Genomic DNA, 56,979 nt, shown 5'->3' with positions numbered 1-56,979 from the left:
GCTGCACCCCGACCGGATCGTGGTCGGCGTGGAGAGCGAGCGCGCCGAGAAGCTGCTGCGCGAGGTGTACGGGGTGCCGGTCGCGGAGGGCTCGCCCTTCGTGGTGACGGACTTCCCGACGGCCGAGCTGGTGAAGACCTCCGCGAACTCGTTCCTGGCCACCAAGATCTCGTTCATCAACGCCATGGCCGAGGTGTGCGAGGCCGCCGACGGCGATGTGGTGAAGCTGGCCGAGGCGATCGGGCACGACGAGCGGATCGGGAAGAAGTTCCTGCGGGCCGGGATCGGGTTCGGCGGCGGCTGTCTGCCCAAGGACATCCGGGCGTTCATGGCCCGCGCCGGTGAGCTCGGCGCCGACCAGGCGCTCACGTTCCTGCGCGAGATCGACTCCATCAACATGCGCCGCCGCGGCCAGATGGTGGAGATGGCCCGCGAGGCGCTCGGCGGCGGCTCCTTCCTCGGCAAGCGCGTCGCCGTCCTGGGCGCGGCCTTCAAGCCGGACTCGGACGACGTACGCGACTCGCCCGCCCTGAACGTGGCCGGCCAGATCCACCTCCAGGGCGGCCAGGTCACCGTCTACGACCCCAAGGGCATGGACAACGCCCGCCGCCTCTTCCCGACCCTCGGTTACGCGGACACGGCGCTGGACGCGGTGCGCGGCGCCGATGTGGTGCTCCACCTCACCGAGTGGCGCGAGTTCCGCGACCTGGACCCGGCGGCGCTGGGCGAGGTGGCCGGGGCCCGGATCGTCCTGGACGGGCGCAACGCGCTGGACGCGGCGAAGTGGCGCGAGGCGGGCTGGACGTTCCGGGCGATGGGGCGACCGCGCGCGTAAGTCGTCTGGCTCAGCAGGCGCAGAGGCAGAAGGGGTGGCCCGCCGGGTCGGCGTAGACGCGCCAGGTGCGGCCCGGGTCGCCGACTTCGAGGACCGTGGCCCCCAACGCCAGGACCTGCGCCTCGGCCTTGTCGATGTCGTCGACGGTCAGGTCCAGGTGGAACTGCTGCGAGCGGTCCGGCGCGGGCCAGGCCGGGGGCACGAACCCCGGGGCCACCTGGAAGGCGAGCCCGGCGCCGCCGGGGACGGCGAGGTCGATCCACCCGTCCTCCTCGACCGGCTCGCCGCCGAGGACCGCGGCGTAGAAGGCGGCGAGGGCGCGCGGGTCGGGACAGTCGAGGACGACGCTGCCGAGCTTGGCGATGGGCATGGTGCTCCTCCGTTGCTGGGTACGCGATCGACCGAGGGTGTTACTGGCTAACACCATCAACCGGTAACCGTTACTAGATGGTCGCGCACAAGAGGTAACGTCGCAAGCAGTTAGTGGGCAGGAGGTTCGGCCATGGCGGAGAGGGCACCCGCGCCCGGCGGTCTCGCGCTGATCGAGGCGCTGGTCAACACGCTGGACCTGGAGAGCGGAGTGGATTCGCTGTCCTCGGCGGAGGCTCGCGCGGCGCTCGGGCTCGATGACGCCTCCGCGGCCGAGCTCGATGCGGCCCGCGAGCTGCGGGAGTCGCTGCGGGCGGTGTGCCTGGTGCACGGCGGCCACCCGCCGGTCCCGGCGACCCCGCTCGACCGGCTGCTCGCGGCGGCCCCGCTGGTGGTCGCGGTGGACGCGGACGGCTCGGCCGCCCTGCGTCCCGTCGACCCCGGCTCGCTGGTGGCCCGGGTCGCGGCGGCGATCGCCTCGGCGGCGGGCGACGGGACGTGGGGGCGCCTCAAGGCGTGCGAGGCGAGCGACTGCCACTGGGCGTATTACGACCGCAGTCCTGCGGGGCGGAGTCGGTGGTGCTCCATGGCTGTGTGCGGCAGCAGGGCGAAGATGAGGGCTTATCGCGCTGCGCGCCGCACGTGAGTCATTTCGAGTGCGGACCGTGCGTGGCTGGTCGCGCGGTTCCCCGCGCCCCTTGATGGTTCGGGTCGACGCTTACCTCGGGTCCAGGTCCTCGATCGTCGCCGTTGACGGTCCCCTTCGGGGTTGCGCCGCTCGGGCTGCGAAGTCCACGTCACGTATCACGCGGGCAAGGTTTTCCCAGGTCAGGGCGCCGATCTCCGCCTCCTCCCAGCCACGTTCGATCAGCTCGGCGATCAGTACCGGGTAGCAGGACGCGTCCTCCAGGCCGAGGGTGCGCGGGGAGCCCGGGGGCAGCCCGTACGCGCCCGAAAGGCCGATGTGGCCCGTGCCGACGACGTCGCGCAGATGCTCGATGTGGTCCGCGACATCCTGTACGCAGGCGGCGCGGCCGGGGCGGGCGACCTGGTCGGGGGCGAGGCTCACCAGGCAGACGCCGCCGTTCTCGGGGAGCGCGGCGAGGAGTTCGTCGCTGACGTTGAGCGGGTGGTCGGTGAGGGCGCGGGCGGCCGAACGGGTGAAGACCAGCGGGGCCTTGGCGGCTCCGAGGGTCTGGCGGATGGTCTCCGGGGCGGCGCCGGACAGGTCGATGACCATGCCGAGCCGGTTCAGCTCCCGTACGACCTCCTCGCCGAAGCGGGTGAGGCCCGCGCGGGTCCAGCTGACGGTGGAGGTGAGCGCCACGGCGCGTACGCCGAGCGCGTGGTACGCCCGGAGCGTACCCAGCGAGTCGCCGAGCGCGTGGACCGCGACGGGTCCGAAGAGCGAGGCGATACGGCCGTGGTTACGGGCGTCGGCGAGGTCGCCGACGGCGAGCGCGAGCCGCAGGCCCTCGGGGCATGCCTCGACGAGCGTACGGAGCCGGTCGATGCGTTCGAGGGTGGCGCTGACCGGGTCGGGGCAGTCGGCCGGGACCATCAACGACCAGAGCTGCGCGCCCACGCCGCCGTGCCGCAGCCGGGGGATGTCGGTGTCCAGCGAACTCTCGCCGAGCTCGACGTCGTGCCACGGGGTGTTCACGAGGATCTGGGCGAGGGTGTTGTACCCGTCGGCGACGGGGTGCGCGCGCAGGGCCGCGCGGGCCCGGGCGAGGACGTCGGAGTCGAAGTGCTCGGGTTCGGCCTCGGGCTCCACGGGCGGGGGCGCGGGGTCGGGCTTCCGGGACCTTCGGCGGGCGGGTTTCCTCGCGGTGGAGGCGTCGGGTATGTCGGGGTCGGGGGCGTTCTTGGGGCCCCGTTTACGTGTGATGGGGCGGTCCGGTGCGCCTATCCCGGCGGTGGCGACGTCGGCCTCGTCCTGCAGATCTGCCATGACGGTCTCCCGGTTCGGCATCGGCGACGGCAGTAGCCCCACCCTCACACGGCCCCGGCGGGAGGTCGCGCCGAACGAGCCGTTCGGGGGGCTCCGCGCTTCTCCCCCACCCCGCCCCTTCCCGGCTGTGACATTCTGCGGCTCCGCCGCGTGGCCTGGGCGGGCGGCCGGGTTCGTCGGCTGCGCGCCGGTGGGGGCTTGTCGCGCCCACGCGGCGGAGCCGCAAATGTCACAGCCCCGCGCCCCTGACTACCTAGGGGCGCGGGGAACTGCGCGAGCAACCCAGCACGATCCGCAGCCGAACGCAGACCCTCTCACCCAGGGGCGCAGCCCCGAAGCGGGGCGCAGGGGCCGCAGGCCCCGCGAAGGGGTCCGGGGGCGCCGCCCCCGGGAAAACCGCCTCCACCCCCACCCACCCCCGGAGGGTTCAGGGGAACGGGCGGGGTGGGGGGAACTACCCGTCCAGGGACTCCCGCGTCGCGTTCGACGGTGACCGACCCCGCAACCCCTCCGCCACGGACTCCGCATCCCGCAGCACCCGCACCGCGTTCCCCCACGTCAGCTTCGCCAGGTCCGACTCCGACCAGGAGCGGCTGAGGAGCTCCGCGATCAGGTTCGGGTAGCCGGAGACGTCGTCCAGGCCCGACGGGGTGAACGCCGTGCCGTCGAAGTCGCCGCCGATGCCGATGTGGTCGATCCCGGCGACCGCCCGCATGTGGTCGAGATGGTCGGCCACCGTCGACGCCGTGGCGATCGGCCGGGGATGCGCCGCCTCGAACGCCGCGTGCAGCGCCATCGCCTCGGACGTGGTGTCCAGATGGTGCAGCCCGTGCGCCCGCAGGTTCTCGTCCGCCGCCGCCGTCCACTCCACCGCCGCCGGCAGGATGAACTTCGGCACGAACGTCGCCATCGCCACCCCGCCGTTGGACGGCAGCAACGACAGCACGTCGTCCGGGATGTTGCGCGCGTGGTCGCAGATCGCCCGCGCCGAAGAGTGCGAGAAGATCACCGGCGCCACCGACGTCGACAGCGCGTCCCGCATCGTCGTCGCCGCCACATGGGACAGGTCGACGAGCATGCCGAGGCGGTTCATCTCCCGGACCACCTCGTGGCCGAACGGCGAGAGCCCGCCCACCCCCGGCGCGTCCGTCGCCGAGTCCGCCCACGGGGTGTTGTCGTTGTGCGTGAGCGTCATATAGCGGACGCCCAGCGCGTACAACGCCCGCAGCGTGGCGAGGGAGTTGTTGATGGAGTGGCCGCCCTCGGCACCCTTCAGCGACGCGATACGGCCCGCCGCCCGCGCCTTCTCCATGTCGTCCGCCGTCAGCGCGGGCGCCAGGTCACCGGGGTAGCGCGCGAGCATCTGGTCGACGCAGTCGATCTGTTCGAGCGTCGCGCTGACCGCGTCGTCGCCCGCCAGGTCGGTGCGTACGTACACCGACCAGAACTGCGCACCGACCCCGCCGGCCCGCAGCCGGGGGATGTCGGTGTGGAGGCGGCCGCTCTGGTCGCGGCCGACGTCGCACCGGTCGAGGTCGTAGCGGACCTGCTTGCGCAGCGCCCAGGGCAGGTCGTTGTGGCCGTCGACGACGGGGTGCTGGGCCAGCAGCGTACGGGCTCGCGCGAGGTGGTCCACCGTGCTCACTTTCCGAAGCCGAAGGACGCCGCGGACTCCACCTTCGTACGAAGACGCCTGCCCTTCTCCGTCGCCTGGTCGTTCAGCTCCTGCTGGAACTCCCGCATGCGCGCGAGGAGTTCGGGGTCGTGGGCGGCCAGGATACGGGCCGCGAGCAGGCCCGCGTTGCGTGCACCGCCCACCGACACGGTCGCCACCGGCACGCCCGCCGGCATCTGCACGATCGACAGGAGCGAGTCCATGCCGTCGAGGTACTTCAGCGGCACGGGGACGCCGATCACCGGCAGCGGGGTCACCGAGGCCAGCATGCCGGGCAGGTGCGCCGCCCCGCCCGCGCCCGCGATGATCGCTTTGAGGCCGCGGTCCGCCGCCTGCTCGCCGTACGCGATCATCTCGTGCGGCATCCGGTGGGCCGAGACGACGTCGACCTCGTACGGGATCTCGAACTCGGCCAGGGCCTGGGCCGCGGCCTCCATGACGGGCCAGTCGGAGTCCGAGCCCATGACGATGCCGATGACGGGGGACGCGCTGTTCATTCGGTGATCGTTCCTCTGAGGTAGTCCGCCGCGTGACGGGCTCGCTCGCGTACGTCCGCGAGGTCGTCGCCGTAGGTGTTGACGTGGCCGACCTTACGGCCGGGCTTCACGTCCTTGCCATACATATGGATCTTGAGCTGCGGGTCGCGTGCCATGCAGTGCAGATACGCGTAGTACATGTCCGGGTAGTCGCCGCCCAGCACGTTGCACATGACCGTCCACTTCGACCTCGGGCGCGGGTCGCCCAGCGGAAGGTCGAGCACGGCCCGGACGTGGTTGGCGAACTGCGAGGTGATCGCGCCGTCCTGGGTCCAGTGGCCGGAGTTGTGCGGGCGCATCGCGAGCTCGTTGACGAGGATGCGGCCGTCGCGGGTCTCGAAGAGCTCGACCGCGAGGTGGCCGACCACACCGAGCTCGTCCGCGATACGCAGCGCCAGCTGCTGGGCCTGGCCCGCAAGCTGCTCGGCGAGATCGGGCGCCGGGGCGATCACGGTGTCGCAGACGCCGTCGACCTGGATCGACTCGACCACCGGGTAGGCGACCGCCTGGCCCGACGGCGAGCGGACGACGTTCGCCGCGAGCTCGCGCACGAAGTCGACCTTCTCCTCGGCGAGGACGTCGACGCCCGCCTTGAAGGCGTCGGCCGCGTCCGCCTCGGAGCGTACGAACCACACGCCCTTGCCGTCGTAGCCGCCGACCACGGTCTTGAGGATGACGGGATAGCCGTCGCCCTCCGCCGCGAACGCGGACACGTCCGCCGGGTCGGCCACGATGCGGTGGCGGGGGCAGGGGGCGCCGATCTCGTCGAGCCGGGCGCGCATCACCCCCTTGTCGTGGGCGTGCACCAACGCGTCGGGCCCCGGGCGGACGACGACGCCGTCCGCTTCCAGGGCCCGCAGGTGCTCGGTGGGCACATGCTCGTGATCGAACGTGATCACATCGCAGCCGCGCGCGAAGGCGCGCAGCGTGTCCAGGTCGCGGTAGTCGCCGATGACGACATCGCTCACCACCTGGGCCGCCGAGTCCTGTGGGGTGTCACTGAGGAGCTTGAATCTGATGCCGAGGGGGATGCCCGCCTCGTGGGTCATACGGGCGAGCTGACCGCCGCCGACCATGCCGACTACCGGGAACGTCACACCCCCAGGGTATCCGCCGCCCCTGGGACCCCCGGAAGGAGCCGGTCCGGGGCGTGCGGGAGCGCGGGGGTGGCCGGGATTTGCGGGCGTCCACGAGCAATGCCCTGGGGGGCTGGTTAGCATGGCCAGGTTGGCCGCGGCGAAACGCGCCGCCGAAAACACCACCGATTCGAACGGGGCTGGGCGATCACCATGAGTGAACGGGGCGCATTGCGTACGCGACTGCAGCTGCTCGCCCGGGAGATCGCGAAGTTCGGTGCCGTCGGCGCCATCGGTTTCGTCGTCAACGCGATCGTCTTCAACCTGTGCATGCACGCCGCCGACCTCGCGGTCGTACGCTCCGGGGTCATCGCCACCGCCGTGGCCATCGCCACGAACTACGTCGGCAACCGCTACTGGACCTACCGCGACACCGACAGCGGCCGCCGCAGCCGGGAGCTGATGCTCTTCCTGCTGTTCAGCGGCATCGGCCTGGTCATCGAGAACGGTGTGCTCGCGCTCTCGCACTACGGCCTCGGCTACACCTCGACGGTCGCGGACAACATCGCCAAGAACGTGGTGGGCCTGGGCCTGGGCACCGTGTTCCGGTTCTGGTCGTACCGCACCTGGGTCTTCCGCGCGCTGCCCGCGCGCGAGGCCGTCCAGACCGCCGAATCCTTTCTGGGCGAGACCCCGCAGCCGTACGCCCGCCACACTTCAGGGTCGTAATCCGGTCATCTGATCGTCGGCTCCGGCTCCCGCGGACCGCGCGCCACCCGGCTCAGGAACAGCGCGAACACCGCGGGCTGCTGCTGGAGCATCTCCAGGCGTCCGCCGTCCGCCTCCGCGAGGTCGCGGGCGACCGCCAGGCCGATGCCGGTGGAGTTGCGGCCGCTGATCGTCCGCTCGAAGATCCGCGCCCCGAGGTCGGGCGGTACGCCCGGGCCCTCGTCGGTGACCTCGACGACGGTCTGGTTGCCGGTGACGCGGGTGCGCACGGCGACCGTGCCGCCGCCGTGCATCAGCGAGTTCTCGATCAACGCGGCGAGGACCTGGGCGACCGCGCCCGGGGTGCCGACCGCCCGCAGCCCCTGCTTGCCGGAGCGCACGATCGCGCGGCCCGCGCTGCGGTAGGCCGGGCGCCACTCCTCCAGCTGCTGCTTGACCACCTCGTCCAGATCGAAGACGACGGCCGATCCGATGCGCGGATCACGGGAGTTGGTGAGCAGCCGCTCCACCACGTCGGTCAGCCGCTCGACCTGGGTGAGCGCGATCGTCGCCTCCTCCTTGACCGTGTCCAGGTCGTCGGTGAGGGCGATCTCCTCCAGGCGCATCGAGAGCGCGGTGAGCGGGGTGCGCAGCTGGTGGGAGGCGTCGGCGGCCAGACGCCGCTCGGCGGTGAGCATCCGCCCGATCCGCTCGGCCGAGGAGTCCAGGACATCGGCGACCCGGTCCAGCTCGTGCACCCCGTACCGCTTGTGCCGCGGCCTCGGGTCGCCGGAGCCGAGGCGTTCGGCGGTCTCGGCGAGGTCGGTGAGCGGGGAGGCCAGCTTGTTCGCCTGGCGTACGGCGAGGAGCACGGCGGAGACGATGGCGAGCAGGGCGACCGCGCCGATGATCAGCAGGGTGCGGCCGACCTCGCGGGTGACCGTGGAGCGGGACTCCTCGACCAGGACGGACTCGCCGCGCTCGCCCTTGGCGGTGCCCCGGATGACCGAGCCGTCGGGCCGCGTGCCCAGCTCGATCGCCTCGCGGCCGGGGATGTCGACGCGCGCGTACCGCTGGGGGCCGACCTGTTCGCTGAGCGCCGACGGGCCGACCGCCTCGTTGGCGAGCATCCGGCTGTCGATCACGCTGACCAGGCGCAGCGCCTCGGAGTTCACGTTCTCCTGGGCGCTGCTGCTGATGGTGCGGGTCTCGACGATGACGAGCGAGACGCCGAAGACGGCGATCACGACGAGCACCACGGCGAGCGTGGAATTGATCAGTCGGCGGCGCATGGCTCAAGTTTCCCAGGACGTACGGTGCGGGCCGACCCACCACGTCGGCCCACCGGTCGTCAGCTCTTCTCGAAGCGGAAGCCCACGCCGCGCACGGTGGCGATGTAGCGGGGGTTGGCGGCGTCGTCGCCGAGCTTCTTGCGCAGCCACGAGATGTGCATGTCGAGCGTCTTGGTCGAGGACCACCAGGTGGTGTCCCAGACCTCGCGCATCAGCTGGTCGCGGGTGACCACGCGGCCCGCGTCGCGCACCAGCACCCGCAGCAGGTCGAACTCCTTGGCGGTGAGCTGGAGCTCCTCGTCGCCCATCCAGGCGCGGTGCGACTCGACGTCGATCCGCACGCCGTGGGTGGCGGGCTGGGGCACCGGCTCGGTGGCACCGCGCCGCAGCAGGGCCCGGACGCGGGCGAGCAGTTCGGCGAGCCGGAAGGGCTTGGTGACGTAGTCGTCGGCGCCGGCGTCGAGGCCGACCACGGTGTCCACCTCGTCCGCGCGGGCGGTGAGCACCAGGATCGGGACGGTGTGGCCCTCGGAGCGCAGCCGCCTGGCCACCTCCAGGCCGTCCATGCCGGGCAGCCCCAGGTCGAGCACGACCAGGTCGGCGCCTCCCTGGAGTCCGGCGTCGAGGGCGGTCGGGCCGTCCTCGCGGACCTCGACCTCGTAACCCTCCCGACGCAGTGCGCGGGCCAGCGGCTCCGAGATGGACGCGTCGTCCTCGGCGAGCAGTACACGGGTCATGGGGGTGATGGTAGTCCGCGAGCGGGAGGGCCCGTCCGTCGAACCCGTCAGCGGCCTGCCCGGGGGCGGCAGGTAATCCGTTCTTGATCGTCGAAGGCGCCCCGAAGGACCGTCTCCCGACCGCTTCCTGATCGCCCAATGGCCTTTTCTTGATCGTCTTTTCTTGGTCCGCCCCTGCGGCTCTGGGATGCGATCCTGTTAACCACCTTGGAATGTGGGCAGATGGTTCCAGCGACGCCTGTGATCCATGTCTCAAGTCCTTCCATTTGCGCCTGTGTGGTGTCGTATGGTGTCTCAACGCCTTTAGCACTAACTCGGGGACCTTTGGCCTGCTTGGCGCGCCAAAGGTCTCTTTTCTGCACAGGGACCGGAATTTCCGGTTCCGAAGACAGTGAATGACCTATGGGCCGGGCCCCGGGCGCGAAGATGCGCCCCGGGCGTGGATCCCGGTGGGTCCGTCCTCTCGCTTCCGTCACCAACGGAGCGAAACCCCTCGGGCGTAGGGGTGGGGCGGTTCCCCTGCCGGTGCCGGCCACCCCCCACCGGGCGCGACCATCGCTCACGAAGCGCGCGTCCCGAGCAAGCAAGGATCGACCATGGCGTCCAGCCTGACGAAGGACTCGGCCAGCACCACCGCCGAGAAGACCTTCTTCGGCCACCCCCGCGGCCTGGCCACTCTCTTCATGACCGAGATGTGGGAGCGCTTCTCCTACTACGGCATGAAGGCACTGCTTCCGCTGTACCTGGTGGCTCCCGGCGGCCTGCACCTGAGCGCGACCACCGCGACCGCGATCTACTCGGTGTACCTGTCGCTCGTCTACCTGCTCACCCTGCCGGGTGGCTGGATCGGCGACCGCGTCTTCGGCCCGCGCAAGACCGTCGCCATCGCCGGCGTGGTCATCATGCTCGGCCACCTGACGCTGGCACTGCCGTCGGCCGGACTGTTCTACGCCGGCCTCGGCCTCGTGGCGATCGGCTCCGGTCTGCTCAAGGCCAACATCTCGACCATGGTCGGCCACCTCTACGACGGCCCGGACGACCCGCGCCGCGACGGTGGCTTCACGGTCTTCTACATGGGCATCAACGCCGGCGCCTTCGCCGCGCCGCTGGTCATCGGCACCATCGGCGAGAAGGTCAACTGGCACCTCGGCTTCGCGCTCGCCGCTCTCGGCATGGCGCTGGGCCTCGGCCAGTACCTGATCGGCAGCCGCAGCCTGAGCGAGCGCTCCGCCGTCACCCCGAAGCCGCTGAGCGCCGAGGAGCGCACCTCGACGCTGCGCAAGGGCCTGATCTGGATGGCCGTCGCCGCGGCCTTCTACATCGCCGTCGTGGCCTCCGGCCACTACACGCTCAACTGGCTCCTGGTGCCGATCGCGATCGCCGGTCTGGTCATCCCGGTCTGGGTGCTCGTGAAGATCAAGCGCGACAAGGACCTGGACGCCGGCGAGCAGTCGAAGATGTCCGCGTACATCTGGTTCTTCGCCGCCGCGGCCGTCTTCTGGATGATCTACGACCAGGGTGGATCGACCATGTCGATCTTCGCCGAGAGCTCCGCCAAGAACTCCGTGTTCGGCTGGGGCTTCCCGGTCTCCTGGTACCAGTCGGTCAACCCGGTTCTGATCATGGCCCTGGCCCCGGTCTTCGCCTGGTTCTGGCTCGCGCTGAACCGGCGCGGCAAGGAGCCGAGCACGATCGTGAAGTTCTCTTCCGGTCTGGCCCTCATCGGCGCCTCGTTCTTCCTGTTCCTGGCGCCGCTGACCATCGCCGACGGCGGTCACAAGGCCGCCGCGATGTGGCTGGTCGCGATCTACTTCGTGCAGACCGTCGGTGAGCTGACGCTCTCCCCGGTCGGCCTCTCGCTCACCACGAAGATGGCTCCCGCGAAGTACGCCTCGCAGATGATGGGCGTCTGGTTCCTGGCCGTCACCGCCGGTGACGCCACCACCAGCCTGCTCTCCATCGGCGGCGTCAACCTGGACGGCAAGGGCGTCGTCACCCTGGAGGCCGCCCTCGCGCTGGTCGCCGGCTTCGCGGTCTGGATGTACCGCAAGAAGGTCAAGGAGCTGATGGGCGCCGTTCACTAAGCGCCCCCGCGAGCTCCGCCGCTGAACGCCAAGGGCCGCCGCACCTGTTACGGGTGCGGCGGCCCTTTCGCGTACGTGCGTACGTACGCGACGTGAGCGCTCAGCGGGTGCCGCGCAGGCGGCGCCACGGGGTGAAGGTGAAGACCGCGCCGCCGAGCAGGACGGCGGTGCCGGCGATCAGGCCGAGGGCGCGCAGGGCGCCGTGGTCGGACGCGCCGGTCTGGGCCAGGCCCCCGGACGACGTGCTCGCGCCGCCCGTGGCGCCGCCGGAGGACGTGGTGCCGCCGGAAGTGCCGCCCGGCTGGGCCGTGGTGTCCAGTTCGAGCGAGACGGGCGCCGTGCCCTTGACCGCGCAGGGGATATTGATCTTCGAGCCGCCGAGGGTGACGTCGATCGTCAGGGTGCCCGGGCTGAGCGTCGCCTTGCCGCTCGCGCCCGGCTTGTAGGTGCCGGTCATGTCGTTGAGGCTGACCGGGTCACCGGCGTTCAGGGGGCCGGAGTTGGGCGGTCCCGCGACCGCGACCGAGCCCTTGTCGGCGCCGCCGACGGTGACCTGCATGGACGGTTTCAGGGCGCCCGCGGGCAGCGAGGCCGGGCTGGTCATGACGCCCTTGGCGGTCTTGACGGTGAGGTCGTACGAGCCGCCGTTCTTCTTGGCGTCGATCGTCACCTTGGAGGCGATGCTGGGCGGGCCGGGACTCTTGCACTCGAAGGTGACGGCGACTTCCTTGCCGGGGAAGTCGGACTGGCCACCGGTGCCGCCGGTGGTGGTGTCGCCGGTCGTCGTACCGCCGGTGGTTCCGCCTGCCGTGGTGCCGCCGCTTGTGGTGGTTCCGCCGGTGGTTCCTCCGGACGTGGTGCCGCCGGTGGTACCGCCGGACGTCGTCGTTCCGCCGGTGGTGCCGCCAGCAGTCGTACCGCCGGACGTGGTCGTACCACCGGAGCTCGTACCACCGGAGGTGGTGCTACCGCCCGACGTCGTCGTACCTCCGGACGAACTCCCGCCCCCGTCCGTCACCTTGATCGTGGCGGCGACCCCGACGGCCGCCTTCGGGGAGCACTTCGTATCGGTCGAGAGCGGCTTGCTGACGTTGATGTTGTACTTGTCGGGCGTGAGCGTGACGTCGCCCGCCTTGGTCAGTTTCAGCTTGGCCGTCATGTCGGGCAGGACCATCGGGCTGTTCTTGGGGATCGGCGGGTTCTGCCTCGGGCCCTCCATCGCCAGGTCGGCGCTCTGGGCGCCGCCCACCTTGAGGGTGCCGGTCGGCTTGACCGTGTCCTTCTCCAGATCGAGCACATCGGGGTTCTTCGACGCGGCCTGCGTGGTCTTCCAGACCACATCGACCTCGTCACCCACTTTCGCCTCGGCGGGCGCGGTGATCTGCACTTTCGTGGTGCCCTCGACGGGGGGCAGGCCGGAGATGGGTGGTGGGATGCACTCGGTGGCGTAGGAGACCTCTGCCGCCGCCCGGGCGGGCACGGCGGCCAGAATGATCCCCGCGCCGCCGAGCATCAGCGCGACACCGGCCGCGCTCATCCTCCGTTGCGTGGTCACGGATTTCCCTTCGTCGTGGGGGTGTTCGGACTCTTCTCGGTCGGTGCGGAGTCTTGGGTGAACCACGGCAGCCGGGTCGTCGCCGTAGGTGCGCGGGGGTCGGTGGCGGGGTCGGCGGTACCGGGGCGCGGGTCGATGCCGTTGGCCCCGGGCCGGGGCCGGGCCGGGTCGGTCGCGGCCCGGCGGACGGGCAGGCGCAGGCGGACCCGGCCGCCACCGGCCCGGGCACCACCGGCCCGGCCGCCATCCGCCCGGGCGACGCCGTCCCGATCGCCACCGCCCCGGCCGCCGCGGCCGCGCCGCGCATGCCCCGCCCCGCTGGGGCGTACCTTGTCCACCACCGCCATGCCGATGCGGAACACCGCCGCCGGGACGACCAGGCAGAGCAGGATCCAGAAGAGCGTGACGCCCCAGGGGCGGCCCACTCCCCACGGCTGGGTGGCGAGCACCTTCTGCGCGTACTTCACCGAGACCTGGTAGTCGCCGTGCGCGCCCGCCGACAGCTCGAAGCCCAGCTTGACCTCGGCCTTCTGGCCGGGGTTGATCGTGCCCTTCCACTGCCGGTCCTCCCACTGCGGCGCGAACACGCCGTGGGAGGTGCCCAGTTGGAAGACGGGGTCCTTGACGGGGGCGGAGCCGAGGTTGCCGACCGTGAGGACGAGCGTGCGCGAGGGCGGGGCGCCGAACCAGGTGAGGATTCCGCCGCTGCCCCGGAGGTCGGGGGTGGTCAGGACGGCGAGACGGCCGCCGTCGGTCTGGGTGGGCAGCGGCGCCACCGGATGGCCGGTGATCGTCAACTCGGCGTCCACGGCGTCCTGTTCACCCGTCACCGTCGCCACATGCACCACGCACGGGCACGGCTTCGGGGGCGCGGCCACTGGCACCGGCTTGCTGAAGGCGCCCTTGGCGTCGGTGGTGACGGCGCGGCCGTCGGCGTTGGCGCAGGAGTTGGTGCCGCCGATCACGCCCGTGCTGGGACTCGACTGACCGCACACCAGGAGCATCAGCAGGGCGCCGGGCCGCCAGCCCGTCCCGCTCACGGTGAGATCGGCCCCTTTCGCCGCCTCCTTCTGCGCGAGCGTCACGACCGGCTTACCGTCATCCGCGCTCGCGCTCGCCGCCGCGAGAGTCGAAAACAGCAGCAGTACGGCCGTGACCAGCGCCATCGCCCTCGTACGCGGCCTCACGACGCCGCTCCTCTCCGCCGCCGGATCCACCACCAGGCCGCGCCCCCCGCCAGTACGCACGAGACGCACGAGACGCCCGCCACCGGCGCCCACGGCACGAAGACCGCCGACGCCGACGCCTCGCCGCGCGCGCCCCCGTCCGCCGTGACCGTGAGGCGGACCTCGACGCGGTCCAGGGCGGGCGGATGCGGCCACGGCTCGGTCAGCTCGACGCGGCGGCCGGGCAGCAGCTCCAGCGGAAGCGGTCGGGCCGCGCGCCGCAGCGGATGCCCGACGATCCCGTCGGCGCGCACGGCCAGGCTCGGGGTCAAAGTGGTGTTGCCCCGGTTGACCAGGGCGTATCGGATCAGGGACCGGCCCTCGTCGACAGTGACGTCCTCGACGGTCAGCGCGGCCAGCGTCGGGCCGCCGACCCGCAGCCGCAGCCCGACCCGCGCCTCGCGGCCGCCGCCGGACGCCACCAGGGCCGCCGGATGATCACCGGGCTGCGCGCCCGCCGGGACCGTGACCGAGAACGGTACGTCGGCCCGGGTGTGCGGCGGGATGCGCACGTCGGCGGCGGCGAACGCGATCCAGGGGTCGGCGTCGGGCCGTAAGGTGACGGCGCCGGTGGCCGCATTGTCGGCGGCGGCCCCGCGCAGCCGCAGGGTCAGCGGGTGCCCGGTCGGGTTGGTGAGCGCGACCTTGTCCTCCAGTACGGAGCCGGGTGCGCCCTCCAGATAGAAGTACGGCCTGCCGTCGCCGGTGGGCCGGGAGCCGCCGCCCGGCGCGGGCGCGGCGCTCCAGTCCGCATCGGCCGCGCGCGCGACCGGGGCGTCCAGGACGAAGAGGGCGAGGGCCGCGACGAGAGCGGCCAGGCGGATCGGGTGTGGCGGCATCGGCGGCTCCCCGTCGTATCGGCTCGGCCCGGGTGCGCAGGTCAGACCCGTTGCCCGCGCCGGGTCAGCCACAGCACCCCGGCAGCGCCCGTGAGCAGGACCGTGCCGCCGAGCGTGCCGAGCGCGACCGTCGAGTCGAGCGGGCCGGTCTTGGGCAGCGAGTCGGCGGCGGGGGCGCCGGGCGCGGCCTTGACGTCGAGGGAGAGCGAGGGCCCGGGGCTGTTGCCGGGCTTGCAGGTGGTGACGGTGCCCAGCGCCTTGATGGTGAGGACCGAGGCCGTGAAGGTGACCTTGCCGGACGCCTTGGGCGTGTACGTACCGCTCAGGTCGCTGATCTTGATGGGGCTGTTGGCGGGGATCTCGGCCGAGTTGGCGGGCCCGGCCACCGCGACCGTGCCTTTGTCCGCGCCGCCCAGATCGACGACCGCGCTCGGGTTCATCGCGCCAGGTCCCAGCGCGACCGGGCTGGAGGAGACGCCCTTCTGGAACGACATGGTCAGCTTGTAGGCGCTGCCGCTGGGGACCGCCTTGATGTCGATGGGCGAGACGGCGCTCTTGGCGCCGATCGGCGTCTCGCAGTTGTAGTTGACGTCCACGACGTCGGCATGGGCGGCCGGGGCGGCCATCAGCACCACCGGGCCCGCCACGGCCGCCGCCAGCGCGAGTGCTGTCCGCTTCTGGTACGACACGTGCGACACCTCGAATTTCCCTCGTTCCCGAGGCCGTTCAAGTTACTGACGGCACATCAGATTGGCCGTCAAGGTACGCCGGGGACCTTGTCGAGGGAAGACACACAACACACCGGAGTGACGCCAGTGTTCTGGGCGGGAGGGTTCTACGCGCGATGCGACGCCGACACCCCGCGCGGGGCACGGCGCCGAGCGTTCCGCGCGGGCGCGACGCCGGAGCGCTACGCCGGCGCCGCGAGCTCCGCCCAGACCGTCTTGCCGGGCACGCCCGGGGTCCGTACGACCCCCCAGTCCAGGCAGAGCCGCTGCACGATGAACATGCCGTGGCCGCCGGGCCGCCCCGCGCGGTGCGGGGTGCGCGGCGCGGGCTGTCCGGCGCCCCGGTCGGTGACCTCCAGGCGCAGCACCTTCGGGGTGCACGAGACCCGCAGCTGTTCGGGGCCCTCGGCGTGCAGACAAGCGTTGGTGACCAGCTCCGAGACGACGAGCAGCACGTCCTCGGCGGCCGCGCGCCCCTCGGCGGTGGCGGCCGGGAGCCAGCCCCAGTCGTGCAGCGCCCGCCGGGTGAAGTCGCGTGCGAGCGGCACGATGCCGCTGGCGCCGTACAGTGCGAGGACGCGCGAGGCCGCGGCCGGAGCAGCTCCGTCCGGCTCGGGGCCAAAGTCGCCCGGCGGATGCTGCCGGGTGGTGCTCATCAGCGCTTCACCTCACCGATTCGCCGAATGCCAACGTCTTGAGTCTGGTCTCCTGCCCCGCCGCGCCGGGGTCAGTCGTCCAGTGCCGCATCGAGCGAATCATGCACGGTGAAGACCGCTTCCGCGCCGGTGATCTCGAAGACCCGGGCCACCACGGGGAGCATGCCCGCGAGGTGCACCCCGCCCCCGGCGGCCTCGGCTTTCAGCCGGGCGCCGAGCAGCACGTTCAGTCCGGTGGAGTCGCAGAAGTCGAGCCGCGAACAGTCCACGACGAGCCGGGTGCGGCCCGCCTCGACCGCCTTCTCCAGCGGCTCGCTGAGCAGTTCGGCCGTGTGGTGGTCCAACTCGCCGACGGGCGTGAAGATCTCGCTGCGGCCGTGCGACCTGACGCCGACCTCCAGCCGGCCCCGATTCGCGCTGCCGACCGTGCCGCGGTCCATGCCCGTCCCTCTTCGCCGTGGTTCGCCGTTGCCCGCAGATGCGGTGGCCGTGTTCCCCGTCACACGTGACGCACCTCTCCGTGCATATGACGGCATACGGCTCTGTACACGCGGACTCCCCGAGAACACTACGCCTTCCCTACGCCCGCTGGAAGCGGAACAACACAATGAACCGGACATACACGGACATTCCAGCCTTGCGGGCTTACAACCAAAGCGGGTAGGGGTAGTAGAGACAGCTTTTCAACGCGACCGGCCACGGAGGCGCCGCACACCGCATCACCACGTATGGGCATCGGCAGCCATATGCCGAGAACGATGAGGAGACCCCATGTCACCCCGGCTCGACGAATCCCTGGATACGTCGGCACCGCACATGCCGCACCCCCCGCTCGAAGGACTGGAGGATCTTCCCGAGATCCCTCCGTACGACGAGATCGCCCCGCTGGACGCGCGGGCGCTGTCGAAGACGCTCTTCGCACGTCTCGACTCCCTCGAAGAGGGCACCCACGAGTACTCGTACGTCCGCAACACGCTCGTCGAACTCAACCTGGCCCTGGTCAAGTTCGCCGCCTCGCGCTTCCGCTCCCGCAGCGAGCCGATGGAGGACATCATCCAGGTCGGCACGATCGGCCTGATCAAGGCCATCGACCGGTTCGAGCACGACCGCGGCGTGGAGTTCCCGACGTTCGCGATGCCGACGATCGTCGGCGAGATCAAGCGCTTCTTCCGCGACACCTCCTGGTCGGTCCGGGTACCCCGGCGCCTCCAGGAGCTCCGCCTCGACCTGGCCAAGGCGGGCGACGAACTCGCCCAGCAGCTGGACCGCTCACCGACGGTGGGCGAGCTCGCCGAACGCCTGGGCATCAGCAGGGAAGAGGTCGTCGAAGGGATGGCGGCGAGCAACGCGTACACCGCGAGCTCGCTGGACGCCCAGCCCGAGGAGGACGACAGCGAGGGCGCGCTCGCGGACCGGATCGGCTACGAGGACCACGACCTCGAAGGCGTCGAGTACATCGAGTCGCTGAAACCGCTGATCGCCGAACTCCCGCACCGCGACCGCAAGATCCTGTCGCTGCGGTTCGTCGCCAACATGACCCAGTCCGAGATCGGCGAGGAGCTCGGCATCTCCCAGATGCATGTGTCCCGCCTGCTCGCGCGCACGCTGTCGCGGCTGCGCAAGGGGCTGACTGTCGAAGAGTGACGGCGGAGCGGCAACCGCCTGTCTGCACGCCTGTCCGAGGGCCCGTTCCTCTTGGGGACGGGCCTCGCGCGTTGCCCGGACATTGCCCTGGGCATGCCTCACTCATTGTTGACGAACCGTGCGGTCTGGGTCACATTGAGCGCGGGGCAACCGGGGGGTCTGGGGGGACTCATGCCGTACGAGACCACGTGCTCGACGCTCGAAGAGACCATGCGGGACCGGCTGGGGCGCGCATGCCTGTATGTGCCGTCCTGCCGGCTCGGACTGTATGTGGCGCTGCGCCACTGGTGCGCGCCGGGCGGGCGCGTCCTGATGTCGCCCGTCAACGACGACGTCATCTTCTTCGTGGTGCTCGCGGCCGGGCTGCGGCCCGTGCAGGCGCCGCTGGACCCGCGCGACGGCTCGATCGACCCGGCCGCCGTCCCCGAGGACGTCTGGCCGGACCTGACCGCCGTCCTCACCACCAATCTGTACGGGAACCCGGACCCGGCGCCCGAACTGCGCGCCAAATGCGACGCGTTGGGGATCGCGCTCATCGAGGACGCGGCGCACGCCATCGGCAGCGAGGTCGGCGGGCGGGCGGTCGGGACGTTCGGGGACGCCTCGGTGTTCTCGCTCTCCAAGCACACCGCCGCCAAGGCGGGCGGCTTCCTGGCCGTCGCCGACCCGGGGCTGCGCGAGGCCCTGGTCAAGACCCGCGACGAGCTCCTTGAACCGTCGCGCCGTACGGCCGAACTCGCCTACTGGATACGCCCGTACGCGGAAGCGGCCGTACGGGGAGCACACCTCGCGCCTGCCGCCTGGGCGGTGCTGCGGATGCTCGGGCTCCAGGAGCGCGACGACATCCGGATGGCGCTGAGACCCGACGAGCTGGGACGGGCCGTCGCCGATGCGCCCGACCTGGCCGCCTTCCACTCCTGGGTGCGGGTCGACATGCACGACTACCGCACCGGCGCGGGCAGGCTCCGGCTGGCCAGGATCGGCCGCAAGATGGCGCGCCTGGACGCCGTACTGGACGCACACCGGGCCGGGACCGAGCGGCTGCTCGCCACCGAGTGGGCGCGGCCGGGGCCGGGGCCCGCGCAGCCGCTGTTCCGGGTGCCGCTGCTCGTCGAGGACCGGGACGCGGCCCGCGCCGCCCTCGCCGAGGCCCGGATCACCGTCGGCTACCTCTACGACCCGCCGCTCGACGACTACGCGGGCGGCGCGTTCACCGACCCGTCCCCCGAGCCCGAGGCCGCGCGCTGGTTCGCGCGGCACGCCCTGCCCGTCGACCCGCTGAAGGCCGAGCTCGCCGTCCGGGTCCTGGAGGAGTCCGGGGCCCGGCCCGCGAGAGGCGGCCCCGCCGGTGTCTGACACCACGTCCGACGCACGCCGGGACGCCGTCGGGGACGCGGGGGAGGTCAAGGACTCCGTGGACGAGCCACCGGGCGGCAGCGGCGACTCCATGTTCCGCAACGCCTACGCCCTGATGCTCTCCACGGCCGTCTCCGCCGCCCTGGGCCTGGGGTTCTGGCTGGTCGCGGCCCGCTACTACAGCGAGGAGTCGGTCGGCCAGGGCTCCGCCGCCATCGCCGCGATGCGGCTGCTCGCCTCGATCACCGCCACCACCATGACCGGCGCGATCGTGCGCTATGTGCCGCGCGCGGGCCGCTCGACCGGGCCGCTGGTCGTCCGGGCGTACATCGTGAGCACCGTCGTGGTGACCGTCGCCAGTGTCGGCTTCCTCTTCACGCTGCCGCTGTGGGGCGCCTCGTACGCACCGCTCGGCGGGCTCGCGGCCGGGGCGCTCTTCACCGTCGCCTCGGTCGCCTGGTCGATCCTCACCCTCCAGGACGGGGTGCTCACCGGGCTGCGCAAGGCGATCTGGGTGCCGGTCGGCAACGCGGTGTTCTCGCTCGGCAAGCTGCTGCTGCTCGCCGCCTTCGCCGGCCTGGCCCTGGGCGTCTTCGTCTCCTGGACGGTGGCGATGGCCCTGTCGATCCTGCCGCTGGGCTGGCTGATCTTCCGCAGGCTGATCCCCGCGCAGGAGCGCGCCGACCGCGACCGGCCGGTGCCGGAGCTGCGCGAGATCGGGCGCTTCCTGGCGGGCGACTCGGTCGGCGCGCTCTTCTCGCTCGCGATGATCAACCTGCTGCCGGTGATGGTGGCGGTCCGGTTCGGCGCCACGCAGAACGGATTCTTCTATATCGCGTACACCGTCGGCGGAACGATGGAGTTCATGGCGATCAACATGGCCTCCTCGCTCACCGCGCACGCCTCGCACAGCCCGGACCGCCTCGCCGACGGCGTACGGGCGTCACTGCGGCGGATGTCGCTGCTGCTCGTCCCCGTCGTCCTCTTCCTGATCGTCTTCGCCCGGCAGATCCTCGCCCCGTTCGGCGCGGACTACGCCGAGCACGGCACCCTCGTCCTGCGCCTGCTCGCGGCGGCCGCGCTGCCCCGGGTCGCCGTCGAGCTCTACATCGCGGTGCTCCGCGTCCAGGGCCGCACCGGCGTCCTCGCCCTGCTCCAGGGCACCATGTGCTCGCTGGTCCTCGGCAGCGCGGCGGTCCTGCTCGGCACCACCGGCATCGAGGGCGCGGGCTGGGCGGTCCTGGTGTCGATGACCGGCATGGCACTGGTCTCCGCACCCGGCCTGCGCGCGGCCCTCGCCGGGCGCGCCACCGTCCGTACGCCCCGTACGAAGCGCACAGGCGAGGAGTACGGCACGAGCTGGGCCCGCAAGGCGGCGCTCGCGCGGACCGAGGAGGCCAAGGAGTACGGGACGCGCTGGACCACCCAGACCGCCTACCTCAGCGGCGGCCTCGACACCGGCACCCCGGCGCTCGGCATCCCCGTCTACGTCCCGGTGAGCGCGCCCGGCGCCGCGACCGCCACCACACTGCATCTGCGGACCGTTCCGGCTCAACAGGCGGACGGCGGGGACGAGTCGCTGCTCACCACCGTGCTGTGGCTGCTCCTGGGGCTGGCCGCCGGGCTGTTCTGGGTGCCGCTGTCGCGCGCCGCCGAGATCCGCTCCGAGCGCGTCGACGGCCCCGGGCTGCTGCGCGCGCTGCCGCCCGTCTCGCTCACCGCCGGGGTGCTCCTCATCGTGGTGTGCAGCGCGGCCGTCTCGCTCTACCGGGCCCGGCCGGGCCTGCTCGCCGCCGGGCTCGGGGTGACGGTGGCCGCCCTGCACACCGCGCCGCTGATCCTCGGCGTACGGCCCGACCCGCTGGCCGGACCCTGGCACGGGCCGCTGACCCGGCTGCTCACGGACGTGGCCGGGCTGGACTCGCCCGCCGGGGCCGAGCGCTGTCTGCCCATCGCCCTCCAGGTGCTCTGCCTGGCACTGGTCACGGTGACCCTGATCGCCCTGGGCGCGCACTGGCGGCTCACCTCGGTGGTGGTGTGGGTGCTCGCGGTGGCGGGGTGGGCGGGGCAGGAGGCGTTCGCGGGGGCCGCGCTGCCGGTCTTCGCGGGGCTGTGCGCGGTGGCGGCGGTGGCGGTGGGTTTCCGTCGCCGGTACGGGAGTTGACGACCCCGATTACTTGCGGGCGTCGGGCCTCGCGCGCGTGCGCTCGGCGGCTCCGCGCGTCGCGGCGGGCAGCGGGAGGCCCGGGAAGGCTGCGGCGACCGAGGAGAAGACGGCGAGCGAGATCAGGAACGCCGTCGCCGAGAACCCCTTCACCAGGAACAGACACGTCGACACCAGCGCCCCGAATGAGAGGCTGAGCGGCGCCGCGAGCGCCAGCGCCTCCAGACGCGCGCCCGGCCGCAGCGCACCCGGCTGCGGATAGAGCAGCGCGAAGCCCGGCCCGAACGTGACGAAGAGCAGCACCGGGATCCAGCGGGCCGGCCAGGCGTCCGGCAACAGGGTCGCGGCCAGCGCCACCCAGCCGGAGAGCGCCACGGCGACGCGGATGCTGTTCTGGTTCACACTCACGGCAGCACACTCCTCAAGGTCGTCGGGGCTGGTACTCCAGGACGGTCGCGTACGCGTTGCGGTCGATCACATGGAACAGCGGGGACGCCTCCAGCTTGGTCTTCAGCTCCTGGAAGCCGCCCGGCGGCAGCAGTCCCTCGCCGGAGGTGTAGGTGTCCTGAGTGCGGGTGAGTAGCACGAACGCGGGTCTGCCGTCCTTCGGCAGCTGCGGCACCAGGAACCCCGCCGGATCCTTCAGCATCCGGATGTTCTCGGGCAGCGTCTGCTCCACGAAGAACCAGTGCTCCAGTTGGTCGTAGCGGTGCAGCGCCATCGGGAACGAGCCGGTCGCGGCGAGGATCAGCGAGCCGCGCGGGGCCTGGTCGATCACCCGGGTGACCAGCGCGGTCTCGGCGGGCGGTGTGTAGTACATCCGCTCCTTGCCGTAGTACGCGGGCAGGAACCCGGCGACGAGCGCGAGCAGCACGGCGGGCAGCGCCACGGCCGCGATCCGCCGTCGCGCGACGGGGCCGATCCGGATCCGTACGGGCTCCTTGGCGCCGCCCGGCGGGGGCACCAGGGCGGCGGCGGCGAAGAACGCGGCGCCGGGCAGGCCGAACAGATAGACCCGGAAGAGCATTTCGCCGCCGTAGTCGTTGATCGCGAACATGGGTACGGGCGCGATCGAGATGAGCAGCAGCGGCAGCGCGCTCTTGAGCAGTTTGCGCCGGGTCAGCACGGCGAAGGCGGCGAGCGCGGCCACCACGAGCACCATCACGACATCGGCCCGGCCCTGCAACACGGGCCCGGGGCCGGTGAGTTCACCCGCGTACCCGGCGCGTGAGTTGTTGAGGAGGTTGCCCGCGGACTCCTTGAGCGAGTCCAGCGTCTCCACGAACAGCTTGCGGCCCATCGTCAGATCCCAGATCAGCATGATCACGCCGGTGACGACGAGCAGACCGGGGTTGCGGTAGCGGCGGGTGAGGTTGAGCGCGAAGAGGCAGACGCAGAGCATCACCGGCGTGAGCTGGTGGGTGAAGTTGATCGCGGCGATCAGCGGCGCCAGGATCAGTACGCAGACCGCCCGCTGGCGGGCCGTGGTGGGCGGGGGCACGGAGGCCGCCGCCGGATCCAGGTTGGCGCGCGAGCGCAGGTCGCCGGCGGCGCCCGGGCGTACGAAGTGCCGCAGGACCACGGCGAGTACGGACAGATGCAGGATGAGGGCGAGGCCCTGCGGCGAGAAGTAGTCCTGGCCCACCCAGTTGGCGACCTCGAAGATCCAGACGCCCGTCCACACCAGCCGCCAGTCCTCGGCGAAGGTGCGGTAGATCAGCACCAGGACGGGGATGAGGATCACCCCGTAGAACAGGGCCGCCCAGTTCAGATACGACTGGGTGGTCTCCACGCCGAAGGCGCGCACCAGCGCCGAGTTGAGCGTGAAGAAGCCGGGCCACTGGTCGTAGGCGGCCATGTTGCCGGAGAGCGGGGTGTTGGGGTGCAGCTCCTGGTTGACCAGCAGATGCGTGACGACCGCGTCGTGCTTGGAGGCCCAGGGGTAGCGCACCGAGTTGTACAGGATCGCGGTCGGCGCCTTCAGGGCGAAGAGTAGCGCCACGCTGTACAGGCCGGGCCACCAGGGCGCGGTGCCCGCCCGGCGCAGACTGACGACGAACCCGGCGGTGAGCACGACGAGCGAGAGGAAGAAGGCGAGGGGCAGCTTGTCGAGCAGGCCCCAGTCGCCCATGTGCCGGTAGTCGATGTGCGGCAGCGCGTACAGCCACAGCGCCGTGGCGACGACCAACGGCAGCCAGGTGAACAGTATTTGAGGTCGCATCAGCTCCGGCGACAGCCACTTCGGGACGCGTACGGAGCCGTCCGCCCCACTGTCACCGCCCTTGCCCGGGGGCAGCGCACTGCCTTCGGTCACCGGCGCGGGCACGCGTTGCTGCACAGTGCGACTCCCCCCACAGATGTGGTGCGGCCGTCACGCCGCCGTCCCCTGGCTGTCCCCTTCAGCGAAGTATAGGAACATCCTTCGCGTTTGTGATGCTGTCGTACGGTCCCGTTGCGACGCGCTCACCCCGCGAAAACCGGCCCCCGCGCCACCGCCCTCGCCCTGCGGTAGAGCCGCCATCCCACGGTCGCCGCCGAGTCCCGGTACGGCGCGACCCGGGCCCCCTCGCCCGCCATCCACGCCTCGACGTCCGCCGCGGTGTGGGTGCGGCGGACGATCAGGCGGGCGATGCGGTACGAGTCGTCGGTGTGCGAGCTCAGCGCGTGCCGCACCGCCACGGCGCTCTCGTACCCGGCGGCTCGGGCGGCCCGGCGCACGGCCGCGCTGTTGTAGCCGTGCGGATACGCGAGATGGGCCACCGCGTGGCCGAGCGCGTCCTCCAACACGGCCTTGGAGTCGGTGAGTTCGCGCCGCAGGGCCTTGGCGGTCAGCGTGTCGAGCTGGGGGTGCGAAACCGTGTGGCCGCCGATCTCCATCCCGTACTGCTCCAGGAGCTTCGCCCCGTCCAGGGTCATCATCGGCGCGGGCGGCAGCAGCGAGCGGCCGCCCGGGGTGATCGCGCCGGTGGTGAGGTACGCGGTCGCGGGCAACGCGCGGGCGGCGAGCGCGTCGGCGGTGGGGCCCGGCAGATCGGCGAAGCCGTCGTCGAAGGTGAGCGCGACCGGCCGGGGCGGCAGCGGCACCCGTCCGGCGAAGTGGTCGGCCAGCGCGCCCACGGTCACCGGGGTGCGTCCGCTGGCCACGACCGCGTCGAGGTGGGCCGCGAACTGCCGTGGTGTGACGGTGAATTCGGCGATCCAGGCCGGCGGGTCGTCCATGACGGCGTGGTAGAGGAGGACGGGGATGCGGGAGCGGCCCGTCCCCGTGGTGGCGGTGGCGTCCCCGCGCGTCATCGGGTCGGCTCCCACGGTCGGCGCAGGCCACGGACCCGGTAGCGCGCCCGGAGGTAGCCGAGCGGGCCGTACAGCATGCCCCGGCGCTCCAGGCGGGACAGGCCGCGCGGCCACGGGTAGTCCTGGGCGCCGTGCTCGCCCGGCACCGACTGCTCGCCCGCCTCGCGGTGGGCGCTGATGGTGAGGGCGTGGGCCGCGCCGCGCGGCAGCCGTCTGAGCAGCGCGGGGAGCAGGGCGGGGCGGCGGACGAGGAGTGCGGTGAGATACGCGGTGAGCCCGGCGCCGTAGCCGTACGCCTGGTTCTCCAGGTCCTGCCAGGTCTCGCGGTGGTGGTGCCAGACGAGCGCCTCGGGTGTGTAGCCGAGGCGGTGTCCGGCGACGACGATCCGCGCGAACGCGTACAGGTCGTCGCCGCCCCTGGCCGGGGTGCCGGTGCCGGTGGCGGGGTCGAAGCCGCCCACGGCGCGCAGGGCGTCGGCCCGGAACGCCATGTTGGCACCGGAGCCGAATCTGCCCGCGGTGAACGGGAACAGCGGCTCGTCGGCGGGCGGCCGGGCCGGGTCGAAGCGGCGTGGCGCGAAGCCCTTGGTGAACCCGCCGTGGCTCTCCAGGAGGATCTGCGCGGGCGTACGCAGCCGGGCGGGCAGGATCAGTCCGGTGACGCAGCCGAGGCGCGGGTCGGCGGCGAAGGGCGCGGCCAGCGAGGAGAGCCATTGCCCGTCCGCGACCACGTCGTCGTCGGTGAACGCCAGAATCGTTCCGTCGGCCACCGCGACGCCCCGGTTGTGCGCGGCGGCGAGCCCCGGCACGGGCTCACGGACGTAACGCACTCCCCGTGCCGCGTAGCCGCTCTCGACGAGCTCGCGGGTCTGGGCGGTGACGGGGTTGTTGTCGACGACAACGATCTCGTAGTCGGGATGGTCCTGCACGAGCAGCGAGTCCAGCGCGCGGGCGAGCTGCCCGGCCCGCTCACGGGTGGCGACGACGACGGTGGCGCGGGGCAGCCGCGCGGGGTCCGGGGCCGGGGACCGGCCGCCAGGCCCGGCCGTCTGCTCCCCGGCCACCGGTATCTCGTCTGCCACCGCCCGGTCCTCCGGGACATGCCCCGCCAGCTGTTTACGGGCCGCCGCCGCCAGCACCTCCGCCGCGTCCTCGCCCGCCCTGACCCGCCCGATCACCGTGCCGACCGGGCGCCCCCGCAACCGTACGAGGACGTACACCTCGCCATGGGCGATCGGCGGACCGCCGGGTGCGGGCGTCAGCGAGAGCACCCCGCCGTCGAGCCCGTCGAGGTCCAACTCGCCGACGCCGATGCCCCCGTGGACACCGTGCTCCCGGACGATCTCCTCGGCCTCCGGCAGGCAGGGCGCGTGTGCTCTGTGTGCGGTACTGCGACGTGACATGCGACTCCCCCGTGATCCTCCGGGCGGTGCGGGTGGTGCGATGACGGGGCTAGTGCCCGCGCCGCAGGCGTCCCGCCTGCTTCAGCGTGCGCTGGGCGAGAGCCGCGAGCCCCGGCCTCGCGCGGACGAAGGCGTGCGCGCGGCGGGACGGCTCGCGGCCGAGCCGGTGCAGCGCGGCGCCCGCGCCCGGCCGCACCGCGGCGCCCTCGTGCACCGGGATCTCCCCGGTCTTCAGCGCGTCCTTGTACTCGGCGGCCCCCCGCCCCAGATCCAGCATGCCGATCCCGGCCCAGGCCGCCGCCTCGGCGATGCGCAGATGCAGCACGAGCCCGGGCGAGTACTTGGCGAACTCCGGGTCGTACGACGGGAACCAGCAGGACAGCACCGTGCGCGAGCGCAGTCCGAAGTGCGCGGCGACAGGCCGGTCGGCGGCGTACAGGACGGACAGGACGCCGGCGCAGCCGGGCGCGTCGGTGTGCGCGAGACAGCGCACCAGGGTGCTGATCCACTCCTGCGCGAACCGGTCGCGGCGGCCGGTGCGGCGGTACTGCGCGGACTTCCACTCCATCAGCTGCCGCAGCGCACGCGGATCCCGCTCGTCGAAGACGAACCGCAGATCGCCCGCCTGCCGCCCGAGCCTGCGCTCCTTGGCGGTGGTGGTCCTGAAGAACTTGGGCGAGCGGACGCGCAGACCGCTCTCGTACGCCTCGTACCCCGCGCCGACGTCGACCACGAACGACGGATACGCGGCGGCCGCGTCCGGCACGAACAGCCTCTGCCCCGCCTCCAGATTGTCGAACTCCCAGGCGGAGAGGGAGCAGGCCCGCAGCAACTCCCTTGCTTCCATGGCGAGTTCGGGCCGGGCGACGATCCCCTGACAGTCCGAGACGCCGAATCCGATGGCCCGTCCCCGCCCCAGCGCGCCCTTCTCGAAGGGGAAGAACGCGGCGGGTTCACCGTCCTCGTGGACCACGGCCACCCTCGCCGAGTGGCGGACGTGCGCCACGGCGAGGGTGAACTCGGGCTCCATGAAAGGGTTCGCGGGCGCGCCCGACTTCGCCCGTATGTCGCGCCATATCTCCAGCTCGCCGGCGTTCAGCTCGCCGGGTCTCACGACCCTGATACGGCCACCGCGTCCACCGCTCAACTCGACCCCCCGGTCTCCCCCTGAGCACGCTGCCAAGGAAGGTACCGGTCGAAATGTCGGGACGATAGGGAGGAACCCGCTCTTGTGACCGTACGGTGAAGATGGCGGGCGGGGTCCGTTCTAGGGTTCGAGCGCGGCCGTCACGGCGGCCTCCGCGTGGAGGCGTGTGGTGGGGAACACCGGTACCGGACTGTGTTCCTGACGGATCAACAGCTCGATCTCCGTGCACCCGAGGATGACGCCCTCGGCCCCTTCGCCGACGAGCGCCGCGATGACGTCCTGGTAGGCGCGCCGCGACTCGTCCTTCACCACGCCGAGGCACAGCTCCTCGTAGATGACGCGGTGCACCAGCGCGCGCCCTGCCTCGTCCGGGGTGAGGACGTCGAGGCCGTGGGCGCGCAGGCGGTCGCGGTAGAAGTCCTGCTCCATGGTGAAGGCGGTGCCGAGCAGACCGACGCGCCGGATGCCCCGGTCCCGTACGGCCTGCGCCGTGGCGTCGCCGAGGTGGAGGAGCGGCACGGAGACGGCGGCCGCGACCTGGTCGGCGACCTTGTGCATGGTGTTGGTGCAGATGAGGACGAGATCGGCACCGGCCGCCTCGACGCCCTTGGCGACCTGCGCCAGGATCTCCCCGGCCCGCTCCCACTCCCCGGCGCTCTGCAGTTCCTCGATCTCGGCGAAGTCGACGGAGTGCAGTACGCAGCGGGCCGAGTGCAGTCCGCCGAGCCGTTCGCGTACCAGCTCGTTGAGAAGTCGGTAGTACTCCGCGCTGGACTCCCAGCTCATGCCGCCGATCAGGCCGATGGTCTTCATCGGCCCACTCTAAGCGTGCGACTCATGAGTGCCTGCGGCACGATAACGATCAGTACCCGATGAGGAGATCACCATGACCGGAACCATCGCCGTCACCGGAGCCGGTGGGGCCATCGGCGGGCGGGTGGCCCGGCGGCTCGCCGATCAGGGGGTGGCGTCCCGGCTGCTCGGGCGCAACCCCGCGCGGCTGCCGGAGCTGCCCGGCGCGGTGAAGGCGCCGCCCGCCGCGTACGGGGACGGCCCGGCGATGCGGGAGGCGCTGGCCGGGGCCGACACGCTTTTCCTGGTGTCGGCGCACGAGGCGCCCGACCGGGTGCGCGACCATGTCACGGCGGTGGACGCGGCCGTCGCCGCCGGTGTCCCGCGCATCGTGTACGTGTCGTTTCTGGGCGCCGCCCCCGACGCCACCTTCACCTTCGCCCGCGACCACTGGCACACCGAGCAGCACATCCGCGCCTCGGGCCTCGCGTACACGTTCCTGCGGGACAGCCTCTATCTCGCCGGGATCGCCGCGATGGCCGGGGCGGACGGGGTGATCCGGGGCCCGGCCGGGGACGGGCGGGTCGGGGCCGTGGCGCACAAGGACATCGCGGACGTGGCCACCGCAGTCCTGCTCGGCGACGCCTCCGAGCACGCCGGGGCCACCTACGACATCACCGGCCCCGAGGCCTTCACCCTCGCCGACGCGGCGCGCGAGCTGAGCCGGGTGTCGGGCCGGGAGATCACGTACGCGGCCGAGACCCGCGAGGAGGCGTTCGCCTCACGCGCGGGCTACGGCGCCGAGCACTGGGAGGTCACCGGCTGGGTGAGCTCGTACGAGGCGATCGCGACCGGCGAGATGGCGGCCGTCTCGGACATCGTGCCCCGGCTGACCGGCCACAAGGCGCAGTCGTTCGCGGAGTACCTGGACACCCACCCCAGGAGCTACGCGCACTTGACTCCCTGACGCCAGACGTCCCTGATCAGCGGCACGCCCGGCCGGTAGGCGAGGTGGACGTGGCTGGGCGCGTCGAGCAGCGCGAGGTCGGCGCGGGCACCGGGCGCGATCCGGCCGACATCGGTGCGGCGCAGCGCCGCCGCGCCACCGGCGGTCGCCGCCCAGACGGCCTCGTCCGGGGTCATCCCCATGTCCCGTACCGCGAGCGCGATGCAGAACGGCATGGAGCTGGTGAAGGACGAGCCCGGGTTGCAGTCGGTGGAGAGCGCGACGGTCACGCCCGCGTCGAGCAGCCGCCGGGCGTTCGGCCACTGCGCGCGCGTGGAGAACTCGGCGCCCGGCAGCAGCGTCGCCACCGTCCGGCCGTTCGCCAGCGCGTCGACGTCGGCGTCGGTGAGGTGCGTGCAGTGGTCGGCGCTGGCCGCCTCCAGCTCGACGGCGAGCTGGACGCCGGGGCCGTAGGTGAGCTGGTTGGCGTGGACGCGGGGGGTGAGCCCCTTGGCCTGACCGGCGAGGAGGACGGCCCGGGCCTGGTCCCCGTCGAACGCCCCCTTCTCGCAGAACACATCGACCCAACGGGCGTACGGGGCACAGGCGTCGAGCATCTCGCCGGTGACGAGCTCGACGTATCCGGCGGGGTCGTCGGCGTATTCGGGGCCCACGATGTGAGCCCCGAGATAGGTCACCTCATCGGTGTGCTGGGCGGCGATGCGCAGGGCGCGGGCTTCGTCTTCGACGGTGAGCCCGTACCCGGACTTGGTCTCGAAGGTGGTCGTGCCCTGCCGCAGGGCCTCGCCGATATACCGCGCGACGTTGGCGCTCAGCTGTTCATCGGTGGCGGCGCGGGTGGCGGCGACGGTGGTCCGGATCCCGCCCGCCTTGTACGCCTGGCCCGACATCCGGGCGTTGAACTCCTGGGTGCGGTCGCCGGCGAACACGAGGTGGGAGTGGGAGTCGACGAAGCCGGGGATCGCGGCGTGGCCGGTCGCGTCGTGGCGGTGGTCGGCGTCCGGCGCGTCCTCGGCGCGGCCGACCCAGGCGACGACGTTCCCGTCGATGACGACGGCGGCGTCCTCGATCTGACCGAGGGGGCCTTTGCCGAGGGCGGGGTCGTTGGTGACGAGGGTGGTGATGTTGGTGATGAGGGTGCTGGTGGTCATGGGTTCCTCTCGATGGTTTTTCCCCACCCCGCCCCTTCCCGAAAGCCTCCGGCGGGTGTCGTTCGTCTGCGGGCCGGTGGGGGCTGGTCACGCAGTTCCCCGCGCCCCTTGGGTAGTTAGGGGCGCGGGGCTGTGTCGATTTGCGGCTCCGCCGCGTGGGCGCGAGCAACCCGGCACGGTCCGCAGACAAACGGGGTGCAGGGGCCGCAGGCCCCGCCCGGGGTCCGGGGCGGAGCCCCGGGAAACCTTCCTCCACCCCCCACCCACCCCCGGAGGGTTTAGGGAAGGGGTGGGGTGGGGGCCGCTCCCGGAGGGGTTCGGGAACGCGGGGTGGGGGTCACTCCCGTAGGGACGCGATTGCTTCCGTCAAGGCTGATGCCGCGTCCGGGATCGTCGTGTGGACGCCGTCGCGGACCACGGGGCGGCCCGCGACCACCGTGTGGCGGACGTCCGCCGACGACGCCGCGTACACCGCGGTCTCCGCGCCCAGCCGAGCCACCGGCCCCGCCGTACGGACGGAGTCGAGCGCGACCGTCACGAAGTCGGCACGGGCCCCGACTTCGAGACGACCAGCGTCGCTCCAGCCCAGCGCCGCATGCCCGGACGGCGACGCCGCGCGCAGCAGCTGCGCGGCAGTCCAGTGCCCCCGCGTACGCGTCCGCAGCCGCTCGTTCAGCTCCATCGCCCGCGCCTCTTCGAACAGGTCGATCACCGCGTGGCTGTCGCTGCCCAGCGAGAGAGGGGATCCGGCGCGCTCCAGCTCCACCGCCGGACCGATGCCGTCCGCGAGGTCGCGTTCCGTCGTGGGGCACATGCACGTGCCCGTCGCCGACGACCCGATCAGCGCGATGTCCTCATCCGTCAGATGAGTGTTGTGCACGCCCGTCGTCCGCTCCCCCAGCACCCCGTGGTCCGCGAGCAGCCGCGTCGGCGTGCACCCGTGCGCGGCCAGACACGCCTCGTTCTCGGCGACCTGCTCGGAGAGGTGGACGTGCAGCGGCGCCCCCCGCTCGCGCGCCCACTCGACGACCGTGCCCAACTGGTCGGCGGGCACGGCCCGTACGGAGTGGATCGCCGCTCCCAGACGTACGCCGTCACGCGGTTTCAGCAGCGCGGCCCGCTCCGCCCACGCCTCGGCGTTCCCGTCCGAGAAGCGCAGCTGGTGGGTGGAGGGCGCCTCGCCGAAGCCCGACGACAGATACGCCGTGTCAAGGAGCGTGATGCGGATCCCGGCCTCCTGCGCGGCCGAGATCAGCGCCTCGCCCATCGCGTTGGGGTCGTCGTAGGGCGTGCCGCCGGGCGCGTGGTGCAGATAGTGGAACTCGCCCACGGCCGTGATCCCGGCCAGCGCCATCTCCGCGTACACCCCGCGCGCCAGCGCGTAGTACGACTCCGGGGTCAGCCGGGACGCGATCGTGTACATGACCTCGCGCCAGGTCCAGAAGGTGCCCGAGCCGACCTGGACGGTGCCGCGCAGGGCCCGGTGGAAGGCGTGCGAGTGGGCGTTGGCGAGGCCGGGCAGGGTGAGGCCGCGCAGGGCCTCGGCGCCGGGGGGCGGCGCCTCGACTCCCTTGCGTACGACGGAGATCCGCCCGTCCGCGACCTCCACCAGCACACCCGGTTCGACCTCGGGGTCGAGCCAGGCGTGCTCCAGCCAGTACGACGTCACCTGCACGCCAGGCCCTCCAGAACATCGGCGAGTGCGATCACCCCGGCGACGCAGTCGTCCTCGCCGGCGTACTCGGCCGGGGAGTGCGAGACGCCGGTGGGGTTGCGTACGAACAGCATGGCGGTCGGGATCGTCCCGGAGAGGATCCCGGCGTCGTGTCCCGCGCCCGTGCCGAGGACGGGGGTGTGCCCGCCGAGGATCTTGCCCAGCTCGTCGCGCAGGGCGTGCTCGAACTCGACGACGGGCGTGAACGACTCCCGTACGACGGTCAGGTCCACACCGTCCCGCTCGGCCCTCTCCTTGGCGGCCTGCTCGATCGCCGTGACGACGGTGTCGAGGGTCGCCTGGTCGGCGGCGCGCGAGTCCAGCCAGCCGCGTACAAGGGACGGGATGGCGTTGACGCCGTTCGGCTCGCAGGAGATCTTGCCGAAGGTGGCGACCGCGCCCGCGAGTTCGGCCTCGCGGCGGGCGGCGAGGACGGTCTCGGCGTACGTGAGCATCGGGTCGCGCCGGTCCACCAGGCGGGTGGTGCCCGCGTGGTTGGCCTCGCCCGCGAAGTCGAACCGCCAGCGGCCGTGCGGCCAGATCGCCGAGGCGATGCCGACGGCGTCGCCGCTCAGGTCGAGCGCGCGGCCCTGTTCGACGTGGAGCTCGACGAACGCGCCGATGCGGGCGAGGCGTTCGTGGTCCGGCCCGATGGCGTCCGGGTCGTATCCGGCCCGCTCCATCGCCTGCGGCAGGCTGACCCCGTCGGCGTCGCGCAGCCGGTGCGCGGCCTCGACGGTGAGCTGCCCCGAGGTGAGCCGCGATCCGACGCAGGCGAGGCCGAACCTTGCGCCCTCCTCGTCGCCGAAGTTGACGATGGCGAGGGGGCGGGTGAGTACGACCCCGCGCCGCCGGAGCTCATCGAGGGCGGCGAACGACGACACGACGCCGAGGGGCCCGTCAAAAGCCCCGCCATCGGGCACGGAGTCGAGATGCGACCCCGTGACGACGGCGTCCCCGGCGGCCGGGTCCCCGTCCCAGGCCCACTGGTTCCCGTTCCGGTCCAGCTCGTACGTCAGCCCCCGCGCCTCGGCCTGCGCCCGGAACCACGCGCGGCACTCGGCATCGGCGCCGGTCCACGCGAACCGCCGATACCCACGGGTGTCGGCGTCCCGCCCGATGGGGGCGAGGTCCCGCCACATGTCGTGGAACGAGGGAGATTCCCCCACCCCGCCCCTTCCCGAAACGCTCCGCGGGTGGGTGGGGGTGGGGGTAGGTGGGTTCTCCCGGGGGCTACGCCCCCGGACCCCCGGCGGGGCCTGCGGCCCCTGCACCCCGCTTTGAGGGGCGCGGGGAACTGCGCGACCAGCCCCCACCGGCATGGAGCCGACCGACGAGCCGGGGACGGGGTCACCCGGGGTCGACGGGGTGCCCCCCGTCACGCGTCACCCTCCCGCATGGGGACCCGTACCGACCGCTCGTCCGCGACCGACTCCGCGATGTCGTACCCCGCGTCGACATGCCGGATCACGCCCATCCCCGGGTCGTTCGTCAGGACGCGCCGGATCTTCTCGCCCGCGAGCGCCGTACCGTCCGCCACAGTGACCTGGCCCGCGTGGATGGAGCGGCCCATGCCGACGCCGCCGCCGTGGTGGATGGAGACCCAGGACGCGCCGGAGGCGACGTTGACCATGGCGTTCAGGAGCGGCCAGTCGGCGATCGCGTCGGAGCCGTCGAGCATCGCCTCGGTCTCGCGGTACGGGGACGCCACCGAGCCGCAGTCGAGGTGGTCGCGGCCGATGGCCAGCGGGGCCGCGAGCTCGCCCGACGCCACCATGTCGTTGAAGCGCTCGCCCGCCTTGTCCCGCTCGCCGTAACCCAGCCAGCAGATACGCGCCGGAAGCCCCTGGAAGTGGACGCGCTCGCCCGCCATCTTGATCCAGCGGTGCAGCGACTCGTTCTCCGGGAACAGCTCCAGCATCGCCTTGTCCGTCTTGGCGATGTCCGACGCCTCACCGGAAAGCGCCGCCCAGCGGAACGGGCCCTTGCCCTCGCAGAACAGCGGACGGATGTACGCCGGGACGAAGCCGGGGAACGCGAACGCCCGGTCGTAGCCCGCCAGTTGGGCCTCGCCGCGGATCGAGTTGCCGTAGTCGAAGACCTCGGCACCGGCGTCCATGAAGCCGACCATGGCCTCCACGTGCCGCGCCATGGACTCACGGGCACGGGTGGTGAAGCCCGCCGGGTCCTTCGCCGCGTACGACGCCATGTCGTCGAAGTCGACGCCCACCGGCAGATACGACAGCGGGTCGTGCGCCGACGTCTGGTCGGTGACGATGTCGATCGGCGCGCTCTCGGCCAGCATGCGCGGCAGCAGCTCCGCCGCGTTGCCGAGCAGGCCGATGGAGAGCGGCTTGCGCTGGTCGCGGGCCTCGACCGCCAGCTGGAGCGCGTGCTCCACGGAGTCGGCCTTCACGTCCAGGTAGCGGTGCTCGATACGGCGCTCGATGGCGCGCGGGTCGACGTCGATACAGATCGCGACGCCGTCGTTCATCGTCACGGCGAGCGGCTGGGCGCCGCCCATGCCGCCCAGACCGGCGGTCAGCGTGATCGTCCCGGCCAGCGTGCCGCCGAACTTCTTCGCCGCGACGGCCGCGAACGTCTCGTACGTGCCCTGGAGGATGCCCTGCGTACCGATGTAGATCCAGGAACCGGCCGTCATCTGGCCGTACATGGTCAGACCCAGCGCCTCCAGGCGCCGGAACTCCTCCCAGTTCGCCCAGTCGCCGACGAGGTTGGAGTTGGCGATGAGGACGCGCGGGGCCCACTCGTGGGTCTGCATCACTCCGACCGGGCGGCCGGACTGGACCAGCATGGTCTCGTCCTGCTTGAGGGTGCGCAGCGTACGCACCATCGCGTCGAAGGAGCGCCAGTCGCGCGCCGCCTTGCCGGTGCCGCCGTAGACGACGAGCTTGTCGGGGTGCTCGGCGACCTCGGGGTCGAGGTTGTTCTGGAGCATCCTCAGGGCGGCTTCCTGCTGCCATCCCAGGGCACTCAGTTCCGTACCGCGCGGTGCCCGTACGGGGCGGGGTCCTGACATGGCGAGGCCTCCTCACGACGTGACTCAGATATTCACATCCTCGCTGGCTGAATAGAACTAGTCAATACATCGGTACGTCTGCGCGTCGGCGCACCCGGTGATTGGCTTGATCCCATGACGGACATGCCCATGACCGGCACGGACGCGGCGGCGCGGCGCGAGCAGGCGGTGCGGGCGGCCGTGGAACAGGGCGCGGTCGGCCCCGGGGCGCCGCTCGCGGCCCTGCTCGACGTCACCGGCATCCGGGCGAGCGCGGCCGCGCTGACCTCGGCGTTCGCGGCCGTGACGACCGCGCCCGTGCTGCACGCGTTCGCCGTCAAGGCGTGCCCGCTGGTGCCGGTCCTGCGGCTGCTGTCCGCGCAGGGGCTCGGCGCCGAGGTCGCCAGCCCCGGCGAGCTGGCGCTGGCCCGCGCCGCCGGGGTCGGCCCCGACCGTACGGTCCTCGACTCCCCCGCCAAGACCCCCGCCGAGCTGCGCGAGGCCCTCGCCCTCGGCATCGCGGTCAACGCCGACAACCCGCAGGAACTGGCCCGCCTCGACGCGCTCGTGGCCGCCGCCCCGACCGCCTCGCCGCTCGGCCTGCGGATCAACCCGCAGCTGGGCGCGGGGTCCATCGACGCCCTGTCGACGGCGACGGCCACGTCGAAGTTCGGCGTCGCGCTACGGGACGAGGGGGCCCGCGAGTGGATCGTGCGGGCGTACGCGGACCGCCCCTGGCTGACCCGTCTGCACACCCACTCCGGCTCGCAGGGCGTGCCGCTGTCGCTCATGGCGGAGGGCGTACGGGTGGTCTTCGAGCTCGCCGAGGAGATCAACGCGCGCGTGGGCCGCCGCCAGATCGACACGCTCGACATCGGCGGCGGGCTGCCGGTCAACTTCCGCTCGGACGAGGAGACGCCCACGTACGAGGAGTACGCACGGCTGCTCGGCGAGCGCGTCCCCGGTCTGTTCGACGGGTCGTACGCGCTGGTCACCGAGTTCGGCCGGGCGCTGCTCGCCAAGCACGGGACGGTGCTCGCGCGCGTGGAGTACGCGAAGACGTCCGGGGGCCGTCCTGTCGCGGTCACCCACGCGGGCGTGCAGATCGCGGCCCGTACCGTGTACGCGCCCGCCTCGTGGCCGCTGCGGATCGCCGCGTACGACCCGAAGGGCCGCCCCAAGTCCGGCCCGCCCGTCGTCCAGGACGTGGCCGGTCCGGCGTGCTTCGCGGGGGACCTGCTGGCGCGCGAGCGGGCGCTGCCGTTGCTGGAGCAGGGCGATTATGTGGCCGTGCTCGACACGGGCGCGTACTACTTCGCGCACCACTACGCGTACAACAGCCTTGCCAGGCCGGGGGTTTACGGCTTCACCGCGTCGGCGGAGGGTGTGCGGTTCGCGGTGGTGCGTCCGCCCCAGGCGGTGTCGGAGATCGTGGCGGAGGCCGGGGGTGCGGCCCGGGATGCGCTGCTGTTCTAGCGGATCCCCCACCCCGCCCCTTCCCGAAAGCCTCCGGCGGATGTCGTTCGTCTACGGCCCGGCGGGGGCTGATCGCGCAGTTCCCCGCGCCCCTAGGTATTGAGGGGCGCGGGGAACTGCGCGAGCAACCCAGCACGGTCCGCAGGGTTACTCCACGAACAGGCCACGCGCCGCGGCGCCCGCGTCGAAGTCCTCCAGGCGGGCCTGCGCGTCGGGGAGGTCGTCGCACATGGCCTCCAGCAGCACACGACCCAGCAGCATCGGCGCGCAGGCCGTGTCGAAGGCCAGGCCCGTGCCGACCGCCGCCGGGATCAGGAGGTCACTGAAGCGCGCCACCGGGGCGAACGCGGAGTCGGCGACCGTGACGACCGTCAGACCCGACGACCGCGCGTACGACAGCGTCTCCACGACCTCCTTCGGATGCCGCGGCAGCGCGAAGCACAGGAGCGCCGACGCCCCGGCCCGAACCGCCGCGTCGACGCGGTCGACCAGCATCGACCCGCCCTCGTCGAGCAGCCGTACATCCGGGTGCACCTTCGCCGCGAAGTACGCGAAGCCCCGCGCCTGCGACGAGGCGGCCCGGAGCCCCAGGACCGGCAGCGGGCGGGAGGCGGCGAGCAACCGGCCCGCCTGCTCCACCGGCGACGGATCGGCCAGCAGCCCCACCAGATGCCGCAGGTTCTCGATCTCCGCCTGGACCGCCTGCTGGTACTCGTTGTACCCGTCCTCGTCCCCCGAAGGGGCCGCCACCGGCGCCACCTCGCGCAGATGGCGGCGCAGGGCCGGATACCCGTCGAAGCCCAGGGCGACCGCGAAGCGGGTCACGGACGGCTGGCTGACACCGGCGAGTTCGGCGAGCTCCACACTCGACAGGAACGGCACGTCGGCGGCGCGGCGCACCATGCTGTGCGCGATCCGCCGCTGGGTCGGGGTGAGCCGGCGCCCCTCGAAGAGCTGCTGCAACCGCGCGGCAGGGCTGTCGCTCATGCCGGCCCCCTTCCTCTGTCCAGATGTGCCACACCCAGAATATTCAGTCGCCCCGCACTCTGCATGACCATATGCAGCCGGGCAAGTACGGGGGCTACCCCCACTGTGCCCGTGCCGACCGCTGCGTACCGTAAAAGCATGGAAGCCCGCGACACTGAGCTCAGGAACGGTCCGCTTCAGGACGCCGAGCTGAAGAAGGAACTCGACGCCACCCTGCACGCCCGGCGGGAGCTGGGCCCGGAGTACGAGAGCGCCCTCCTGGAGTCGTTCCTGGAGAAGGTGGAGCAGCGCGTCGACGGGACGGTGGACCGCCGGGTGCGGCGCCAGCTGGCCGAGCAGCAGATGGTGGTGGCCCGGGGCGGCCGCCCGGCCGCGCACAACGACGGCGACATCAGCTTCGGCGAGCGCTTCGGCTTCGGCATGATCTCGCTGATCCTCGCCATCCCGCTCTCCGCGATCGGCGCCGTGAACGCCGGGCTGAGCGGTCTCTTCGTCACCTGGGCCGGCATCCTCGGCGTCAACGCCGTCCACGCCACCCGCCCCTGGCCGTGGCCCCGCCGCGACCGCGGCGGCGACACGGACTGAGACCCGGACGCCTTCGTACGTAACCGAGCTCTCGTACGTACGGGAAGAAGCTGAGCGCGGGGACCGCCGCACCCCCGGTCGCCCGGGGGGCGGGACGACGGCGGTCCCCGCGAGGGACACGGTCCCGGGTCAGGGCCGGTCACCGCGTCCTGGGCGTCGGAGGTCCGGGAGCCGCTCCGGAGGTCCATGACGCCGTTGGTGGTGCCGCCGGGGTCTCCCCCGCCGACATCCACCAATGTGCCGTACCCGTGTTAAGGGGGTGCTGCGCCAACGTGTCGCGCTCGTACCAGTTCCGCGACCAACGCACCCGAAGGCGGCCCCTGCTGACGGTCCGCCGGATCAGGGGTGGGCCGGGTGCGCCGGGTGCGCGGTGGACGGCTCGGTCGCGGGCGGCAGGCGCCGCCGGCGGCGGTGCTTGAGCAGCGCCCAGGGCGCGCGGGCGCCGCTGACCTCGGTACCGGCCTCCGCCGCCGCCTCGGCCGCGGCCTTGGCGACCGGCAGGATGTCCTCGTCGCGGTCCGCCTCCAGCTGGTCGGCGTCGGGCCACAGCCCCAACGAGGCGCACAGCGTGGGCAGTACGGCCATCGCGGCCGTCGCGTAGCCCTCGGCCGAGGGGTGGTAGTTGTCCGGGCCGAACAGCTCGCGCGGGTTCGCCTCGAACTCGGGGCCGAGCAGATGGCCGAGCGACACGGTCCGGCCGCCCTGCTCCACCACCACGATCGTCTGGGCGGCGGCGAGCTGGCGCGAGACCCGGCGGGCCAGCCAGCGCAGCGGCTGGTAGACCGGCTCCACCGAGCCGAGGTCGGGGCAGGTGCCGACGACGACCTCGGCCCCGGCCGTGCGCAGCCGGCGCACCGCGCCCGCCAGATGGCGTACCGAGGTGGTGGGCGGCATCCGGTGGGTGACGTCGTTGGCGCCGATCATGATCACGCACACGTCGGGGATGCGGACCGGGTCGCCGAGCATCAGCGAGACCTGGCGGTCCAGGTCGTCCGACTGGGCGCCCGGCTGGGCCACATTGCGCAGGGTGACCATCTGCTCGGCGACCGCGGCGAGCCCGGAGGCGAGCAGCGCCCCCGGCGTCTGCCCGGCCCTCCGCACGCCCTGGCCGGCCGCCGTGGAGTCGCCCAGGATGCCCAGGCGCAGCGGGGGCGAGCCGTTGGCGTACGCGACCCCGTACAGACCGTCGGCGCTCGGCGGGTGCGGCGCGCTGCCGCCCCGCACCGAGCGCTTGGCCAGCGCCGCCTCCGCGAGCAGCACGCCGACCGCCGCGGCCCCGATCAGGCCGATGCCGCCCCCGCCGAACGCCGCCCCGGCCGCGATGCGGCGCGCCACCCGCGCCCGCGACCCGGCCGAACCGGTCAACACACTCCCAGCCACCGCCACCTCCTTGGCCACCTCCTAGGAGCCGTACATCAGCTACCTGCCCGGTGACAGGTGTCGCTCAATCACGCCGTGAGGTGAACACGCCCGCACTGTGCGCATACGCTGGCGGCACCATCACGGAGACCCCGGAGACAACGGTGCAATTCCACGACTCGATGATCAGCCTCGTCGGCAATACCCCGCTGGTGAAGCTCAACAGTGTGACCGCGGGCATCCAGGCGACCGTCCTGGCCAAGGTCGAGTACTTCAACCCCGGCGGCTCGGTCAAGGACCGTATCGCCGTGCGCATGATCGAAGCGGCGGAGCAGAGCGGCGCGCTCAAGCCGGGCGGCACCATCGTCGAGCCCACCTCGGGCAACACGGGTGTCGGTCTCGCGATCGTGGCCCAGCAGAAGGGCTACAAGTGCATCTTCGTCTGCCCGGACAAGGTGTCGCTCGACAAGATCAACGTCCTGAGGGCGTACGGGGCCGAGGTCGTCGTCTGCCCGACGGCGGTCGACCCGGAGCACCCGGACTCGTACTACAACGTCTCTGACCGCCTCGTGCGCGAGACGCCCGGCGCCTGGAAGCCGGACCAGTACAGCAACCCGAACAACCCGCGCTCGCACTACGAGACCACCGGTCCGGAGCTGTGGGAGCAGACCGACGGGAAGATCACGCACTTCGTGGCGGGCGTCGGCACCGGCGGCACCATCTCCGGCACCGGCAAGTACCTCAAGGAGGTCTCCGGCGGCTCGGTGAAGGTCGTCGGCGCGGACCCCGAGGGCTCGGTCTACAGCGGTGGCTCCGGCCGTCCGTACCTGGTCGAGGGCGTCGGCGAGGACTTCTGGCCGACGGCGTACGACCGTGAGGTGACGGACGAGATCGTCGCCGTCTCCGACAAGGACTCCTTCCAGATGACCCGCCGCCTCGCCAAGGAGGAGGGCCTGCTTGTGGGCGGCTCCTGCGGCATGGCGGTCGTGGCGGCGCTGCGGGTGGCGGAGGGCCTGGGCCCGGACGACGTGGTCGTCGTCCTGCTCCCCGACTCCGGCCGCGGCTACCTGTCCAAGATCTTCTCGGACGAGTGGATGGCCGGGCACGGCTTCCTGGAGGAGGCGGGCCCGTCCGCCCGCATCGGCGACGTCCTCGCCGACAAGGAGGGCGCGATGCCGTCCCTCGTCCACATGCACCCCGAGGAGACGGTCGGGGAGGCGATCGAGGTGCTGCGCGAGTACGGCGTCTCGCAGATGCCGATCGTGAAGCCGGGCGCGGGGCATCCGGATGTGATGGCCGCGGAGGTCATCGGCTCGGTGGTGGAGAAGGAGCTCCTGTCCGCCCTCTTCGCCCAGCGTGCCTCGCTTTCCGACCCGCTGGAGAAGCACATGAGCGCACCGCTGCCGCAGGTGGGGTCGGGTGAGCCGGTCGCCGAGCTCATGGCCGTGCTCGGCGAGGCGGACGCCGCGATCGTCCTGGTCGAGGGCAAGCCGTCGGGCGTGGTGAGCCGCCAGGACCTCTTGGCGTTCCTTGCCAAGGACACGGCGAAGTAGTTCCCGCTTCTTGGGCCCCCACCCCACCCCTTCCCGAAAGCCTCCGGCGGTCGTCGGTCGGCTGCGGGCCGGTGGGGGCTTGTCGCGCCCACGCGGCGGAGCCGCAAATGTCACAGCCCCGCGCCCCTAGGTAGTCAGGGGCGCGGGGGGCTGAGCGGGCGCTTAGAAAAGAGGTCCGCATCACACGCGTCGGGCGATGACCAATTACGTACGTACGGGTAACTTCCCAGAGAGCCAGCCCGCTTAGCCTCTGGAGCCGTGATGCCCGAAGCCGTGATCGTTTCGACCGCTCGTTCCCCCATCGGCCGCGCCTTCAAGGGCTCCCTCAAGGACGTCCGCCCGGACGACCTCACCGCCACGATCATCCAGGCCGCCCTCGCCAAGGTCCCCGAGCTGGACCCGCGCGACATCGACGACCTGATGCTCGGCTGCGGCCTCCCCGGCGGCGAGCAGGGCCACAACCTCGGCCGGATCGTGGCCGTGCAGATGGGCATGGACCACCTGCCGGGCTGCACGATCACCCGCTACTGCTCGTCCTCGCTCCAGACCTCCCGTATGGCGCTGCACGCCATCAAGGCGGGCGAGGGCGATGTCTTCATCTCCGCCGGTGTCGAGATGGTGTCGCGGTCCGTCAAGGGCAGCTCCGACGGGATGCCCGACACGCACAACCCGCTCTTCGCCGACGCCGAGGCCCGTACGGCCACCGTCGCCCAGAGCGAGGGCGCCTCCTGGCACGACCCCCGCGAGGACGGCCTGATCCCGGACGCGTACATCGCGATGGGCCAGACCGCCGAGAACCTGGCGCGGCTCAAGGGCGTCACGCGCGCGGACATGGACGAGTTCGGCGTCCGCTCGCAGAACCTCGCCGAGGCCGCCATCAAGAACGGCTTCTGGGAGCGGGAGATCACCCCGATCACCACCCCGGACGGCACGGTCGTCAGCCAGGACGACGGCCCGCGCGCCGGCGTCACCCTGGAGGGCGTCCAGGGCCTCAAGCCCGTCTTCCGCCCCGACGGCCTGGTCACCGCCGGCAACTGCTGCCCGCTCAACGACGGCGCCGCCGCGCTGGTCATCATGAGCGACACCAAGGCCCGCGAGCTCGGTCTGACCCCGCTGGCGCGGATCGTCTCCACCGGTGTCACCGGCCTGTCCCCCGAGATCATGGGCCTGGGCCCGGTCGAGGCGTCGAAGCAGGCTCTGAAGCGCGCCGGGCTCACCGTCGGCGACATCGACCTGTTCGAGATCAACGAGGCGTTCGCCGCCCAGGTGATCCCGTCGTACCGCGACCTGGAGATCCCGCTCGACAAGCTGAACGTGAACGGCGGCGCCATCGCGGTGGGCCACCCCTTCGGCATGACCGGCGCCCGGATCACCGGCACGCTCATCAACTCCCTCCAGTTCCACGACAAGCAGTTCGGTCTGGAGACGATGTGCGTCGGCGGCGGCCAGGGCATGGCCATGGTCATCGAGCGGCTGAGCTGAGCTGCAGCGGAGGGTAGGGGTCGTCCGAGGAACGAGGACGGCACCTGCCCGCAGCGGAAGCGAAGCGCGACCAAAGAAGCGAGCGCCTCAGCTGATCGAGCGGCCGAGCCGACAGCCCTGCCTGACGGCCTGTGCTGACACCTTTCAACCGCTGCGCCACCGGTTCGTGACCGAATCTCCCCCAGGATGTGACGTACGTCCCGGGGGAGAGGCATTCCCGCAGGTCACGGCGTTTCTGGGCTAAACCTCGGGCAGAAAGACCTGCCCATTTCGTGACGTAATGCACTGACAGGACGAGCGGGCCCACGACAAGCTGATGTAGGAAGTCGGGGAATCGTTTGAATCCGGGAGTAAGTCAGTGAGCGCCATGTCTCTTGCCCTGCTGCTGACCACGGCCGCTGCCACGGCCGTGGGCGCCGCTGCCCTGCACGCAGCCCATGGGCTGCGCAAGCAGGTCGTGGCGCTGCGCGCCGACCTCGCGGCCGACCGCGCACCCCTCTCCGCCACCGTGCCCCACCAGGCACGCGGCGCCGAGACCCCGCTCGCCGAGATACGCGCGGCCGTCGCCGAGGCGCTGGCCGAGGAGCGCGAGCGCGAGCTGGCCGAGGCGCGCGCGTTCTGGGCCGCGCAGGAGGCGCGGGACGCGGCGGACACCCCGTCGCTCCTGGGCGGCCTGGCGGGCCTGGGCGACGACGCCGCGCTGTTCCTGCCCCGGCAGTCCGACTTCGCCGGCCTGGAGGCCACGGAGCTGGGCGTGGAGCCGTACGAGGAGTTCCCCGAGGACTCCCCGGAGCTCGCGGCCGCCCGCCGCCGGCATCCCTCGCACCCCGACTTCGTCCCGGTCCAGACGCCCGTCGTGGCCGACCACGAGTCCACGGTCTCGCGTCTGGAGACGCTGGCCGAGACGGGTACGGCGCTGACCGACGTGCGGCCGGGGCCGCTCGGCACGCTCGATGTGTACGTGTTCGCCGACGGCACCACGCTGTGTATGACCCCGGGTCACCGGGAGACCTCCGAGCGTCTCGCCGAGGCGCTGCGCGAGGGGGAGTCGCCGGTGCTGCTGGGCGGGTCGGGGATTTCCGGTGCGTACGCTCTGACGTTCTCCTGCGGTGAGGAGAGCGTGTACATCCTCGCGGACCGGGTCATCGCGTCGCTGTAGCGTGTGTACGGGCCCGCAGGGGCTCGTGAAGGGCCTGTACGGCTGCGGACCGTGCGGGGCTGGTCGCGCCGTTCCCCGCGCCCCTAGCGGGGCCCGGAGCCGCGGCCCTGGAAAGCCCGCTGCGCGGCTTCCTCGATCAACCCCACGGCCTCGTCCAGCATCTCGGACGAGGCCGCTGTCGTGCTCCGCAGCGCCTCGGCCAAATCGCGGCCCGCTACCGAGACTTGGTCCGCGACCGCGAAGGCGCCCGCATCCGGCATCACGTGCGGCTCACAGGACGGGGTCTCCAGGCGCTGGGCCCGGGCCGACAATTCCCTGGCCAGGGCCAGGCCTTCGGCGGCGGCGCCGCGTCGCAGGCGGCTCTCGGGGGCGGCCCGCAGGCGGTCGGCGAAGCGGTCGGTCGCGGCGAGGAGCGGGGTCACATCTAGCACGCCGCGACCCTACGCGCCGCTCCGGGACTGTTGCCAATACGCGAACGCTCAGGCACGGTGACGTGAAGGACCCTCTCCCGCGCTCCGGGCTCCGCCCGAACGGGAGACCCCCAGGCAATGCGTCCGGAGGCGCCGATGTCCCAAGTCTTCTCCGAAGAAACCCATCGCAACCTGCTCTCCCGCATCCCCCATTGCACCGGTCGTGAAGTCTCCGACTGGCTCCGCACCGTCGACGAAGGCCCTTCCCTCGTACGGTTCGAGGAGAAGGTCAGCTGGCTAAGGAGCGAGCACGATCTCGCGTACGGCCACGCCAAGGCGATCATCCACGAGTACGACCTGCGGCGGGCCGCGCGCCGCCTGCTCTAGGAGAGGTAGGAATCCCCCGTACCCGAAGGCCGACGACCACAAGGCCGACGCGAAGGGGCCCGCCCGGCGACTGCCGGACGGGCCCCTTCGCGCTTGGCTGAGCGGGCGTCAGTCGTCGCCCTGGAGGATCGCCACCAGACGCAGCATCTCCAGGTAGATCCAGACCAGCGACATCGTCAGACCGAACGCGGCCAGCCACGACTCCTCGCGCGGGGCGCCGTAGGTGATGCCGTCCTCGATCTGCTTGAAGTCGAGCGTCAGGAAGAAGCAGCCGATCAGGATGGCGAGCACGCCGACCGCGAAGCCGAGCGGGCCGAAGCTGCGCAGGCCCCCGCCGCTGGCACCGCCGAAGGCGACCACCAGCAGGTTGACCATCGTCACCACGACGAACGCGATGGCGATGGTCATACCGATACGGGCGTAGCGCGCGGTCACGCGGACCCAGCGCTGCTTGTACGCGAACAGCGTGGCGCCGGAGACCGCCAGCGTGCCGAGCACGGCCTGGAACGGGGCGCCGGACCAGCGCTCGTTGTACATCTCGCTGATGACGCCGAGGAAGACACCCTCGAACGCGGCATAGCCGATGATCAGCGCCGGGACGGGCTTCGCCTTGAAGTTCTGGATCATCGCGAGGACGAACGCCACGAGCGCCGCGCCGACCGCCAGCCCGTAGCTGGTCGTCGAGACCGGCAGCAGGGCCCAGGCGAGCACCGCGCCGAGCGCGACGACGCCGAGCGTGATGGCGGTGCGCGAGACGACGTCGTCCATCGTCATCACGTTGCCGCGGGCCGGGGCCTGCGGGGCGCCGTACTGCGTGTCCTGCTGCGCGTAGGGGTTCGTCGCGTACGGGTTCGCCTGCGGCTGGCCGTACGGGGCCTGCGCGTACGGGTTGCCCCCGGCCTGCGGCGCGGTGTTGAAGCCCGCGTAGCCGTTGTCGCGGCTGAACCCCCGTCGCGAGAAGACCGGGTTGCTGCTCCTCATCTCACTCCTCCATGGCCACCGAGCGCGGCCTTGACGTCAAGGGTAATGGGAACGCAAAACATTCACCCTAGTGCTCTGGGAGGATCTTTCCGCGCCACATCCGACTCACACCAGGGTTCCACGGTCACAAGAGTGCCACGGGGGCGGGTCCCGGGTGCGGCGGAGCGCGCGGACGGCCCCGGATCCCCGGGCCGTGCCTGGCGGGACGCCCGGGACGGGAGCGGGCGGTGGGGCGCGGCGGTGGCGGGAACCTTGCGGAAGTGTTTACCCGGACGCCACCCATTCGCCGAAATACGGTACTTCCGCCCACCGAATTAACGGTTCTCTGCTTAGCTCCCCGAGGGGGCGTGAGGTGCCCGGAGCCGGACTTGAACCGGCACGGCCCGAGGGCCAGCGAGGTTTAAGCTCGCCGTGTCTGCTTTCCACCATCCGGGCTGGTCGCGCGGTTCTTACGTTCGCCCGAAGAGCCTATCCGGACGCGTCCCTCACACGGCGGAACGATGGCCGATGTTGTCTTATTTTATTGGCGTCTGAGGGTGCGTCAGGCCACCCGACGATGGCTCCGGCACATGCCGGAGGCGGTTGGCGGGCATACCGGTCAGCCGGACTGTACGTAACGGAATGACGCGAATTCGACGCCCCCGCGCGCACCCCCGCAGCGACCGGCGCCGCCGGGGGTCTCTCAGGGGTGGCGTCATACCCCAGGAGGAGGCGAGTAGTGCTCGCATAAGACTCAAGTGGGCCGGAGAACGGGCACAGGGACTGACGTTCCGGGGGTGCGACGGCATCGAGGATGGAGTAGTCCCCAGCACCGCGTCCTGACAGGAGTCCTCCGTGACCACCATCCCCACCGCACACCGCGCCACCGCGGTGGCCGCCCGCGCCACCGAGCTGTCGAAGGTCTACGGCGCGGGCGAGACCCAGGTGGTCGCGCTCGACCGGGTGTCGGTCGACTTCCGCCAGGGCGAGTTCACCGCGATCATGGGCCCCTCGGGCTCCGGCAAGTCGACGCTGATGCACTGCGTGGCCGGGCTCGACTCGTTCAGCTCCGGGTCGGTGCGCATAGGCGACACCGAGCTCGGCTCGCTCAAGGACAAGCAGCTCACCCAGCTGCGCCGGGACAAGATCGGCTTCATCTTCCAGGCGTTCAACCTGCTGCCGACGCTGACCGCGGCCGAGAACATCACGCTCCCGATGGACATCGCGGGCCGCAAGCCCAACAAGGAGTGGGTGGCCAAGGTCATCGAGATGGTCGGCCTGTCCGGGCGTCTGTCCCACCGCCCCACCCAGCTCTCCGGCGGCCAGCAGCAGCGCGTGGCCGTGGCCCGCGCGCTCGCCTCCCAGCCCGAGATCATCTTCGGTGACGAGCCGACCGGAAACCTGGACTCCCGCTCCGGCGCCGAGGTCCTGGGCTTCCTGCGCAACTCGGTGCGCGAGCTCGGCCAGACCGTGGTCATGGTCACCCACGACCCGGTCGCCGCCTCCTACGCGGACCGCGTGATCTTCCTCGCCGACGGCCGCGTGGTGGACGAGATGCTCCACCCGAGCGCCGACGGCGTGCTCGACCGCATGAAGGAGTTCGACGCGAAGGGTCGTACGAGCTGAACCACGGGCCGACCGGCCCCAGCCACCGCCCTGTTCGCACTCCCCCAGGACTGAGAAAGCCCATGTTCAAAACCGCCCTGCGCAACGTGCTGGCGCACAAGGCCAGGCTGTTGATGACCGTGCTCGCCGTGATGCTCGGCGTCGCCTTCGTCTCCGGCACGCTGGTCTTCACCGACACCCTCAAGAGCGCCTTCAAGAACCAGTCGGCCAAGAGCTACGACAACGTGGCCGTCGCCGTCACCTCGTACCACAACCGCGACGACGAGAAGCAGGACCCGGGCGTCAGCAAGCAGACCGTCGCCAAGATCGAGGCGCTCGACGGGGTCTCGTCCGTCAACGGGCGCGTCGACGGGTTCGCCGGTGTGGCCGACCAGCACGGCAAGCTGATCGGGCAGGGCTGGGCCAACAAGGGCGGCAACTTCTCGCCGAGCAAGGACGGCAAGGACCCCTCGTACACCTTCGCCGACGGCTCGGGGCCGGTCCAGGACGGCCAGATCGCCCTCGACAAGGACACCGCCGACAAGGGCAAGTACAAGGTCGGCGACCGGGTGCGGGTGGCCACCAACGGGCCGGTGAAGACGTACACCCTCTCCGGTGTCTTCACCACCGAGGACGGCGCGGTCAACGCGGGCGGCAGCCTGGTGCTGTTCGACACCAATGTCGCCCAGAAGCTGTACCTCAAGCCCGGCTTCTTCCAGAACGTCAACATCTCCGCCAAGCCCGGCGCCGACGCGACGAAGATCCTCAACGAGGTCAAGCCGCTGCTGCCGGAGCACGCCGAGGCCAAGACCGGCCAGGCGCTCGCCGACCAGGAGGCCAGCGACATCGAGCACGGCCTCAGCGCGCTGAGCCAGACGCTGCTCGCCTTCGCCGCGATCGCCCTGTTCGTCGGTGTCTTCCTGATCTCCAACACCTTCACCATGCTGGTCGCCCAGCGCACCCGTGAGCTCGCCCTGATGCGTGCCGTCGGCGCCTCGCGCTCGCAGGTGCGGCGCTCGGTGCTCGCCGAGGCGCTGGTGGTCGGCACGCTCGCCTCCACGGTCGGCTTCGGGCTCGGCCTCGGCCTCGCGGTCGGGCTGCGCTCCGGCATGGACGCCTTCGGCATCAAGCTCCCGGCCGGTTCGCTGATCGTCTCGTCGACCCCGGTCATCGCCGCGCTCGCCGTCGGCGTCCTGGTCACCCTGATCGCCGCCCTGCTGCCCGCCTGGCGCGCCGCCAAGATCCCGCCGGTGGCCGCGATGAACAGCGTGCACGGCGTCGCCACCACCAAGTCCCTGGTCGTACGGAACACCATCGGCGCGATCATCACGCTGCTCGGCGCGGGCGCGGTCCTCTCGGGTGCCGCGACCGGCAAGGACGGCAAGACCATGATCGGCCTGGGCGCCTTCCTGGCCCTGGTCGGCATCATCATCCTGATCCCGCTGCTCTCCCGCCCGGTCATCGCGCTCGTCCGCCCGGCGCTGGCCAAGATGTTCGGTGTCTCCGGCAAGCTGGCCAGCCAGAACGCGGTCCGCAACCCGCGCCGCACCGGCGCCACCGCCTCCGCGCTCGCCATCGGCCTGACCCTGGTCACCGGTCTGTCGGTGCTCGGCGTCACGCTGGGCAAGTCGATCGACAAGACGACGACGGACAACATCAAGGCCGACTACATGGTCCAGATGGCCAGCGGCGGCGACCTGGACAAGTCCGTGGTGCCGGAGCTGCGCAAGGCCGCGGGCGTCACGGCGGTCTCGCCGAAGCAGTCCTCGTACCTCAAGCTCGGCGACTCGCACCAGGAAGTCGCCGGTGTCACGCCGGGCGACATCGAGCGGGTCATGCGCCTGGAGACGGTCTCCGGCTCGCTCGCCACCCTCGGCAAGGGCCAGGTCGCCGTCGACGACGAGACCGCGACCGAGCACGACTGGAAGGTCGGCACCCGGCTGCCCGTCGAGTTCGACGACAAGAAGACGGCGCAGCTCACCGTGGGCGCGGTCTTCAAGAAGCAGGACTTCCTGTCCTCGGTCCTCGCCTCGACCACGGTCCTCGACCCGCACGAGACCCGGCCGTTCATCCGCCAGGTGTTCGTGAAGATGGACGGCGGGGCCACCAAGGCCAATGAGCAGGCGCTGGTCAACGCCCTCGGCGACAACCCGGCGATCAGCTTCATGGACCAGCAGGACATCCGCGACACGTTCGGCGGCATGATCAACACGCTGCTGAACATCATGTACGGCCTGCTCGCGATGGCGCTGCTCATCGCCGTCCTCGGGGTGGTCAACACGCTGGCCATGTCGGTCTTCGAGCGCCAGCAGGAGATCGGCATGCTGCGGGCGATCGGCCTGGACCGCCGCCGCGTCAAGCGCATGATCCGCCTGGAGGCCGTCGTCATCTCGGTCTTCGGCGCGGTGATCGGCGTGGGTCTCGGTACCTTCCTGGCCTGGGCCATCGGCCAGACCATCAAGGGCTCGGTCCCGGAGTACGCGCTGGTCATCCCGTGGGACCGGATCGCGCTCTTCCTGTTCCTCGCGGGCCTGGTGGGCGTCCTTGCCGCCCTCTGGCCGGCCCGCAGCGCCGCCCGCCTGAACATGCTGACGGCGATCAAGACGGAGTAGCAGTACGGATGGGGGAAGGGCCCGGGACGGCGTTCGTCGTCCCGGGCCCTTCGTCCTTCCCACGTCACGTACGGAGTTACGACGCAGGGCTCCCCCAACTGCGCGCCCGCAGCGGCATTCCCGAGGCGCCGCCCGCCGGGGGCTTCACGGCCAGGATCTGGTTGACGCCGATCCGGTTGCGCTCGAAGGACAGCGCGGACGCGGCCATGTAGAGCCGCCAGACGCGCGCCCGGCCGGGGCTGGTCAGCCCCGTCGCCCGCTCCCAGCCCGCCTCCAGATTGCCTACCCACTGGCGCAGGGTGAGGGCGTAGTGATCGCGGATGGCCTCCACGTCCCGCGCCTCGAACCCGGCCTCCTCCAAGGTCGACAACGTCCGCCCGAGCGGCGCCAGTTCGCCGTCGGGGAAGACGTACGCGTCGATGAACTCGTCCACGTGGTACGCCGCTTCGTCGCGCTCGGGGCGGCGGGCGATCTGGTGGTTGAGGAGCCTGCCGCCGTCCGCGAGCAGCGCGTACAGGTCGTCGGCGTACTCGCGATAGCGTTCGGAGCCGACGTGCTCGGCCATCCCGATCGACGAGATCGCGTCGTACGGCCCGTCGTCGACGTCCCGGTAGTCCTGGACGCGGATCTCGATCCGGTCGGTCAGGCCCTCCCCGGCGATGCGCTTGCGGGCGTACGCGGCCTGCTCGGCGCTGAGCGTGATGCCGACGACGTGGACGCCGTAGTGGCGGGCGGCGTGGATGGCCATCGAGCCCCAGCCGCAGCCGACGTCGAGCAGCCGCTCGCCCTCCTTGAGGCCGAGCTTGCGGCAGATCAGGTCGAGCTTGTCGCGCTGGGCGTCCTCCAGGGTGCCGCCCTCGCTCCAGTACGCGCAGGAGTAGACCATCGAGGGCCCGAGGACGAGCTCGTAGAACGCGTTGCCCACGTCGTAGTGGTGGCTGATGGCCTGCTTGTCGCGGCGTTTGGTGTGCAGGCGGCCGGTGCGGCGGCGCAGCTCCTCGGCGGGCGGGGCGGGCGGCGGCAGCGGCCCGGCGAGCCTCACCAGCTCCAGGGCGGCGGCCCGCAGCCTCGGGTCGCGTACGGGATGGACGGCGTCCTCGGGGTGGGCGCCCCGGTCCCAGAGCAGTCCGGCGATCAGGTCGAGGGCCAGGTAGAGGTCGCCCTCGATGTCGAGCTCACCGGCCACCCAGGCGCGGGCCAGGCCCAGTTCGCCCGGCCGCCACAGCAGCCGGCGCAGGGCGCGGCGGTGGCGCAGGACGAGGACCGGCGCGCCGGGGGGACCGGACTCGCTGCCGTCCCAGGCGCGGATCCGGACCGGAAGCGGCTCCCCGAGGAGCTTGTCGGCGAGAGCGGTCAGCCGCGAAGCGGCGTCGGCCATGGTCCACACCTCCGTGAAGTCGAACCCACGATTGCCCGGCACCCCGGACAACAGTGCCCCGGCCATCGGTCATCCCGCTACAGCGCCACGGGCGTACAGGACCGGCGTACAGGTGATCGGAAGCGGCCACCGGTGATCGGGCACGCCGAGGGGGTCGCCCATCGGTGGCCGGCACGCCGAAGGGGCCGCCCGCACCACGGATGGCGGACGGCCCCTTCGGGGTATTGCTCATGCGACCGAGGTCAGGAGGCCTTGGCCTTCTCCTCGACCTTCGCGGCCGGGGCCGGAGCGGGCTTGGCGGCCTCGTAGAACTCCTCGCGCGGCGTCTCCATGGCGCCGAGCGAGACGACCTCGCGCTTCAGGAACATCGCGAGGGTCCAGTCGGCGAAGACGCGGATCTTGCGGTTCCAGGTGGGCACGGCCAGACCGTGGTAGCCACGGTGCATGTACCAGGCGAGACGGCCCTTGAGCTTGATCTTCATCTTGCCCATGACGATCATCGCGACGCCCTTGTGCAGGCCGAGACCGGCGACCGCACCCTTGTTGGCGTGGCTGTACTCCTTCTGCGGGAAGCCCCGCATACCGGAGACCACGTTGTCGCCGAGGACCTTGGCCTGGCGCAGCGCGTGCTGGGCGTTCGGCGGGCACCAGGCGTTCTCGTTGCCCGCCTTGCGGCCGACGAGGTCCGGGACCTGGGCGTTGTCGCCCGCGGCCCAGATGTAGTCGGTGCCGGTGACCTGGAGGGTCGGCTGGGCGTCCACGTGGCCGCGGGGGCCGAGCGGCAGGCCGAAGCGGGCCAGGGCCGGGTTCGGCTTGACGCCGGCGGTCCACACGATGGTGTTGGAGTCGACCTCAAGGCCGTTCTTCAGCACGACGTGGCCGTCGACGCAGGAGTCCATGGAGGTCGAGAGATAGATCTCGACGCCGCGGCCCTCAAGGTGCTCCTTGCCCCAGGTGCCGAGCTGCGGCCCGACCTCGGGGAGGATCTTGTCGGCGGCGTCGACCAGGATGAAGCGCATGTCCTCGCGCTTCACGTTGGTGTAGTACTTGGCCGCGTCGCGGGCCATGTCCTCGACCTCGCCGATCGTCTCGGCACCGGCGAAGCCACCGCCGACGAAGACGAAGGTCAGCGCCTTGCGGCGGACTTCCTCGTCGGTCGTGGAGTCGGCCTTGTCCAGCTGCTCCAGGACGTGGTTGCGCAGCCCGATGGCCTCCTCGACGCCCTTCATACCGATGCCCTGCTCGGCGAGGCCGGGTATCGGGAAGGTGCGGGAGACCGCGCCGAGCGCGATCACCAGGTAGTCGAAGGGCAGCTCGTAGGCCTCGCCGACGAGCGGCGCGACCGTGGCGACCTTGCGGTCCTGGTCGATGCTGGTGACACGGCCGGTGAGCACCTCGGCTCCGCGCACGACGCGTCGCAGCGGGACGACGACGTGGCGCGGGGAGATGCTGCCTGCGGCGGCTTCGGGGAGGAAGGGCTGGTACGTCATGTACGACCGCGGGTCGACGACCGTGACGGTCGCCTCGGCGTAGCGCATCTTCTTGAGAATGCGCCGTGCCGCGTACAGGCCTACGTACCCACCGCCTACGACGAGGATTCGGGGACGCTCCGTGGTGCTCATGCCATCGAGTATCCACCCCCCTCACACCCCTCGCTCGTGCGCCCCTTCACAAGGTCTGACGAGCCCTCTGCTACACTTCGCGGCCCACGTGACCGAGGTCATGGCGTCCGGAGGGAACCACGGTGTAGTGGGGGACGTTGTTCACCCCTCCTGAACTGGCCCTCACAGTGTTGTACGGGCTAGACCACGCCCCCGCGACACACGCACGTAACACGCCAACGTTGACGCGTTCCGCGCCCTCCTGAGCCGTAAGGCCCCCATAAGAGACCTCCAGGACCCCGAAATGGCCTCCGCCAGCGGGTTTTCCTTGTGAAGAACTTCACGAACTTTCTCGGCGGGGGTGCCCCGAAGGGCCCTTCCAGGGCCGTCGAGGGGCCCACCTGGGGACTTCCGAAGCCGTACCGCCCGCCCCGGATGCTGCGGGGCGGGCTGTCACATCGCGTACGTACCTCTGCTCCGAGCCGGACGGCCTACTTCGGGAGGAGTCCGAAGACCGTCTTGCCGACAAGGTCGACCTCCGACTTCGGAGGGTCGGGGAGGGCGGCGGTAAATCCTGCCAGGGCCGCTTGTGCGGTTGCCACGGCGGAAGTTGCGACAGGGGCAGGGGCGGGTGCGGCGTGGGCTGCCGGGGTGGCCAGGGCAAGGCTGGCGGCGGCGAGTGCGGCGGATGAAATGATCTTCTTCATAGCCTGCAAACGAGCCTTCTGGGTGAAGGGCACGGGCAGAATGCCGGCCGGGGTGACAAGCACGGCACGGCAGCGCCCCCGGCGGGTGCATCCCGCCGGGGGCGCTTCGTCTCGTCCGCGTCAGCGCAGGTCAGGCCATCAAATGCCTTCTCAGGCGATCGACCAGGCGATTCCGTCGAGGATGTCGTGCTCGCTGACCACGACCTCCTCCGCGCCCGTACGGTCCATGACCGCCAGCAGGACCAGGGCGCCCGCCGCGATGACGTCGATGCGGCCCGGGTGCAGGACCGGGATCCGCTCACGGTCCGCGTGGGTGGAGGCGAGGAGGCCGGTCGTCACCTCCTTCACGCGCGCGTACGGGATGCGGGCGTGGTGGATCGCCGTGGAGTCGTACTCGGGGAGGTCGAGGGCGATCGCGGCCACCGTCGTCACCGAGCCCGCGAGGCCCACCAGGGTGCGGGGTTCGCGCAGCGGGACCGTCTCTTCGGCCAGGTCCAGGGCCGCCTCCACGTCCGCCCTTATCGCCGCGATCTGCTCCGGCGTGGCCGGGTCGCCGGGGTGGTGGCGTTCGGTCATACGGACGCAGCCGACGTCGACCGAGCGGGCCGCGCGGACGTGCCGGGAGCCGACGACGAACTCCGTGGAGCCGCCGCCGATGTCGACCACCAGGTAGTCCCCGTCGCTGTGCAGCTCCTTGGTGGCGCCGGTGAAGGAGAACTCGGCCTCCTGGTCGCCGGTGATCACCTCGGGCTCGACGCCCAGGATGTCCAGGACGCCCGCGACGAAGTCGTCGCGGTTCTCGGCGTCGCGGGACGCGGAGGTGGCCACGAAACGCAGGCGCTCGGCGCCGAGTTCCTTGATGACCGCCGCGTACTCGCGGCACGCCGCGAAGGTGCGCTCCAGGGCCTCGGGGGCGAGGCGGCCGGTGCGGTCGACGCCCTGGCCCAGGCGCACGATCGTCATCCGGCGGTCCAGCTCGGCCAGTTCACCCGTCGCCGGGTCCACGTCCGCGACCAGGAGGCGGATCGAGTTCGTGCCGCAGTCGATCGCGGCGACCCGTGTCGTCGTCACTTGTCGGACTCCCCGGGCACGCAGGGGTTCACGCACGGACCCTTCGCCCACCACTCCGGCAGCATCGCGATCGCCTCGTCGCCCAGCGGGTTCACCCCGGGCCCGGCCACCAGCGAGTGGCCGACCAGGACGTGCAGGCACTTGACCCGGTCCGGCATGCCGCCCGCGCTCGGGAAGCCCTCCAGGACCTCGATGGCGTCGCGGCGGGCGATGTAGTCCTCGTGGGCGGCGGCGTAGGCCGCGGCCAGCTCCGGGTCGGCCGCCAGACGCTCCGTCATGTCCTTCATGACGCCGTTGGCTTCCAGGGTGCCGATCGCCGACGCCGCACGCGGGCAGGTCAGGTAGTACGTCGTCGGGAACGGCGTGCCGTCGGGCAGCCGGGGGGCCGTCTCGACCACGTCCGGGTTGCCGCACGGGCAGCGGTGCGCGATCGCGCGCAGACCGCGCGGCGGGCGGCCCAGCTGCTCCTCGAACGCGGCGATGTCCGCGGCGGTCGGCTCGGTGCTCGGCGTCTGGGGCGGAGGGGTGTGCATCTGGGTTTCTGTCTCTATCTATAGCTGGCTGTCGCTGGAGTGGGTCGGGTGGGTCAGTCGGCCGGGCGGTCGGCCTTGTCCACGCCGTCCCAGAGGTTCGAGTGCCAGGCGCGGCCGGTCGCGGCCTTGCCGTCGCGGCGCTCCTTGCCGGCCGCCGGGTCGGTCACGGTGTAGCCGGTCTCGCCCGGAAACTGCATGTGCAGATGCTCGCGGGCGAGCCGCTTGATGTACGCGTCGTCCTGGAGCCGCGCCTTCTCGTCGCGCAGCCGCTCGACCTGCGCGGCCGCCTCGCGCTCCTTGCGGCGCTGCTCGGTGATGTCGCCGCGCTGCGACACGTACTGCCGCATCGGGTACGCGAGCGCCACCACCAGCGAGCACATCACCAGGGCGAGCAGCGCGGCCCGGCCGGTGAGCCGGGAGCGGCGGGCCTGGCGCTTGGTCTGGGAGCGGTAGACCCGGGCGGCCGTCTGCTCGCCCAGCACCTTGAGCCGGGCCGCCGTGGAGAACCGGTCCCGGTTGCCCTTGGCCATTCGCCCCGCTCCCCTCACGTACGTACAACGTCCCCGGACACGGTACGGGACCGCGGCCGGGGACGTACGTACGACAGGGCGGTAGGCCCATGTCAGGACTGGTCAGCCCGTCAGACGGGTCAGCCCTTGAAGCGCGGGAACGCGCTGCGGCCCGCGTACACCGCCGCGTCGTCGAGGATCTCCTCGATGCGCAGCAGCTGGTTGTACTTGGCGACGCGGTCCGAGCGGGCCGGGGCGCCGGTCTTGATCTGGCCGCAGTTCACCGCGACCGCGAGGTCGGCGATGGTGACGTCCTCGGTCTCGCCGGAGCGGTGCGACATCATGCACTTGAAGCCGTTGCGCTGGGCGAGCTCGACGGCGTCCAGGGTCTCGGTCAGCGAGCCGATCTGGTTGACCTTGACGAGCAGGGCGTTCGCGGAGCCCTCCTCGATGCCGCGGGCCAGACGCTCCGGGTTGGTGACGAACAGGTCGTCGCCGACGATCTGGACCTTGGAGCCCAGGCGCGAGGTGATGGTGTTCCAGCCGGCCCAGTCGTCCTCGTACAGCGGGTCCTCGATGGAGACCAGCGGGTACGCGGAGACGAGCTCCTCGTAGTACTCGGTCATCTCGGCGGCCGAGCGGGACTTGCCCTCGAACTCGTACTTGCCGTCCTTGTAGAACTCGGACGCGGCGACGTCGAGCGCCAGCGCGATGTCCTTGCCCGGGGTGTAGCCGGCCTCCTTGACGGCCTCAAGGATGAGGTCCAGGGCAGCGCGGTTGGACTCCAGGTTCGGGGCGAAGCCGCCCTCGTCACCGAGGCCGGTCGACAGACCCTTGTTCTTCAGGACCTTCTTGAGGGTGTGGTAGACCTCGGCACCCCAGCGAAGGGCCTCGGAGAAGGACTCCGCGCCGATCGGGGCGATCATGAACTCCTGGATGTCCACGTTGGAGTCGGCGTGCGACCCACCGTTGAGGATGTTCATCATCGGCACCGGGAGCAGGTGCGCGTTGGGGCCGCCCAGGTAGCGGAAGAGCGGCAGGTCGCTGGCCTCGGAGGCGGCGTGCGCGACGGCGAGGGAGACGCCGAGGATGGCGTTGGCGCCCAGCGAGCCCTTGTTGTCCGTGGCGTCCAGGTCGAACATCGCCTGGTCGATCAGGCGCTGCTCGGTGGCGTCGTAGCCGACGAGCTCCGGGCCGATCTGCTCGATCACGGCGAGGACGGCCTTCTCGACGCCCTTGCCCTGGTAACGGTTGGGGTCACCGTCACGCAGTTCGATGGCCTCGAAGGCACCGGTGGAGGCACCCGAGGGGACGGCGGCACGGCCGGTGCTGCCGTCGTCGAGGCCGACCTCGACCTCGACCGTGGGGTTGCCTCGGGAGTCCAGGATTTCCCGGGCTACGACGACGTCGATGGACGGCACGAGCATCTCCTTCTGGGATGTGACGCGAATACGCCGGGCCGCGTGGTCCGGCACCCCTGAGCCTAACCGTCTCCAGGGCATCGGCCAGTCCACCGACCGGCCCGTGGGACGAAACGGGGGGCAAAATGTTCCTGAACGAAACAAAGCCCCGCCGCGACGCGTACGGGGGATGACGCGTCGGGGCGGGAGTCTGTGTGGGGTCCGCCCACGGCCCGGGTTCAGCTTTCAGCTGAGCGGGCCGCTGCGCGGTCCGTGCGGGTCCG

The 56,979-nt window shown here is 71.6% G+C and carries 49 protein-coding genes and 1 tRNA gene (1 of these 50 running past the window's edge); 16 read left to right on the top strand and 34 right to left on the bottom strand.

The features are described from left to right. Positions 1-835: the 3' portion of a UDP-glucose dehydrogenase family protein gene (locus ACT1U9_RS18940; protein ID WP_444533897.1), read on the top strand. 491 nt of this gene lie to the left of the window's left edge; 835 of the gene's 1,326 nt are visible here — the last part of the coding sequence; its start codon lies off the left edge, out of view; its stop codon occupies positions 833-835. Between the two features lie 10 nt (positions 836-845). On the opposite strand, the gene ACT1U9_RS18935 is transcribed toward ACT1U9_RS18940, so the two are convergent. Next, positions 846-1,205, bottom strand: coding sequence for a VOC family protein (locus ACT1U9_RS18935; RefSeq protein ID WP_444533896.1), 360 nt, complete (start codon positions 1,203-1,205; stop codon positions 846-848). 132 nt (positions 1,206-1,337) lie between these two features. On the opposite strand from ACT1U9_RS18935, the gene ACT1U9_RS18930 reads away from it, so the two are divergent. Further along, the gene (locus ACT1U9_RS18930; protein WP_444533895.1) at positions 1,338-1,850 is read left to right on the top strand and encodes a CGNR zinc finger domain-containing protein; all 513 of its coding nucleotides are present in this window, start codon (positions 1,338-1,340) and stop codon (positions 1,848-1,850) included. A gap of 72 nt (positions 1,851-1,922) precedes the next feature. Here the strand turns inward: ACT1U9_RS18930 and ACT1U9_RS18925 are convergent, their stop codons facing one another. The 4 genes from ACT1U9_RS18925 to ACT1U9_RS18910 all read right to left on the bottom strand — a co-directional run bounded on the left by ACT1U9_RS18925 (position 1,923) and on the right by ACT1U9_RS18910 (position 6,466). Continuing rightward, positions 1,923-3,158, bottom strand: coding sequence for a dipeptidase (locus ACT1U9_RS18925; protein WP_444533894.1), 1,236 nt, complete (start codon positions 3,156-3,158; stop codon positions 1,923-1,925). Positions 3,159-3,612: 454 nt separating this feature from the next. Further along, complete coding sequence (locus ACT1U9_RS18920; protein ID WP_444539180.1) at positions 3,613-4,794, bottom strand: dipeptidase; 1,182 nt, start codon at positions 4,792-4,794, stop codon at positions 3,613-3,615. Positions 4,795-4,799: 5 nt separating this feature from the next. Continuing rightward, positions 4,800-5,330 carry a 5-(carboxyamino)imidazole ribonucleotide mutase gene (purE, locus tag ACT1U9_RS18915; RefSeq protein ID WP_188277378.1) on the bottom strand — a complete coding sequence of 177 codons (531 nt, stop codon included), beginning with the start codon at positions 5,328-5,330 and terminating at the stop codon, positions 4,800-4,802. Then, the gene (locus tag ACT1U9_RS18910; protein ID WP_444533893.1) at positions 5,327-6,466 is read right to left on the bottom strand and encodes a 5-(carboxyamino)imidazole ribonucleotide synthase; all 1,140 of its coding nucleotides are present in this window, start codon (positions 6,464-6,466) and stop codon (positions 5,327-5,329) included. Before ACT1U9_RS18910 ends, purE begins: the two co-directional genes overlap by 4 nt. A gap of 192 nt (positions 6,467-6,658) precedes the next feature. On the opposite strand from ACT1U9_RS18910, the gene ACT1U9_RS18905 reads away from it, so the two are divergent. After that, the gene (locus tag ACT1U9_RS18905; RefSeq protein WP_444533892.1) at positions 6,659-7,174 is read left to right on the top strand and encodes a GtrA family protein; all 516 of its coding nucleotides are present in this window, start codon (positions 6,659-6,661) and stop codon (positions 7,172-7,174) included. 5 nt (positions 7,175-7,179) lie between these two features. Here ACT1U9_RS18905 and ACT1U9_RS18900 read toward each other — a convergent pair whose 3' ends face one another. After that, positions 7,180-8,445 carry an ATP-binding protein gene (locus ACT1U9_RS18900; RefSeq protein ID WP_444533891.1) on the bottom strand — a complete coding sequence of 422 codons (1,266 nt, stop codon included), beginning with the start codon at positions 8,443-8,445 and terminating at the stop codon, positions 7,180-7,182. Between the two features lie 59 nt (positions 8,446-8,504). After that, a complete protein-coding gene (locus tag ACT1U9_RS18895) occupies positions 8,505-9,182 on the bottom strand; it encodes a response regulator transcription factor (protein WP_053725082.1) in 678 nt (225 codons plus the stop codon). A gap of 596 nt (positions 9,183-9,778) precedes the next feature. Here ACT1U9_RS18895 and ACT1U9_RS18890 point away from each other — a divergent pair. Next, a complete protein-coding gene (locus ACT1U9_RS18890) occupies positions 9,779-11,266 on the top strand; it encodes an oligopeptide:H+ symporter (protein ID WP_444533890.1) in 1,488 nt (495 codons plus the stop codon). A 100-nt stretch (positions 11,267-11,366) separates the two neighbouring features. Here the strand turns inward: ACT1U9_RS18890 and ACT1U9_RS18885 are convergent, their stop codons facing one another. The 6 genes from ACT1U9_RS18885 to ACT1U9_RS18860 all read right to left on the bottom strand — a co-directional run bounded on the left by ACT1U9_RS18885 (position 11,367) and on the right by ACT1U9_RS18860 (position 16,710). Continuing rightward, positions 11,367-12,803, bottom strand: coding sequence for a hypothetical protein (locus ACT1U9_RS18885; protein ID WP_444539179.1), 1,437 nt, complete (start codon positions 12,801-12,803; stop codon positions 11,367-11,369). Positions 12,804-12,817: 14 nt separating this feature from the next. After that, positions 12,818-13,987, bottom strand: a complete 1,170-nt coding sequence (locus ACT1U9_RS18880) for a hypothetical protein (RefSeq protein ID WP_444539178.1) — start codon at positions 13,985-13,987, stop codon at positions 12,818-12,820. Positions 13,988-14,004: 17 nt separating this feature from the next. Then, a complete protein-coding gene (locus ACT1U9_RS18875) occupies positions 14,005-14,886 on the bottom strand; it encodes a COG1470 family protein (RefSeq protein WP_444533889.1) in 882 nt (293 codons plus the stop codon). Positions 14,887-14,927: 41 nt separating this feature from the next. Then, positions 14,928-15,575, bottom strand: a complete 648-nt coding sequence (locus ACT1U9_RS18870) for a peptidase (RefSeq protein WP_444533888.1) — start codon at positions 15,573-15,575, stop codon at positions 14,928-14,930. 221 nt (positions 15,576-15,796) lie between these two features. After that, the gene (locus ACT1U9_RS18865; RefSeq protein WP_444533887.1) at positions 15,797-16,270 is read right to left on the bottom strand and encodes an ATP-binding protein; all 474 of its coding nucleotides are present in this window, start codon (positions 16,268-16,270) and stop codon (positions 15,797-15,799) included. 71 nt (positions 16,271-16,341) lie between these two features. Then, positions 16,342-16,710 (bottom strand): STAS domain-containing protein, encoded by a 369-nt coding sequence (locus tag ACT1U9_RS18860; RefSeq protein ID WP_188277370.1) that lies wholly within the window; start codon positions 16,708-16,710, stop codon positions 16,342-16,344. A gap of 331 nt (positions 16,711-17,041) precedes the next feature. Here ACT1U9_RS18860 and ACT1U9_RS18855 point away from each other — a divergent pair, with 331 nt between their 5' ends. The 3 genes from ACT1U9_RS18855 to ACT1U9_RS18845 all read left to right on the top strand — a co-directional run bounded on the left by ACT1U9_RS18855 (position 17,042) and on the right by ACT1U9_RS18845 (position 21,434). Continuing rightward, entirely contained in the window at positions 17,042-17,914 is an 873-nt protein-coding gene (locus ACT1U9_RS18855; RefSeq protein ID WP_444533886.1) for an RNA polymerase sigma factor SigF, read from the top strand. A 210-nt stretch (positions 17,915-18,124) separates the two neighbouring features. Further along, positions 18,125-19,270: a DegT/DnrJ/EryC1/StrS family aminotransferase gene (locus ACT1U9_RS18850; RefSeq protein WP_444539177.1), complete on the top strand. Its 1,146-nt coding sequence runs from the start codon at positions 18,125-18,127 to the stop codon at positions 19,268-19,270. Further along, a complete protein-coding gene (locus ACT1U9_RS18845) occupies positions 19,263-21,434 on the top strand; it encodes a lipopolysaccharide biosynthesis protein (RefSeq protein WP_444533885.1) in 2,172 nt (723 codons plus the stop codon). The genes ACT1U9_RS18850 and ACT1U9_RS18845 overlap by 8 nt, the downstream gene beginning before the upstream one ends. A 9-nt stretch (positions 21,435-21,443) precedes the next feature. Here ACT1U9_RS18845 and ACT1U9_RS18840 read toward each other — a convergent pair whose 3' ends face one another. From ACT1U9_RS18840 to ACT1U9_RS18815, 6 genes are all read right to left on the bottom strand, one after another. After that, the gene (locus ACT1U9_RS18840) at positions 21,444-21,842 is read right to left on the bottom strand and encodes a hypothetical protein (RefSeq protein ID WP_444533884.1); all 399 of its coding nucleotides are present in this window, start codon (positions 21,840-21,842) and stop codon (positions 21,444-21,446) included. A gap of 13 nt (positions 21,843-21,855) precedes the next feature. Continuing rightward, on the bottom strand, positions 21,856-23,772 hold the full coding sequence (locus ACT1U9_RS18835) for a hypothetical protein (RefSeq protein WP_444533883.1): 1,917 nt from the start codon (positions 23,770-23,772) through the stop codon (positions 21,856-21,858). A 125-nt stretch (positions 23,773-23,897) separates the two neighbouring features. Then, entirely contained in the window at positions 23,898-24,728 is an 831-nt protein-coding gene (locus tag ACT1U9_RS18830; protein ID WP_444533882.1) for a polysaccharide deacetylase family protein, read from the bottom strand. Further along, positions 24,725-26,041, bottom strand: coding sequence for a glycosyltransferase (locus ACT1U9_RS18825; RefSeq protein WP_444539176.1), 1,317 nt, complete (start codon positions 26,039-26,041; stop codon positions 24,725-24,727). The genes ACT1U9_RS18830 and ACT1U9_RS18825 overlap by 4 nt, the downstream gene beginning before the upstream one ends. Positions 26,042-26,180: 139 nt before the next feature. After that, positions 26,181-27,254 carry a GNAT family N-acetyltransferase gene (locus ACT1U9_RS18820; RefSeq protein ID WP_444539175.1) on the bottom strand — a complete coding sequence of 358 codons (1,074 nt, stop codon included), beginning with the start codon at positions 27,252-27,254 and terminating at the stop codon, positions 26,181-26,183. Between the two features lie 144 nt (positions 27,255-27,398). Further along, positions 27,399-28,091, bottom strand: a complete 693-nt coding sequence (locus tag ACT1U9_RS18815) for an aspartate/glutamate racemase family protein (protein ID WP_444533881.1) — start codon at positions 28,089-28,091, stop codon at positions 27,399-27,401. A gap of 73 nt (positions 28,092-28,164) precedes the next feature. Between ACT1U9_RS18815 and ACT1U9_RS18810 the strand changes: the two genes are divergently transcribed. Continuing rightward, positions 28,165-29,037, top strand: coding sequence for an NAD(P)H-binding protein (locus ACT1U9_RS18810; RefSeq protein ID WP_444533880.1), 873 nt, complete (start codon positions 28,165-28,167; stop codon positions 29,035-29,037). Here ACT1U9_RS18810 and hutI read toward each other — a convergent pair. The 4 genes from hutI to hutU all read right to left on the bottom strand — a co-directional run bounded on the left by hutI (position 29,016) and on the right by hutU (position 34,942). Continuing rightward, positions 29,016-30,188 (bottom strand): imidazolonepropionase, encoded by a 1,173-nt coding sequence (hutI, locus tag ACT1U9_RS18805; RefSeq protein ID WP_444533879.1) that lies wholly within the window; start codon positions 30,186-30,188, stop codon positions 29,016-29,018. The two genes, ACT1U9_RS18810 and hutI, sit on opposite strands and share 22 nt — an antisense overlap. Positions 30,189-30,525: 337 nt before the next feature. Next, entirely contained in the window at positions 30,526-31,863 is a 1,338-nt protein-coding gene (locus tag ACT1U9_RS18800) for a formimidoylglutamate deiminase (RefSeq protein ID WP_444533878.1), read from the bottom strand. Next, positions 31,854-33,044 (bottom strand): allantoate amidohydrolase, encoded by a 1,191-nt coding sequence (locus tag ACT1U9_RS18795; RefSeq protein WP_444539174.1) that lies wholly within the window; start codon positions 33,042-33,044, stop codon positions 31,854-31,856. The genes ACT1U9_RS18800 and ACT1U9_RS18795 overlap by 10 nt, the downstream gene beginning before the upstream one ends. Before the next feature lie 236 nt (positions 33,045-33,280). Beyond that, the gene (gene hutU, locus ACT1U9_RS18790; RefSeq protein ID WP_444533877.1) at positions 33,281-34,942 is read right to left on the bottom strand and encodes a urocanate hydratase; all 1,662 of its coding nucleotides are present in this window, start codon (positions 34,940-34,942) and stop codon (positions 33,281-33,283) included. 114 nt (positions 34,943-35,056) lie between these two features. On the opposite strand from hutU, the gene ACT1U9_RS18785 reads away from it, so the two are divergent. Continuing rightward, positions 35,057-36,397, top strand: coding sequence for a diaminopimelate decarboxylase (locus ACT1U9_RS18785; RefSeq protein ID WP_444533876.1), 1,341 nt, complete (start codon positions 35,057-35,059; stop codon positions 36,395-36,397). A 147-nt stretch (positions 36,398-36,544) separates the two neighbouring features. Here ACT1U9_RS18785 and ACT1U9_RS18780 read toward each other — a convergent pair whose 3' ends face one another. Further along, positions 36,545-37,384 carry a MurR/RpiR family transcriptional regulator gene (locus ACT1U9_RS18780; RefSeq protein ID WP_444533875.1) on the bottom strand — a complete coding sequence of 280 codons (840 nt, stop codon included), beginning with the start codon at positions 37,382-37,384 and terminating at the stop codon, positions 36,545-36,547. A 138-nt stretch (positions 37,385-37,522) separates the two neighbouring features. On the opposite strand from ACT1U9_RS18780, the gene ACT1U9_RS18775 reads away from it, so the two are divergent. Next, positions 37,523-37,969 carry a hypothetical protein gene (locus ACT1U9_RS18775; protein WP_444533874.1) on the top strand — a complete coding sequence of 149 codons (447 nt, stop codon included), beginning with the start codon at positions 37,523-37,525 and terminating at the stop codon, positions 37,967-37,969. A 339-nt stretch (positions 37,970-38,308) separates the two neighbouring features. On the opposite strand, the gene ACT1U9_RS18770 is transcribed toward ACT1U9_RS18775, so the two are convergent. Continuing rightward, entirely contained in the window at positions 38,309-39,304 is a 996-nt protein-coding gene (locus tag ACT1U9_RS18770; RefSeq protein ID WP_444539173.1) for an SGNH/GDSL hydrolase family protein, read from the bottom strand. Positions 39,305-39,492: 188 nt separating this feature from the next. Here ACT1U9_RS18770 and ACT1U9_RS18765 point away from each other — a divergent pair, with 188 nt between their 5' ends. From ACT1U9_RS18765 to ACT1U9_RS18755, 3 genes are all read left to right on the top strand, one after another. Next, entirely contained in the window at positions 39,493-40,881 is a 1,389-nt protein-coding gene (locus tag ACT1U9_RS18765) for a cystathionine beta-synthase (RefSeq protein ID WP_444533873.1), read from the top strand. Positions 40,882-41,142: 261 nt separating this feature from the next. Then, positions 41,143-42,363 (top strand): acetyl-CoA C-acetyltransferase, encoded by a 1,221-nt coding sequence (locus ACT1U9_RS18760; RefSeq protein WP_444533872.1) that lies wholly within the window; start codon positions 41,143-41,145, stop codon positions 42,361-42,363. Positions 42,364-42,745: 382 nt separating this feature from the next. Further along, entirely contained in the window at positions 42,746-43,522 is a 777-nt protein-coding gene (locus tag ACT1U9_RS18755; protein WP_444539172.1) for a hypothetical protein, read from the top strand. An 83-nt stretch (positions 43,523-43,605) separates the two neighbouring features. Here ACT1U9_RS18755 and ACT1U9_RS18750 read toward each other — a convergent pair whose 3' ends face one another. Next, on the bottom strand, positions 43,606-43,953 hold the full coding sequence (locus tag ACT1U9_RS18750; protein ID WP_444533871.1) for a hypothetical protein: 348 nt from the start codon (positions 43,951-43,953) through the stop codon (positions 43,606-43,608). Positions 43,954-44,088: 135 nt separating this feature from the next. Between ACT1U9_RS18750 and ACT1U9_RS18745 the strand changes: the two genes are divergently transcribed. Further along, positions 44,089-44,319 (top strand): DUF4287 domain-containing protein, encoded by a 231-nt coding sequence (locus ACT1U9_RS18745; protein WP_444533870.1) that lies wholly within the window; start codon positions 44,089-44,091, stop codon positions 44,317-44,319. A 108-nt stretch (positions 44,320-44,427) separates the two neighbouring features. On the opposite strand, the gene ACT1U9_RS18740 is transcribed toward ACT1U9_RS18745, so the two are convergent. After that, positions 44,428-45,300 (bottom strand): Bax inhibitor-1/YccA family protein, encoded by an 873-nt coding sequence (locus ACT1U9_RS18740; RefSeq protein WP_444533869.1) that lies wholly within the window; start codon positions 45,298-45,300, stop codon positions 44,428-44,430. A gap of 353 nt (positions 45,301-45,653) precedes the next feature. After that, a tRNA-Leu gene (locus tag ACT1U9_RS18735) sits at positions 45,654-45,735 on the bottom strand. Positions 45,736-46,134: 399 nt separating this feature from the next. Here ACT1U9_RS18735 and ACT1U9_RS18730 point away from each other — a divergent pair. Beyond that, on the top strand, positions 46,135-46,905 hold the full coding sequence (locus ACT1U9_RS18730) for an ABC transporter ATP-binding protein (RefSeq protein WP_188277349.1): 771 nt from the start codon (positions 46,135-46,137) through the stop codon (positions 46,903-46,905). Positions 46,906-46,967: 62 nt separating this feature from the next. Continuing rightward, the gene (locus tag ACT1U9_RS18725; RefSeq protein ID WP_444533868.1) at positions 46,968-49,496 is read left to right on the top strand and encodes an ABC transporter permease; all 2,529 of its coding nucleotides are present in this window, start codon (positions 46,968-46,970) and stop codon (positions 49,494-49,496) included. Between the two features lie 76 nt (positions 49,497-49,572). On the opposite strand, the gene ACT1U9_RS18720 is transcribed toward ACT1U9_RS18725, so the two are convergent. The 6 genes from ACT1U9_RS18720 to eno form a co-directional block, all read right to left on the bottom strand. Next, positions 49,573-50,874, bottom strand: a complete 1,302-nt coding sequence (locus ACT1U9_RS18720; RefSeq protein ID WP_444533867.1) for a class I SAM-dependent methyltransferase — start codon at positions 50,872-50,874, stop codon at positions 49,573-49,575. Between the two features lie 242 nt (positions 50,875-51,116). After that, the gene (locus ACT1U9_RS18715) at positions 51,117-52,496 is read right to left on the bottom strand and encodes an NAD(P)/FAD-dependent oxidoreductase (protein ID WP_188277347.1); all 1,380 of its coding nucleotides are present in this window, start codon (positions 52,494-52,496) and stop codon (positions 51,117-51,119) included. An 836-nt stretch (positions 52,497-53,332) separates the two neighbouring features. Continuing rightward, positions 53,333-54,253, bottom strand: a complete 921-nt coding sequence (locus ACT1U9_RS18710) for a Ppx/GppA phosphatase family protein (RefSeq protein ID WP_444533866.1) — start codon at positions 54,251-54,253, stop codon at positions 53,333-53,335. Continuing rightward, entirely contained in the window at positions 54,250-54,786 is a 537-nt protein-coding gene (locus tag ACT1U9_RS18705) for a DUF501 domain-containing protein (RefSeq protein ID WP_444533865.1), read from the bottom strand. Before ACT1U9_RS18705 ends, ACT1U9_RS18710 begins: the two co-directional genes overlap by 4 nt. Before the next feature lie 53 nt (positions 54,787-54,839). After that, complete coding sequence (locus ACT1U9_RS18700) at positions 54,840-55,316, bottom strand: FtsB family cell division protein (protein ID WP_444533864.1); 477 nt, start codon at positions 55,314-55,316, stop codon at positions 54,840-54,842. Positions 55,317-55,435: 119 nt separating this feature from the next. After that, on the bottom strand, positions 55,436-56,722 hold the full coding sequence (eno, locus tag ACT1U9_RS18695; protein WP_444533863.1) for a phosphopyruvate hydratase: 1,287 nt from the start codon (positions 56,720-56,722) through the stop codon (positions 55,436-55,438). Positions 56,723-56,979 lie beyond the last annotated feature (257 nt).

Source organism: Streptomyces sp. BR1, from assembly GCF_052373795.1.
Taxonomy (GTDB): domain Bacteria; phylum Actinomycetota; class Actinomycetes; order Streptomycetales; family Streptomycetaceae; genus Streptomyces.
The sequence above is the reverse complement of the archived record's forward strand: the minus strand, read 5'-3'. Positions and strand labels throughout refer to the sequence as shown.

Coding starts and splice junctions, on each gene's coding strand:
- ACT1U9_RS18905 (WP_444533892.1), top strand. CDS start 6,659: ATGAGTGAACGGGGCGCATTGCGTACGCGACTGCAGCTGCTCGCCCGG.
- eno (WP_444533863.1), bottom strand. CDS start 56,722: ATGCTCGTGCCGTCCATCGACGTCGTCGTAGCCCGGGAAATCCTGGAC.
- ACT1U9_RS18865 (WP_444533887.1), bottom strand. CDS start 16,270: ATGAGCACCACCCGGCAGCATCCGCCGGGCGACTTTGGCCCCGAGCCG.
- ACT1U9_RS18700 (WP_444533864.1), bottom strand. CDS start 55,316: ATGGCCAAGGGCAACCGGGACCGGTTCTCCACGGCGGCCCGGCTCAAG.
- ACT1U9_RS18880 (WP_444539178.1), bottom strand. CDS start 13,987: ATGGCGCTGGTCACGGCCGTACTGCTGCTGTTTTCGACTCTCGCGGCG.
- ACT1U9_RS18810 (WP_444533880.1), top strand. CDS start 28,165: ATGACCGGAACCATCGCCGTCACCGGAGCCGGTGGGGCCATCGGCGGG.
- ACT1U9_RS18930 (WP_444533895.1), top strand. CDS start 1,338: ATGGCGGAGAGGGCACCCGCGCCCGGCGGTCTCGCGCTGATCGAGGCG.
- ACT1U9_RS18895 (WP_053725082.1), bottom strand. CDS start 9,182: ATGACCCGTGTACTGCTCGCCGAGGACGACGCGTCCATCTCGGAGCCG.
- ACT1U9_RS18715 (WP_188277347.1), bottom strand. CDS start 52,496: ATGAGCACCACGGAGCGTCCCCGAATCCTCGTCGTAGGCGGTGGGTAC.
- hutI (WP_444533879.1), bottom strand. CDS start 30,188: ATGACCACCAGCACCCTCATCACCAACATCACCACCCTCGTCACCAAC.
- ACT1U9_RS18785 (WP_444533876.1), top strand. CDS start 35,057: ATGACGGACATGCCCATGACCGGCACGGACGCGGCGGCGCGGCGCGAG.
- ACT1U9_RS18875 (WP_444533889.1), bottom strand. CDS start 14,886: ATGCCGCCACACCCGATCCGCCTGGCCGCTCTCGTCGCGGCCCTCGCC.
- ACT1U9_RS18890 (WP_444533890.1), top strand. CDS start 9,779: ATGGCGTCCAGCCTGACGAAGGACTCGGCCAGCACCACCGCCGAGAAG.
- ACT1U9_RS18850 (WP_444539177.1), top strand. CDS start 18,125: ATGCGGGACCGGCTGGGGCGCGCATGCCTGTATGTGCCGTCCTGCCGG.
- ACT1U9_RS18720 (WP_444533867.1), bottom strand. CDS start 50,874: ATGGCCGACGCCGCTTCGCGGCTGACCGCTCTCGCCGACAAGCTCCTC.
- ACT1U9_RS18885 (WP_444539179.1), bottom strand. CDS start 12,803: ATGAGCGCGGCCGGTGTCGCGCTGATGCTCGGCGGCGCGGGGATCATT.
- ACT1U9_RS18745 (WP_444533870.1), top strand. CDS start 44,089: ATGTCCCAAGTCTTCTCCGAAGAAACCCATCGCAACCTGCTCTCCCGC.
- ACT1U9_RS18795 (WP_444539174.1), bottom strand. CDS start 33,044: ATGTGGCGGGACCTCGCCCCCATCGGGCGGGACGCCGACACCCGTGGG.
- ACT1U9_RS18705 (WP_444533865.1), bottom strand. CDS start 54,786: ATGCACACCCCTCCGCCCCAGACGCCGAGCACCGAGCCGACCGCCGCG.
- ACT1U9_RS18935 (WP_444533896.1), bottom strand. CDS start 1,205: ATGCCCATCGCCAAGCTCGGCAGCGTCGTCCTCGACTGTCCCGACCCG.
- hutU (WP_444533877.1), bottom strand. CDS start 34,942: ATGTCAGGACCCCGCCCCGTACGGGCACCGCGCGGTACGGAACTGAGT.
- ACT1U9_RS18725 (WP_444533868.1), top strand. CDS start 46,968: ATGTTCAAAACCGCCCTGCGCAACGTGCTGGCGCACAAGGCCAGGCTG.
- purE (WP_188277378.1), bottom strand. CDS start 5,330: ATGAACAGCGCGTCCCCCGTCATCGGCATCGTCATGGGCTCGGACTCC.
- ACT1U9_RS18740 (WP_444533869.1), bottom strand. CDS start 45,300: ATGAGGAGCAGCAACCCGGTCTTCTCGCGACGGGGGTTCAGCCGCGAC.
- ACT1U9_RS18775 (WP_444533874.1), top strand. CDS start 37,523: ATGGAAGCCCGCGACACTGAGCTCAGGAACGGTCCGCTTCAGGACGCC.
- ACT1U9_RS18925 (WP_444533894.1), bottom strand. CDS start 3,158: ATGGCAGATCTGCAGGACGAGGCCGACGTCGCCACCGCCGGGATAGGC.
- ACT1U9_RS18780 (WP_444533875.1), bottom strand. CDS start 37,384: ATGAGCGACAGCCCTGCCGCGCGGTTGCAGCAGCTCTTCGAGGGGCGC.
- ACT1U9_RS18760 (WP_444533872.1), top strand. CDS start 41,143: ATGCCCGAAGCCGTGATCGTTTCGACCGCTCGTTCCCCCATCGGCCGC.
- ACT1U9_RS18815 (WP_444533881.1), bottom strand. CDS start 28,091: ATGAAGACCATCGGCCTGATCGGCGGCATGAGCTGGGAGTCCAGCGCG.
- ACT1U9_RS18830 (WP_444533882.1), bottom strand. CDS start 24,728: ATGACGCGCGGGGACGCCACCGCCACCACGGGGACGGGCCGCTCCCGC.
- ACT1U9_RS18855 (WP_444533886.1), top strand. CDS start 17,042: ATGTCACCCCGGCTCGACGAATCCCTGGATACGTCGGCACCGCACATG.
- ACT1U9_RS18860 (WP_188277370.1), bottom strand. CDS start 16,710: ATGGACCGCGGCACGGTCGGCAGCGCGAATCGGGGCCGGCTGGAGGTC.
- ACT1U9_RS18900 (WP_444533891.1), bottom strand. CDS start 8,445: ATGCGCCGCCGACTGATCAATTCCACGCTCGCCGTGGTGCTCGTCGTG.